Annotated in this window: 55 protein-coding genes and 1 pseudogene (1 of these 56 running past the window's edge); 33 read left to right on the top strand and 23 right to left on the bottom strand. The window is 38.3% G+C overall.

Annotated elements, in window-relative coordinates; genetic code table 11:
- Positions 1-159: the 3' portion of a YeiH family protein gene (locus DS885_RS14095; RefSeq protein ID WP_113820060.1), read on the top strand. 792 nt of this gene lie to the left of the window's left edge; only the last 159 of its 951 coding nucleotides appear in the window; its start codon lies beyond the left edge, outside the window; the stop codon is at positions 157-159.
- A 64-nt stretch (positions 160-223) separates the two neighbouring features.
- Positions 224-1057 carry an ion transporter gene (locus DS885_RS14090; protein WP_113820059.1) on the top strand — a complete coding sequence of 278 codons (834 nt, stop codon included), beginning with the start codon at positions 224-226 and terminating at the stop codon, positions 1055-1057.
- A 7-nt stretch (positions 1058-1064) separates the two neighbouring features.
- Here the strand turns inward: DS885_RS14090 and DS885_RS17550 are convergent, their stop codons facing one another.
- Entirely contained in the window at positions 1065-1223 is a 159-nt protein-coding gene (locus tag DS885_RS17550) for a hypothetical protein (RefSeq protein WP_181817772.1), read from the bottom strand.
- Between the two features lie 123 nt (positions 1224-1346).
- On the opposite strand from DS885_RS17550, the gene DS885_RS14085 reads away from it, so the two are divergent.
- A complete protein-coding gene (locus tag DS885_RS14085) occupies positions 1347-1643 on the top strand; it encodes a Fis family transcriptional regulator (protein ID WP_113820058.1) in 297 nt (98 codons plus the stop codon).
- A 69-nt stretch (positions 1644-1712) separates the two neighbouring features.
- Here DS885_RS14085 and DS885_RS14080 read toward each other — a convergent pair whose 3' ends face one another.
- The 4 genes from DS885_RS14080 to DS885_RS14065 all read right to left on the bottom strand — a co-directional run bounded on the left by DS885_RS14080 (position 1713) and on the right by DS885_RS14065 (position 7026).
- Entirely contained in the window at positions 1713-2660 is a 948-nt protein-coding gene (locus DS885_RS14080; protein WP_113820057.1) for an ABC transporter permease, read from the bottom strand.
- Between the two features lies 1 nt (position 2661).
- Positions 2662-3639: an ABC transporter permease gene (locus DS885_RS14075; protein ID WP_113820056.1), complete on the bottom strand. Its 978-nt coding sequence runs from the start codon at positions 3637-3639 to the stop codon at positions 2662-2664.
- 69 nt (positions 3640-3708) lie between these two features.
- A complete protein-coding gene (locus tag DS885_RS14070; protein WP_113820055.1) occupies positions 3709-5259 on the bottom strand; it encodes an ABC transporter substrate-binding protein in 1551 nt (516 codons plus the stop codon).
- A gap of 60 nt (positions 5260-5319) precedes the next feature.
- Positions 5320-7026, bottom strand: a complete 1707-nt coding sequence (locus tag DS885_RS14065) for a dipeptide ABC transporter ATP-binding protein (protein ID WP_113820054.1) — start codon at positions 7024-7026, stop codon at positions 5320-5322.
- Between the two features lie 542 nt (positions 7027-7568).
- Between DS885_RS14065 and DS885_RS14060 the strand changes: the two genes are divergently transcribed.
- The 3 genes from DS885_RS14060 to DS885_RS14050 are packed head-to-tail and all read left to right on the top strand — an operon-like array spanning position 7569 to position 9167.
- A complete protein-coding gene (locus DS885_RS14060; protein WP_113820053.1) occupies positions 7569-7964 on the top strand; it encodes a DNA polymerase III subunit psi in 396 nt (131 codons plus the stop codon).
- The gene (gene rimI / locus DS885_RS14055) at positions 7918-8412 is read left to right on the top strand and encodes a ribosomal protein S18-alanine N-acetyltransferase (protein ID WP_113820052.1); all 495 of its coding nucleotides are present in this window, start codon (positions 7918-7920) and stop codon (positions 8410-8412) included. Before DS885_RS14060 ends, rimI begins: the two co-directional genes overlap by 47 nt.
- Positions 8413-8423: 11 nt before the next feature.
- Positions 8424-9167 (top strand): RNA methyltransferase, encoded by a 744-nt coding sequence (locus DS885_RS14050; RefSeq protein WP_113820051.1) that lies wholly within the window; start codon positions 8424-8426, stop codon positions 9165-9167.
- 690 nt (positions 9168-9857) lie between these two features.
- Here the strand turns inward: DS885_RS14050 and DS885_RS14045 are convergent.
- Together DS885_RS14045 and metK are read right to left on the bottom strand one after the other, a co-directional pair.
- On the bottom strand, positions 9858-10352 hold the full coding sequence (locus DS885_RS14045) for a SprT family zinc-dependent metalloprotease (protein WP_113820050.1): 495 nt from the start codon (positions 10350-10352) through the stop codon (positions 9858-9860).
- A 24-nt stretch (positions 10353-10376) separates the two neighbouring features.
- Complete coding sequence (metK, locus tag DS885_RS14040; RefSeq protein ID WP_113820049.1) at positions 10377-11525, bottom strand: methionine adenosyltransferase; 1149 nt, start codon at positions 11523-11525, stop codon at positions 10377-10379.
- A 278-nt stretch (positions 11526-11803) separates the two neighbouring features.
- On the opposite strand from metK, the gene mepM reads away from it, so the two are divergent.
- Both mepM and DS885_RS14030 read left to right on the top strand, forming a co-directional pair.
- Entirely contained in the window at positions 11804-13105 is a 1302-nt protein-coding gene (gene mepM, locus DS885_RS14035) for a murein DD-endopeptidase MepM (protein ID WP_258546917.1), read from the top strand.
- Between the two features lie 72 nt (positions 13106-13177).
- Positions 13178-13519 (top strand): DUF3802 family protein, encoded by a 342-nt coding sequence (locus DS885_RS14030; RefSeq protein WP_113820047.1) that lies wholly within the window; start codon positions 13178-13180, stop codon positions 13517-13519.
- A 96-nt stretch (positions 13520-13615) separates the two neighbouring features.
- On the opposite strand, the gene rsd is transcribed toward DS885_RS14030, so the two are convergent.
- On the bottom strand, positions 13616-14089 hold the full coding sequence (gene rsd / locus DS885_RS14025; RefSeq protein ID WP_113820046.1) for a sigma D regulator: 474 nt from the start codon (positions 14087-14089) through the stop codon (positions 13616-13618).
- Positions 14090-14371: 282 nt separating this feature from the next.
- On the opposite strand from rsd, the gene nudC reads away from it, so the two are divergent.
- From nudC to purD, 5 genes are all read left to right on the top strand, one after another.
- Positions 14372-15178, top strand: a complete 807-nt coding sequence (nudC, locus tag DS885_RS14020; protein ID WP_113820045.1) for an NAD(+) diphosphatase — start codon at positions 14372-14374, stop codon at positions 15176-15178.
- A gap of 129 nt (positions 15179-15307) precedes the next feature.
- Positions 15308-16372 carry a uroporphyrinogen decarboxylase gene (gene hemE / locus DS885_RS14015; RefSeq protein ID WP_113820044.1) on the top strand — a complete coding sequence of 355 codons (1065 nt, stop codon included), beginning with the start codon at positions 15308-15310 and terminating at the stop codon, positions 16370-16372.
- A gap of 147 nt (positions 16373-16519) precedes the next feature.
- The gene (locus tag DS885_RS14010; protein WP_113820043.1) at positions 16520-17017 is read left to right on the top strand and encodes a GNAT family N-acetyltransferase; all 498 of its coding nucleotides are present in this window, start codon (positions 16520-16522) and stop codon (positions 17015-17017) included.
- Between the two features lie 172 nt (positions 17018-17189).
- Positions 17190-18782, top strand: a complete 1593-nt coding sequence (gene purH, locus DS885_RS14005; protein WP_113820042.1) for a bifunctional phosphoribosylaminoimidazolecarboxamide formyltransferase/IMP cyclohydrolase — start codon at positions 17190-17192, stop codon at positions 18780-18782.
- A 310-nt stretch (positions 18783-19092) separates the two neighbouring features.
- Entirely contained in the window at positions 19093-20379 is a 1287-nt protein-coding gene (gene purD, locus DS885_RS14000; protein ID WP_113820041.1) for a phosphoribosylamine--glycine ligase, read from the top strand.
- A gap of 115 nt (positions 20380-20494) precedes the next feature.
- Here the strand turns inward: purD and DS885_RS13995 are convergent.
- From DS885_RS13995 to prmA, 6 genes and pseudogenes are all read right to left on the bottom strand, one after another.
- Positions 20495-21238, bottom strand: a pseudogene (locus DS885_RS13995) (alpha/beta hydrolase family protein); the annotation flags it as partial.
- 226 nt (positions 21239-21464) lie between these two features.
- Positions 21465-21740 carry an HU family DNA-binding protein gene (locus DS885_RS13990; protein ID WP_113820039.1) on the bottom strand — a complete coding sequence of 92 codons (276 nt, stop codon included), beginning with the start codon at positions 21738-21740 and terminating at the stop codon, positions 21465-21467.
- A 169-nt stretch (positions 21741-21909) separates the two neighbouring features.
- On the bottom strand, positions 21910-22488 hold the full coding sequence (locus DS885_RS13985; protein WP_113820038.1) for a YjaG family protein: 579 nt from the start codon (positions 22486-22488) through the stop codon (positions 21910-21912).
- A gap of 193 nt (positions 22489-22681) precedes the next feature.
- Complete coding sequence (gene fis / locus DS885_RS13980; protein WP_113820037.1) at positions 22682-22981, bottom strand: DNA-binding transcriptional regulator Fis; 300 nt, start codon at positions 22979-22981, stop codon at positions 22682-22684.
- 18 nt (positions 22982-22999) lie between these two features.
- The gene (gene dusB / locus DS885_RS13975) at positions 23000-23962 is read right to left on the bottom strand and encodes a tRNA dihydrouridine synthase DusB (protein ID WP_113820036.1); all 963 of its coding nucleotides are present in this window, start codon (positions 23960-23962) and stop codon (positions 23000-23002) included.
- 126 nt (positions 23963-24088) lie between these two features.
- Positions 24089-24973, bottom strand: coding sequence for a 50S ribosomal protein L11 methyltransferase (prmA, locus tag DS885_RS13970; protein ID WP_113820035.1), 885 nt, complete (start codon positions 24971-24973; stop codon positions 24089-24091).
- A 396-nt stretch (positions 24974-25369) separates the two neighbouring features.
- Between prmA and DS885_RS13965 the strand changes: the two genes are divergently transcribed.
- Positions 25370-26002: a response regulator transcription factor gene (locus DS885_RS13965; protein WP_181817771.1), complete on the top strand. Its 633-nt coding sequence runs from the start codon at positions 25370-25372 to the stop codon at positions 26000-26002.
- Between the two features lie 68 nt (positions 26003-26070).
- Here DS885_RS13965 and DS885_RS13960 read toward each other — a convergent pair whose 3' ends face one another.
- The 3 genes from DS885_RS13960 to acs form a co-directional block, all read right to left on the bottom strand.
- Positions 26071-27738: a hybrid sensor histidine kinase/response regulator gene (locus DS885_RS13960; RefSeq protein WP_113820033.1), complete on the bottom strand. Its 1668-nt coding sequence runs from the start codon at positions 27736-27738 to the stop codon at positions 26071-26073.
- 314 nt (positions 27739-28052) lie between these two features.
- A complete protein-coding gene (aroQ, locus tag DS885_RS13955) occupies positions 28053-28496 on the bottom strand; it encodes a type II 3-dehydroquinate dehydratase (protein ID WP_113820032.1) in 444 nt (147 codons plus the stop codon).
- Positions 28497-28600: 104 nt separating this feature from the next.
- Positions 28601-30550, bottom strand: coding sequence for an acetate--CoA ligase (acs, locus tag DS885_RS13950; RefSeq protein WP_113820031.1), 1950 nt, complete (start codon positions 30548-30550; stop codon positions 28601-28603).
- 326 nt (positions 30551-30876) lie between these two features.
- Between acs and DS885_RS13945 the strand changes: the two genes are divergently transcribed.
- From DS885_RS13945 to DS885_RS13930, 4 genes are all read left to right on the top strand, one after another.
- Positions 30877-32235, top strand: a complete 1359-nt coding sequence (locus tag DS885_RS13945) for a hypothetical protein (protein ID WP_113820030.1) — start codon at positions 30877-30879, stop codon at positions 32233-32235.
- A complete protein-coding gene (locus DS885_RS13940; protein WP_181817770.1) occupies positions 32235-32918 on the top strand; it encodes a type IV pilus modification PilV family protein in 684 nt (227 codons plus the stop codon). Before DS885_RS13945 ends, DS885_RS13940 begins: the two co-directional genes overlap by 1 nt.
- Positions 32919-33038: 120 nt before the next feature.
- Positions 33039-33539, top strand: a complete 501-nt coding sequence (locus DS885_RS13935; RefSeq protein WP_113820028.1) for a DinB family protein — start codon at positions 33039-33041, stop codon at positions 33537-33539.
- A gap of 3 nt (positions 33540-33542) precedes the next feature.
- On the top strand, positions 33543-34283 hold the full coding sequence (locus DS885_RS13930) for an NRDE family protein (RefSeq protein WP_113820027.1): 741 nt from the start codon (positions 33543-33545) through the stop codon (positions 34281-34283).
- A 41-nt stretch (positions 34284-34324) separates the two neighbouring features.
- Here the strand turns inward: DS885_RS13930 and DS885_RS13925 are convergent, their stop codons facing one another.
- Together DS885_RS13925 and DS885_RS13920 are read right to left on the bottom strand one after the other, a co-directional pair.
- Positions 34325-34549 carry a SlyX family protein gene (locus DS885_RS13925; protein WP_113820026.1) on the bottom strand — a complete coding sequence of 75 codons (225 nt, stop codon included), beginning with the start codon at positions 34547-34549 and terminating at the stop codon, positions 34325-34327.
- A gap of 8 nt (positions 34550-34557) precedes the next feature.
- On the bottom strand, positions 34558-35544 hold the full coding sequence (locus DS885_RS13920; protein WP_113820025.1) for a WD40 repeat domain-containing protein: 987 nt from the start codon (positions 35542-35544) through the stop codon (positions 34558-34560).
- A 125-nt stretch (positions 35545-35669) separates the two neighbouring features.
- Here DS885_RS13920 and fkpA point away from each other — a divergent pair, with 125 nt between their 5' ends.
- Positions 35670-36446, top strand: coding sequence for an FKBP-type peptidyl-prolyl cis-trans isomerase (fkpA, locus tag DS885_RS13915; protein WP_113820024.1), 777 nt, complete (start codon positions 35670-35672; stop codon positions 36444-36446).
- A 64-nt stretch (positions 36447-36510) separates the two neighbouring features.
- Here the strand turns inward: fkpA and DS885_RS13910 are convergent, their stop codons facing one another.
- Positions 36511-37107: a histidine phosphatase family protein gene (locus tag DS885_RS13910; RefSeq protein ID WP_181817769.1), complete on the bottom strand. Its 597-nt coding sequence runs from the start codon at positions 37105-37107 to the stop codon at positions 36511-36513.
- 109 nt (positions 37108-37216) lie between these two features.
- Here DS885_RS13910 and DS885_RS13905 point away from each other — a divergent pair, with 109 nt between their 5' ends.
- From DS885_RS13905 to DS885_RS13855, 13 genes are all read left to right on the top strand, one after another.
- Positions 37217-38428 carry an NAD(P)/FAD-dependent oxidoreductase gene (locus DS885_RS13905; protein ID WP_220149709.1) on the top strand — a complete coding sequence of 404 codons (1212 nt, stop codon included), beginning with the start codon at positions 37217-37219 and terminating at the stop codon, positions 38426-38428.
- A 98-nt stretch (positions 38429-38526) separates the two neighbouring features.
- Positions 38527-38982 carry a TnsA endonuclease N-terminal domain-containing protein gene (locus DS885_RS17680; RefSeq protein ID WP_220149708.1) on the top strand — a complete coding sequence of 152 codons (456 nt, stop codon included), beginning with the start codon at positions 38527-38529 and terminating at the stop codon, positions 38980-38982.
- A complete protein-coding gene (locus DS885_RS17675) occupies positions 38955-39353 on the top strand; it encodes a TnsA endonuclease C-terminal domain-containing protein (protein WP_220149710.1) in 399 nt (132 codons plus the stop codon). Before DS885_RS17680 ends, DS885_RS17675 begins: the two co-directional genes overlap by 28 nt.
- Entirely contained in the window at positions 39340-40194 is an 855-nt protein-coding gene (locus DS885_RS17670) for a hypothetical protein (protein WP_220149707.1), read from the top strand. Before DS885_RS17675 ends, DS885_RS17670 begins: the two co-directional genes overlap by 14 nt.
- A 142-nt stretch (positions 40195-40336) precedes the next feature.
- Positions 40337-41758 carry a Mu transposase C-terminal domain-containing protein gene (locus tag DS885_RS17665; RefSeq protein ID WP_220149706.1) on the top strand — a complete coding sequence of 474 codons (1422 nt, stop codon included), beginning with the start codon at positions 40337-40339 and terminating at the stop codon, positions 41756-41758.
- A complete protein-coding gene (locus DS885_RS17915; protein WP_369007758.1) occupies positions 41707-41841 on the top strand; it encodes a hypothetical protein in 135 nt (44 codons plus the stop codon). Before DS885_RS17665 ends, DS885_RS17915 begins: the two co-directional genes overlap by 52 nt.
- A 232-nt stretch (positions 41842-42073) precedes the next feature.
- Entirely contained in the window at positions 42074-44812 is a 2739-nt protein-coding gene (locus DS885_RS13885) for a DNA methyltransferase (RefSeq protein WP_113820020.1), read from the top strand.
- A complete protein-coding gene (locus DS885_RS13880) occupies positions 44805-46733 on the top strand; it encodes a DEAD/DEAH box helicase (RefSeq protein ID WP_113820019.1) in 1929 nt (642 codons plus the stop codon). The genes DS885_RS13885 and DS885_RS13880 overlap by 8 nt, the downstream gene beginning before the upstream one ends.
- On the top strand, positions 46733-48007 hold the full coding sequence (locus tag DS885_RS13875) for a GIY-YIG nuclease family protein (protein ID WP_113820018.1): 1275 nt from the start codon (positions 46733-46735) through the stop codon (positions 48005-48007). Before DS885_RS13880 ends, DS885_RS13875 begins: the two co-directional genes overlap by 1 nt.
- 42 nt (positions 48008-48049) lie before the next feature.
- The gene (locus DS885_RS13870; RefSeq protein WP_113820017.1) at positions 48050-49321 is read left to right on the top strand and encodes a cyclic GMP-AMP synthase DncV-like nucleotidyltransferase; all 1272 of its coding nucleotides are present in this window, start codon (positions 48050-48052) and stop codon (positions 49319-49321) included.
- Between the two features lie 4 nt (positions 49322-49325).
- Positions 49326-49985: a hypothetical protein gene (locus DS885_RS13865; RefSeq protein WP_113820016.1), complete on the top strand. Its 660-nt coding sequence runs from the start codon at positions 49326-49328 to the stop codon at positions 49983-49985.
- Between the two features lie 455 nt (positions 49986-50440).
- Positions 50441-50848 carry a hypothetical protein gene (locus DS885_RS17545; protein WP_113820015.1) on the top strand — a complete coding sequence of 136 codons (408 nt, stop codon included), beginning with the start codon at positions 50441-50443 and terminating at the stop codon, positions 50846-50848.
- Positions 50788-51375, top strand: coding sequence for a hypothetical protein (locus DS885_RS13855; protein WP_147232363.1), 588 nt, complete (start codon positions 50788-50790; stop codon positions 51373-51375). Before DS885_RS17545 ends, DS885_RS13855 begins: the two co-directional genes overlap by 61 nt.
- Before the next feature lie 756 nt (positions 51376-52131).
- On the opposite strand, the gene DS885_RS13845 is transcribed toward DS885_RS13855, so the two are convergent.
- Together DS885_RS13845 and DS885_RS13840 are read right to left on the bottom strand one after the other, a co-directional pair.
- A complete protein-coding gene (locus DS885_RS13845) occupies positions 52132-52803 on the bottom strand; it encodes a Fe2+-dependent dioxygenase (protein ID WP_113820013.1) in 672 nt (223 codons plus the stop codon).
- Between the two features lie 66 nt (positions 52804-52869).
- The gene (locus DS885_RS13840; RefSeq protein ID WP_113820012.1) at positions 52870-55098 is read right to left on the bottom strand and encodes a TonB-dependent siderophore receptor; all 2229 of its coding nucleotides are present in this window, start codon (positions 55096-55098) and stop codon (positions 52870-52872) included.
- A gap of 370 nt (positions 55099-55468) precedes the next feature.
- Here DS885_RS13840 and arsH point away from each other — a divergent pair, with 370 nt between their 5' ends.
- Positions 55469-56200, top strand: a complete 732-nt coding sequence (gene arsH / locus DS885_RS13835) for an arsenical resistance protein ArsH (protein WP_113820011.1) — start codon at positions 55469-55471, stop codon at positions 56198-56200.
- 61 nt (positions 56201-56261) lie between these two features.
- Here the strand turns inward: arsH and DS885_RS13830 are convergent, their stop codons facing one another.
- Positions 56262-57245: a hypothetical protein gene (locus DS885_RS13830; protein ID WP_113820010.1), complete on the bottom strand. Its 984-nt coding sequence runs from the start codon at positions 57243-57245 to the stop codon at positions 56262-56264.
- Positions 57246-57671: the final 426 nt, after the last annotated feature.

The raw sequence follows: 57671 nt of genomic DNA, 5'->3' as shown, positions 1-57671 counted from the left end.
AGTAAACGTTTATTGGTGGTTTGTTTATTCTTAATTGGTTGTGGTATCACGGTGAGCACTATTAAAAATGCAGGTTATAAACCTATGTTATTAGGTGTTTTATTATGGGTGGCGGTGGCATCTGTTGTGTTAGCGTATATTCAATTTATCATGGCATAATATGCCTAGACTCTTTATCTGATTCCTTTTATGCTAGCCCTAATTATTTTTTAGGGCTTAACTCATGACAAATACCGATCAAAACCATCCTAGTAAATCCGAATTAAGTGGTTTAGAACGCCGCTTTTATGAAATCCGTAACAACAAAGTTTTTGAGTTGTTTGTGATTGCTATCATCATCTTTTCTGCATTGATGATTGGCGCAAATAGCTATCAAGTCTCTGCAACTACCTTGCAAGTTTTATCGGTATTAGATGTAGCGATTACCGTTATCTTTTTAGCTGAAATCATTATTCGTTTTATTGGTGAGCCGAATAAAAAACGCTTCTTTTTTAATGCCTGGAACGTCTTTGATACCTTTATCGTACTGGTCAGTTTAATCCCTATTGAAGACAGTGAATTAGCAGTCTTAGGGCGCTTGGTACGTATCTTCCGTGTATTACGTATGGTGTCTATCATTCCTGAGTTACGTATCCTGATTAACTCATTAATTAAAGCATTACCGCAGTTAGGTTATGTGATGTTGCTGATGTTTATTATCTTCTATATTTATGCGGCTATCGGTACTACTTTCTTTGCCACTATTAACCCAACCTTATGGGGTGATATTGCGGTGAGCTTGTTAACTTTATTCCGGGTGATGACCTTTGAGGACTGGACGGATGTGATGTATGAAACCATGGCTGTCTACCCGTTATCATGGAGCTTTTATTTAACCTTTATCTTCTTTACTGCTTTTGCTTTTTTAAACATGGTAATTGGTATTGTGGTGAATGTGTTAGAGCAAGAAAGACAGTTAGAAGCAGACTTAGAAAGTGATAAAGCGAATCAACCAACTATAGCTGATTTACAGCAGGAACTGGCAGAGATTAAAGCGTTATTGAAACAGAAAACCTAGCTTGTGATTATTCTTGTGGTGGCTTAGCAGTAGGTTGTTGCGTCGCCACAAAATAAAATAGCAGGGCAAAAGCTAATAATGAAAAAGCAGCGGCAATGATGCCATGAGTTAATACTGCTATGATCAAGGATAACATGACCAAACTAATCATAATGGGTGCTTTCACTTGTATCTCCTATCAGTGAGAATGAAAAAGCCTATTATTCACAACAGCCGTTAAAAGCGATAATAAATAAATCTTCTAACTAATAGCGATTTGCCTTTAACTGCCAACAAGTAAGAGTTTCAAATGAAGAAAAGTGATAAAAAAATAGAGAACCAATTACGTAAAACTTTAACTGAAGTCTGTGAGTTTGCATTGGAAGATATCAATGGATATCAATGGGTAACGCATACGGTTAAGTTCGATAGCTTCCCAAAGTCTTTAGTGGTGACCTGTGCTTTCGCTACCCAAAAACATATTGATGAACTGATTGAGTCTGGTCAAGGTACTTTATTGAAAAAGTTGATTGTTAAAAAACTAGGCGACGTAAATATTAAAATTGAAGATCAAAATAAACAGATTAAATGGATGGTAGAAGCATAAAAAAATAGCCCAATAGAGTGTAAATCTATTGGGCTATTTAAGTGTTTTTTGTACTAATATCTAACGCGATTAGCCTTTGTAAACTTTCGGATTAAACACATCACGTAGCCAGTCCCCTAGTAAGTTGATGACTAGCACTAAGCTGATTAATACAATGCCTGGGAAGATAGTGATCCACCACGCACCAGAGAAGATGTATTTAAAACCAATGCTGATCAGGGCTCCTAATGAAGGTTGATCAACCGGTAAACCTAATCCTAAGAAAGATAACGCCGCTTCAGACATAATCGCATTGGCCACTTGTACTGTTGAAATCACTAAGATAGGTGATAGACAGTTTGGCAGAATGTGACGGAACATAATGCGCATCGACTTAAAGCCCATTACCTGTGCTGCTTCTACATATTCTTTCTTTTTCTCAGCTAATACAGAGGCGCGAATAGTACGTGCATATTGCGGCCATTCTGCGACACCGATAATCACTACCAACATAACCACGGCGTATTCCGCAAAGAATTCAGCACCAAAACTAGCTTTAAAAATTGCGGTGATAATGATTGCCACCATCATGGTAGAAAAAGATAGCTGTATATCCGCAACTCGCATCAATAAGCTATCGACACGCCCACCAAAATAACCCGCTGACAAACCAATCACGATACCAAACACTAACTGTACAGCCACCGCTAGGAAGCCAATTGTTAATGATAATCGCGAACCATAGAGAATGGTGGATAGAATATCTCGACCTTGGTCATCAGTCCCTAATAAAAAACGTGCTTCACCCTCTTCTAACCATGAAGGTGGTAACTCAGAGTCCATTAAATCGATAGAAGTTAAATCATAAGGGTTAGTGGGAGAAATAATTGGCGCAAATAACGCGGCAATAAAAAAAGCTAAAAATACTGCAAAGCTAAACATCGCTACTTTATCGCGTTTAAAGTGGTAGATAAAATCGGAATCTTTAAAACGTTGTAAACGAGATGGAGCTTGGATCTCTTCAATGATGTTAGACATATTATGCGCCTTTCCCTGTAATGTTAACGGTTGGGTTCACTACACCGTATAACAGATCAACAATAGTATTGGTCACCACAAAAATAAGCCCAACAAAGATAACGTAAGCGGTAATTAGTGGCGTATCAACACGGTTAATTGCTTCTAAAAATAGGAAACCTGTGCCCGGCCATTGAAAAACTGTTTCCGTTAATATGGTGTAAGCGACCATAGTACCAATTTGTACACCACCTACAGTTAACACCGGTAACATGGTATTTTTAAGCGCATGTTGGTAATAGATTTTGTTCATCGCTAGACCCTTAGCCGTCGCAAATTTCACATATTCAGAACTCAATGCTTCAAGCATTTCAGAGCGAACTAAACGAATAAACAAAGGCAACATAATAGAGGCAAGTGAGATACAAGGTAATACGAGATGCAATAACCCATCTTTGGTTAAATAACCGGTTTCCCAGCCTAATACATTAAGCGTTTCACCTCGACCATAGGAGGGTAACCATTGCAGCTCAATGGCAAACACATACATTAAAATAATCGCGGTTAAAAACACTGGAATAGAGATACCAATGCTACTAAATGCCATGATCGCCTTAGTCCATAGGCTTTTGGGGTTGATGGCGGAATAAACGCCGAGTGGAATTGAGACTAATACAATAATAATAGAAGCGCCGAACACTAACTCTAGTGTGGCTTCTAATTTATCTAATATGACTTCAACAGCAGGGCGCTTAAAGAAATAAGAGTCGCCTAAATCGCCTTGTACTGCATTGCTAATAAAACGAGAGTACTTAGTGATGTAAGGGTCGTTTAATCCCAAGTCATCACGTAACACTTGTCGTTCTGCTTCAGATACGGATTGGCCTACCATTTCTCGAAGTGGATCGCCTAAGTTATCTTGGATTGCAAATGCGACTAGGCTGATCACAAACATTACGATTAATGCCTGAAAAATTCGCTGGACCAAAAAGGTAAACATGGAGTTGTTTCCTATAAAGTTAATAACGACCCAAGGGCTGGGTCGTTTTATTATGATGATAAAAGTTGTTTATTTAACAACAAGATCCCCAAGGTATGGGAAGTTCATTGCATTCACAACAGGTGAAAGGTTTAAGTTAGATTTTGCACCCCAAGCTAAGTTCTGCCAATGTAGCGGCACGAATGCAGCTTCGTTATACAAGATATCTTCAACTTCTTTTAACATCTCAGCACGTTTAGCTGGGTCTGTTTCAGCGTTAGATTGGTTCACTAGCTGATCAACTTTTGGATTTGAGTAATGGCCACAGTTGTAAGCGCCTTTACCCGTTTCTGCATCACGCGTCATAGTTAAGAACTCAGAGAAGTTAGCTGAATCTTCGGTATCTGAATGCCAACCGATCATCATCATATCTGCTGAACACTTATCAAATTCAGGCCAGTATTGTGCTTTAGGCATGGTTTTTAGGTCAACAGTGATACCAATTTTAGCGAGCATAGAAGCAGCAGCTTGCGCGATTTGAGCATCGTTTACGTAACGGTTGTTTGGCGCCATCATTGAAAGTTTAAAGCCATCTTCATAGCCAGCTTCTTTCATTAATGCTTTGGCTTTTTTCAAGTCGTAACGTGGTACTAAGTCTGCGTCGTAACCGGCATAACCTTCAGGACCTTGTTGGCCAGCTGTTGTGGCAAAACCTTTCATGATTTTTTTAACAATTGCTTCATTGTTGATCGCATACACAATTGCTTGACGAACACGTACATCTTTTAATGCTTCGTTAGAGTTTTGGTTCATTTGAAGGGTAATGATACGCGTACCAGCAACTGTCGTTAAATCAATGTTTTTAGTGTCAATAACACGTTTTTGATCATTAGGTGCAACTGGGTAGATCATATCAACATCACCAGAAAGTAATGCAGCAACACGCGTTGCATTCTCTTTGATTGGCACTAATGTTAATTTATCTACGTTACCTGGAGATTGTTTATCCCAGTAGTCATCAAAACGGTCAAAGACAATTTTCACGCCTTGTTCACGTGACTCAATCGTAAATGGACCTGTACCTGATACGTGCGTAGAAGCAAACGAGTTACCGTGTTTAACGATTTCAGATTTGTCTTTACCATCCATGTCACCCGAGTAGAACTTGCTGTCCATTGGGAATAGGTAAGTCGCTGTTTGTAAAACTAATGGGTAAGGTTCATAAGAGACTAGTTCAACTGTGTAATCATCAACTTTAACCAGTTTCTCGTAAGGAGAGAATACAGCTTTAAAATCTTGTGATTCTTTTAAACGATTGAAGGTCCACACCACGTCATCGGCAGTCATGGTATTGCCTGAATGAAACTTCACACCTTGACGTAGTGTGAAACGGAAAGTTGTATTATCAACTCGTTCCCATTTTTCTGCTAAACGAGGCTCAAAATCATAGCTTTTAGTGAAGCGCACAAGTGGATCAAACAGCATGTGCGACATCTGTAACACACCACCAGACAGTTGCTCATGTGGATCCAATGTAACTGGGTCTGAGTCGTAAGCGACAGTGATATCTGCGGCTGATGCTGCAAAGCTTAAACCGGTAGCAAGTAAAGCAACGGCTAATTTTGTTTTTAGAAACTTCATTTAAAACTCCTTGTATGAAAAATACTTATGTAACGTTTATGTTCTAATCGTGAAACGGCATTAGAGACTGTTCCGTAACCCTTTAAATTCAGGCATTAAAGAAATTAAATGCTTGCTGTAAGCATGTTGAGGGTGAGTAAATAATTGTTCACTCTCGTTCACTTCTAATAATTGCCCTTGTTGCATTACCCCAATACGGTCGCAAACTTGGCGTATTACTGGTAAATCATGGCTAATAAATAACATGGTTAAATTTAGCTCATCCTGTAAATCTTTTAACAGATTTAGAATTTGTGCTTGAACTGATACGTCCAATGCTGATGTTGGTTCATCGCAAATTAATAAGCGAGGTCGAGTTGCTAGTGCGCGAGCAATAGAGATACGTTGGCGTTGACCGCCAGAAAACTCATGCGGGTATTTAACACCAGCCATTTTGCCCAAACCAACATGGTCTAGAAGATCGAATACAATTTGTTGAATTTGTGATTCAGAGGAAGCTAGTTTATGAAAGCGAATTGGCTCGGCAATAATGTCATAAATCTTCATACGTGGGTTCATAGAGGTATATGGATTTTGGAATACCATCTGCATTTGTCGGCGAAAAGGGCGTCGCTCACGTTCTGATTTTATCGCTGTTAAGTCAATGCCTTCAAAGGTAATTTTACCTTCATTAGGCGGATATAAACCGGTAATAACACGAGCAATCGTTGACTTACCTGATCCTGATTCACCTACTAAACCAAAAGTTTCACCTTCATTTATGCTAAAGCTAACGTTTTTGTTGGCTTGCACATATTCACGTTTACTTTCAAAAAATGAATCTTTAGTGACAAAGCGTAAACTAACGTTTTCAACATTTAATAGTGGGCCTTGATAGTCGCGCTGTTGCTCACTTTGTCCTAACCAATGATTTTTGATGTCTAAGGTTTGTAGCTCATGTGCTTCTTCGATGTAACTTACTAGCGGGAATCTATCTAGCTTTCTATCTGAGCGTGGTACTGCTGAAATAAGACTGCGAGTGTATTCGTGGTCTGGATTGCTAAGTACTTTACTCGTTTCACCAAACTCAACAAGGTCACCGCGATACATAACTGCTACTTTGTCAGTGACGTTTGAAACCACACCCATATCGTGTGTCACTAGCATACAACCGACATTCTTCTCGACACATAAATTACGAATCAAGGTTAATATCTGATCCTGAATCGATACATCTAAGGCAGTGGTTGGCTCATCGGCAATGATTAAATCAGGTTCACCTGCAAGGGCAATAGCAATAACCACACGTTGACGCATGCCGCCAGAGAATTGATGAGGGTATTGTTTAATACGTACTTCTGGCTCGGGAATGCCGACTTGCTGCATGAGATTAACCGCTCGTGCTAATGCGTCACTTTGTGAAACATCAAGGTTGGCATGAATGGTTTCTAAAAGTTGTTGCTCAACAGTAAATAGTGGATTTAATGAGGTCATTGGATCTTGGAAGATAAAGCCGATTTTATTACCTCGTACTTTACGCATCTCATCCAATGTTAAACCTGAAATTTTTTGACCATCTAAAAACACATCACCGGCTGCGATCACTCCAGGAGGACTAAGCAAATCGATAATCGCATTCCCTACGGTAGATTTACCTGCGCCAGACTCACCTACCACACCGACTATCTCTCCGCGGTTAATTGAGAATGACAGTGACTTTACGGCTGCATGTACGCCAAATCGAGATGGGTACTCAATACGTAGGTTGCTAACTTCTAATAATGACATTTAATAATCCCTTATAGTTTTTAAGGATTTAGGCTTTAAAAACGATTGAGTAAATTGATTTTTTTGTGACATAACTCGCATCTCTTGCTTCCTTCGGGCGACTTACTGTCATAAATACTTAATGGATCACATTAATTTATGTGACCTATGTCCACAATTGTTAAATACAATTTGTGTCGTATACTTCAAAATAACAGCATTTTTATTGAATATTAAGTAACCAAAAGTAACTTATTTAAGCAATCTTAATCATTATCAGCCTTGATATAGATTAAAAGCTGGTGCAACTTTGCTTAAGTTAATGAACGCAAAGGCGACTATAATTAGCACAAAGCTGATTAAATGGTCAACTTGTTGATGTACAATGTTGACTATTACAGCTAGTTTTTTGATGCCATAGTCATAAATCTAATAGAAGTGTCAGTAGGAATAACGATGCCTTTATTTTTTGATCATATAACAGGGTTAGTTTTTGCCTAATACTTCGATCCATTATTAATCAATGTTATATTAGCGCTTCTATTTTTGATGTCAGGCTGATTATGAAACACCAACAAGCAGTTTTTTTACAGGAGATGGGAATTACTCATTGGCAAGTAAGAAAACCTGCGTTATTTAAAGCTGAAGAAGTCCATAAACAGTTAAATCTATCGCAATGCGAATTATTGGTGGTGTGTACCAAAGAAGATAAGCAGCATCCATTGATGCAAGCTATTCTCAATGCCTTTGAAATTGGTAAAGATAAAGTGACTTACTGCTCTTTAGCGCAATTTGAAAATCAGCATGGAGAGTTACCTACTTTGATATGGTCGACCATTGGTCAACTTGAGGTCGCTCCTGCTCATCAGCTATTACATTCACCTGCCTTGGCAATTCTTGCTGAGCAGCATCATGCAAAACAAACACTTTGGAAGCAGTTCTGTGCCTACCAACAATAATCAAGAAAAACTGTCTATTATCAGTATGGCGATTAATGATTTACCTAATGTATTAACGATTGAATCAGCTGCGCACAGCCACCCTTGGTCTGAAAAATTGTTTATGAGCAACTTTGGAAAGCGTTATATTAACCATATTTTACTCTTAAATGGTCAAATAGTAGGTTACTTTATCGCTAGTTATGTGGCAGGTGAAGTGACGTTATTGAATATTGCCATTGCTCCTGAACAGCAAGGCAAAGGGTTAGGTCAATATTTGTTAACTTATTTGCAAGGCTTTGCGACAGATCTTGCACAGCAAGAAATTTGGCTAGAAGTGAGAGCCTCTAATCAAGCTGCTATTAAGCTCTATCAAAGATTAGGGTTTGTAGACGTTGATATTCGTCCTGCTTATTATCCTACAGATAATGGTCGAGAAGATGCGATTATTATGTGTTGTTATTTATAATTGGAAAAATCATGATTTCTAAAAATCAGTTAAAACTTATTCACTCTTTAGAGCTTAAAAAACAGCGTAAAAAATTAGGCTTATTTCTTGTTCAAGGTGAAAAAAATGTGGGTGAACTATTTCAATCGGATTTTGAAATCGTTAATTTATTTGCAACAACCGAGTACATTAACAAACAAGCTAAGCAGCTCTCTGAACATCATTTAATTGCAAAAACGATTGAAAGTAGTGAAGAAGAGTTACAAAAGGCGGGTACCTTAAAAACCAATAACAGTGTAATTGCTGTTGTTAAATGCAAAGTGTTTAGCGCACCTGAACAGCAACAAGCAGGGTTAGTACTGGTATTAGACCAAGTAGGAGATCCAGGTAATTTAGGCACAATCATTCGTGTTGCTGATTGGTATGGCATTAAACATGTTGTATGCAGCCCAGACTGCGCTGACCTTTACAATCCAAAGGTGATTGCTGCCACCATGGGCTCTTTTGCTCGTGTGCAAGTGAGTCACGCGGATCTTACTGAATATTTAAGTTCGCAAGACAAACCTATTTTTGGTGCTTTTTTAGAAGGCGAAAATATTCACAAATGTAAATTACCGAGTAGTGCATTAATTGTTATGGGAAGCGAATCGCATGGTATTTCAGATGCGGTGGGTAAATTAATTACCGATAAAATTACTATTCCTAATTTTGGGCTGGCAGAATCTCTGAATGTAGCGATGGCAACAGGTATTATTTTGGATAACTTCAAAAGATAGTGAGCTAGTTAACAATTTTTACTTTTCTAAAATCCGATCTTTGTATCGGATTTTTTATGCTTAATGTTAATTTATTAACTCAATTCAAACACCTCTAATAAAGCTTTCTGAATAAAAACCAAACAAAACAATAAGATACTGATTATCTATTTTGCTAATTAAATCTCTTTAATACCTACACTAAGAATGGTTAATAACTCGCTCTCACCCTAGGCTATAGGCCTTTTTATTTTATTTTAAAAATTATTGATTTTACTTGTTGACAGATAATAATGATATCTATTATCATTTAGTTGTTGGCAGAGATAGCGGCTATTAATTTGATTGAATTTATGAACTAGTTTTCCCGTCCAGAAAATGAAACATAAAATGGAGTAAGTCATTAATAGGTGGTAAACCCGTTGTTTCTGTGGAGAGTATAAGAATCGTCCTATTCTTTATGCTTTCTATAACGTTGACTTATGCTGATAACGCACAATATTGGTATAGGTTGTAAATAAGTCGTGTATCGCACAATACAAGGCTTAGTAAGATAGATAAGCTTTTCCATGAAAGTTTATCTACACCATGGGATAAGCCACCCATCGGTGAATTGGTAAAATTAATATTGCAGCCTATAAAGGCGGGGGGTTGGAGTAGTCTGCAATATTAATCCCACATTGAACACTATCTTATATTTTATACACTGCTTTAACTATTCGCTTCTACGAACATTAATGCTGATTTACATTGTCGACATAAATAGGTGGTGCCTTTTTTAATTTTATTATGCCGACGAATAGTCAGTTGATGCTCAGAACAATCACAACGATAGGTAAATAACTTACCCTGCACATCGGAGACATCTAATTGATGAGTTGTCGAAGCTGGTACTTTAAATACCTGTGTCATAATCGCTTGCCACTCTTTACCATGAGGCCTTACTTTGCCAAACATTTGATAAGTGAGTAGGTGCGCTATTTCATGGGCAACCACTTGTTCAATGAATATCTGTTTATTTTGTGAATAGAGTATTGGATTAAACTTTATGATGTTCTTTTGTAGATGAGCCGTACCTGCACTTCGTCCCCGTTGATTAAAGTAATAGGTAGGTCGAGGGAAGTGGCGATCAAAAAAGCACTCGGCTAGGATGAAACAGTCTTCACCTTTTGCTGCGAGTGCTTTTTTATCTTCAAACGTAAGCATTAGTCTAGAGTATTTAAACTGAGATTAAAATGCCGCTGCTTTTAATGCTTCTACTTTATCTAGAGATTCCCAAGGGAATTGCTCGCGACCAAAGTGACCATAAGCAGCCGTCTCTTGGTAGATAGGTTTAATTAGGTCTAACATCTCGATTAAACCGTAAGGGCGTAGGTCAAAGTGTTCGCTTACTAGGCTAACGATTAAACCTTTTGCTACTTTTTCAGTACCGAATGTTTCAACGCTGATTGATGTTGGTTCAGCAACACCGATTGCATAAGATACTTGGATTTCACAACGGTCAGCTAGACCGGCAGCAACAATGTTTTTTGCTACATAACGTGCTGCGTATGCTGCACTACGGTCAACTTTTGATGGATCTTTACCAGAGAATGCACCACCACCGTGACGTGCTGTACCACCGTATGTATCAACAATGATTTTACGGCCAGTTAAACCACAATCACCTACTGGACCACCGATAACAAAACGGCCAGTTGGGTTGATATGGAATTTAGTACGTTCAGATAATAGTTCTGCAGGTAACACTGGCTTGATGATCTCTTCCATTACTGCTTCAACTAAGTCAGATTGTTTAATATCTTCACGGTGTTGTGTTGATAAAACAACAGCATCGATACCTACAATCTTACCTTGGTCATAAGCAAAAGTGACTTGGCTTTTTGCATCTGGACGTAACCAGTCTAATTGACCGCTTTTACGTACTTCAGCTTGTTTTTTAACAAGGCGGTGTGCGTAAGTTACTGGAGCAGGCATGTAAACTTCAGTTTCGTTAGTTGCATAACCAAACATTAAACCTTGGTCACCGGCACCTTGTTCACGTGGATCAGAACGGTCAACACCTTGGTTGATGTCTGGAGATTGTTTACCTACTACGTTTAGTACTGCACAAGAGTCAGCATCAAAACCCATTTCTGAGCTAGTGTAACCAATGTCACGTACTGTTTTACGTGTGATCTCTTCGATGTCTACCCATGCATCAGTAGTGATTTCACCACCAACCATAACCATGCCTGTTTTTACATAGGTTTCACAAGCAACACGTGCTTTAGTATCTTGTTCTAAAATGGCATCAAGTACCGCATCAGAAATTTGATCGGCGATTTTATCTGGATGACCTTCAGAAACTGATTCTGAAGTAAATAAGTCACGTGACATGTGAACTCCTATTCGGCTATTTAAATTAAAATAATTTGGATGTTTTTACATCTAGACGTCTATAATACATTTTTTTGTGACGGATAACACCCTATTATTTTTAATTTACTGAGAACTGTTTTCTTACTTTAATAGTCGTAGGACAATAAAATTGCTGTTTATTTGTCTTAAACATAGCTTTTCTATGGGTTATACTCGCAACCATTTAAATTTTGCGGTTATGTTTTTTCCCTGTCTAATCGAGATCGTTTATGCCTTTATTGCTTCAATGTAAAATCATGTTTAAAAAAGCGCTTTTCTTCATTAATAACTTGCCTCGTCTGCATTTTTGGATAGTTATTTCGCTATTTCTTTTCTTACTTATCATCAGTTTAATTCCCGCTCATGGGGATAAAAATAAAAAAATTAAGCGTGAGTTAGTCTTGCCAACCAGTGAAACTACTAAAGCGGACCTTGCCCTTGCAGAGCCTCTTGATACGGTGACTCCTGCTGCTGATAAGTTATTTCCTGAGTTCTCTGGTAACCGAGAAGTTCAAAAAACCATTTCAGCAGGTGACACACTGAGTGAGATTTTTTCCGATGAGGGGATATCTGCGGCTGTGTTGCAAGAGTTGCTAGAAGCCGATACGGAATATCTTCGTTTAGCGAATTTATTACCAGGCCAAGAAGTACAACTATTAATTAGCCCTGATAATCAGTTATTAGCGTTAAAGGTTATTATTGATCGCGCAAATACTTTGAGTTTTGTATTAAAGGATGGTGCTTATGCATCAAAGTTAGATATAAAAAAGGGCGAATGGCGTAATAGCTTCTACCAGGGCAGTGTGACTGGCAGCTTTTACGTTAGTGCAAAAAAAAGTGGATTATCGGCTAGCCAAATTCAGCAAATTTCCGGTGCGTTACAGGATCAATTTGATTTCAACCGTCAATTACGTGCGGGTGATACCTTTCATGTGTTAGTCGCTAAACAATATATTGAAGGCGCTTATAGTTTTGATAGTGAGGTGTTGGCGGTCATCATTAAAACAAAGTCGCGTAACTACACCGCCTTCTTAAATGAAGACGGTCGTTATTACGATAAAGATGGAAAAGGTTTAACTAAAGCTTACCGTCGTTACCCAGTTAATGGGCACCCAAGAATTAGTTCTCGCTTCAACCCGCGTCGATTACACCCAATTACTAAGCGTATTAGCCCACATAACGGAACTGACTTTGCAGTCCCTGTTGGGACTAATGTTTATGCAACGGGTGATGGTGTTGTAGTTCGAGCTGGTTACCACCCTGCAGCTGGTAACTACATCGTGATTAAACATGGCCGTAAATACACCACACGTTTCTTACACCTAAGTAAAATATTAGTGCGTAAAGGGCAGCGTGTAGAGATGGGTAAGCTGATTGCTAAATCTGGTAATACTGGCCGTTCAACGGGGGCACATCTACATTATGAGTTCCATGTTTACAATAAGCCTGTTGATGCAATGAAGGTGAATTTACCGCTATCACAAAAGGTACCTGAAAAAGAGCGTAAAGCCTTTAATAAACGTCGTGATTTATCGTTACGTGAAATGGGTGAGCTGTAATTAAATTTATATCATGCTTAATAGGTGAATGCCTTATTAAGCATGATAAGTATCAACTAGAGAACAGAAGTTATGTTATTAAAAAGTGATGCCTATGATGCATGCATCGGTTATTTTGCTGATAATTTAAGTATATTTGAAGATAGCGCTAAACCTGCCAGTGGTGAGGTAATTGCAGATATTGTCTTAGACCAAGCTTCACAATTGCTGATGACTTTTTGCCAGCAACAATCGCAATTAAGCAATGAAACCCGTTTAATGGTGGTGGCAGAAGGAGATAAGCTAGTTGAAGATATCGAGCAAATACTAGGGAAGTGTTGGGAGCATAGAGCAACTCAGGAGCAAATAGAGTTTATTAAAGAATATTTTCTGTTAGTTAAAAACAGTTTGGATTCTCAAGTACCTTATTTATAAAAAATATAAGACAGTTAAGTTGATAATCAATCAAGCTAAAACGAGGCTTTTAGCTTAATTGATACTTAATAGAATAGATAATCTTGAACAGTACTATCATGCAAAGGTGTGGTGTAAGTGTACAACCTCTAATAGCTTATCTTCACGTTCAAACCGACTTTCCATCACTTGCCCTAATTCTGAAAGGTCATGATCAAAGTTCAATAAAGTCTGATCCGATGCATTTTCTGCATAGGTATCATTAAAGTTGAGCGCAGTATCTGTTGTACTGTTTATTTTAGCGTAAAGCTCTTGCGCTATTTTTAGATTCTCTTCACCATCCAACTTGGATTTTTCAATGATTTGCTCATAAATTTCAAAATGACCAGTGGAAGCATAGTCTAATAATACTTGGCAAAACTCAGTAATAACCGCTTGTTCTGGTAAGCAGCGTTTCTCTTGTTGGTAAGGAGGTAAGCCTGCTAGTTTACAATATAAAATAACCAGTATCTGTCGTTCATCCAACCAGTTATCTAAGATAGACAGTGTGCCACCCCATTCTTCTTTTGCTTGTTTTAGTTTGTTAAGCATAAAACCTCCTGTAAGCGAATCGTCATCAATGACTTAGGTTAATAAACAACTGAATATTAATCGCCATTCAGTTTACACAACCCACTGACTAATTACTGTGAACTTCTGCCCAATGTAAAAGGGCAAAAAATATTTATTTATAGGTGCTTCTATGATTGCCTATAATGAGAGTGATGGCTACATTTATTTGATGTTTTTTGCTAACAAATTGGTATTGCGCAGACTTGTTTAATGACTATGCTATGTTGCATTATGTTGATGGATTTGAACAAGAGTAGATTTATGGCAGAAGTGAATACAAAAGAAGATGAGAGCGCATGGTGGTTTATCTTATCGCAAGGTAAGTTAGTTGCCCTAGATAAAGGTGATTTCATCCCTTTTGGGTGCGTCAGTGAATTACCTTTTCCCGATGGTATAACTGAAAATAAACGATTATTAGGTCAGTATAAAGAACAGCCTTGTTATCTTGTCGATTTACCAGAACCCCTTGATGTTGGGATCGGAGAATATGTCGGTCTACGTTCTTTATTAGGCCGTGTTGAGGATCTGTTTTTTGATATGGCAGGGCGCGCCTTCCAAATTAGCCTGTTTTATAAAACCCATCAATTTTGTGGGCAATGTGGGCAAAAAATGAATCCCATTGATTGGGAAATTGCAATGAAGTGTTATCACTGTCAACATCGTGCTTACCCTAGAGTATCGCCTTGTATCATTGTTGCTATTCGTCATAAGAAAAAAATATTATTAGCATTACATAGTCGTCACCATAAAGATAATTACCCTGTTTATACCACTTTGGCTGGGTTTACTGAAGCAGGGGAAAGCCTAGAAGCTTGTGTAGAGCGAGAGGTCTTTGAAGAAGTTGGGTTAAAGGTGAAAAACATTCAATATGTAAGCAGTCAACCTTGGCCATTTCCTCATTCATTAATGATGGGCTTTATCGCTGATTATGCTTCTGGTGAGATAGTGGTTGACCCACATGAGTTAGTAGAAGCCAATTGGTATGATATTGATAACTTACCAATCGTTCCAAAGCATGGCACAATTGCGCGAAAATTAATTGAGAAAACAATAAAGCGATGTCGTTAAGCTAGAGCTTAGGTATCGAAGTGATAGGTAATACCAAATTCATTTTTGAAATTTAAAAAGGTATATTCTATCAACAATTAATAATTGCTGTGTAAAAGCTATCAATAGCTAAAATAGAAAAGGTTACTAATGACAGATTTAAAAAACGATCGCTATCTTCGTGCTTTATTAAAGAAACAAGTAGATAAAACGCCTGTCTGGATGATGCGTCAAGCTGGACGCTATCTACCTGAATATAAAGCGACTCGTGCGCAAGCTGGTGACTTTATGTCGCTATGTCGTAGTGCTGATCTCGCCTGTGAAGTAACGTTACAACCGCTCCGTCGTTTTGACCTTGATGCCGCTATTTTGTTTTCCGATATTTTAACTATCCCAGATGCTATGGGCTTAGGTTTATATTTCTCGGAAGGAGAAGGTCCTAAATTTGAGCGTCCTATTCGCTGTAAAAAAGATGTTGATAACTTAATCATGCCGGATCCTGAAGGTGAGCTTCAATATGTAATGAATGCAGTTCGTACCATTCGTCGCGACTTAAAAGGTGAAGTGCCATTAATTGGTTTCTCAGGTAGCCCTTGGACATTAGCGACTTATATGATTGAAGGCAGCGGTTCAAAATTCTTCACTAAAATTAAAAAGATGGCTTTTGCTGAGCCACAAATATTACATACTTTATTGGATAAGTTAGCAGATTCAGTGGTCAGCTACCTTAATGCACAAATTAAAGCGGGCGCACAGTCGGTGATGGTGTTTGATACTTGGGGTGGTATTTTATCGCCACGTGATTACCAAGATTTCTCATTACAATATATGCATAAAATTGTTGATGGTTTAATCCGTAACCATGAAGGACAGAAAGTGCCTGTTACTCTATTTACTAAGAATGGTGGTCAATGGATCGAGAAGATCGCTGATACAGGCTGTGATGGTATAGGTTTAGATTGGACTATCGATATTAAAGAAGCAAGAGCACGTGTCGGCTCACGTGTTGCGCTTCAAGGTAATATGGATCCATCCATGTTATATGCATCACCTGAGCGTATTCGTGAAGAGGTGGCAACCATCTTGGAAGGTTACGGTAAAGGGACTGGACATGTGTTTAATTTAGGCCACGGTATTCATTTAGATGTACCGCCAGAAAATGCCAAAGTGTTTGTTGATGCGGTACATGAGTTAAGCGCACCTTACCATCAGTAAGCATAAACGCTGTGTAGATTGACCTTATAAAACATGCTTCGGCATGTTTTTTATTTTGTATTGATCTCTCATTTTTAACCCACTAGCGTTAGCTGTTTATTTTTTGAACGATATGATGAAGTCTCATTTGTTATCGATGAGGTTAATATGTCTTTGTTTATTGAACATCAGCAACTCAGCGTTCGTCCTTTTACCGCCGAAGACAAACAAGACTTTGTACAATTGGTACAGCATCCATTGTGTATGAAATACAGTATCACTGGCGTGTTATCTGAACAGCAAGCCAGTGATTGTTTTGATACATTACTTAATAATAAAAAGCATAAAATGTATGCAATACAATGTGTTAAAAGTGGGCTTGTGATTGGTTGCACTGGTTTACAGGACTGCTTTGTTGATCAACAAATTGAACCCTCTTTTATTCTGCGTTTATTACCTGACTTTCATGAACATCAAGATCTACTGCCTACTTTAACTTTGTTGGTTGAACAATTAATCTCCTTGTATCAATTACCTGGCTTACAAACCGTCATATCGCAAAAAAACCATCTAAATATGCAATTAATGAGTGCATTAAACTTTCAAAAAACTAAAGAAGTAACCTGTCGAGGTATCGCTAGCTACCTCTATACGATTGGATCCTAATCTACTTTTATGGTTACTCGGGACAATTCCGATATTTTTTTGCTTTTTTATTTAACAAAGTGAATAAAATGCTTCCGATTCGGGTAGAATGCGCGCAAGTTCAACTTTTTGGAAAAACCAATCAATTGAATGTTTCACCGATGAAAACATTAACCGAGGAATGTGAAAGATAATGGAAAATAGCCGAACGATTAAACGAGCACTGATCAGTGTTTCTGATAAAACTGGTATTGTAGAATTTGCACGTGAATTAGCCGACAAAGGGGTTGATATTTTATCAACGGGCGGTACCTGTAAATTACTTGCAGAAAATAACATTAAAGTGACAGAAGTTTCTGATTACACTGGTTTTCCAGAAATGATGGACGGACGTGTTAAAACTTTACATCCTAAAATTCACGGTGGCATTCTTGCTCGTCGCGGTATCGATGAAGATATTATGGCAAGCAATGACATTCAAGCGATTGATATGGTAGTAGTTAACTTATACCCATTCGCAGCAACAGTAGCAAACCCAGACTGTAAGTTAGAAGACGCAATCGAAAACATCGATATCGGCGGACCAACTATGGTACGTGCTGCTGCAAAAAATCATAAAGATGTTGCTATTGTTGTAAACGCTTCTGACTACGGTCGCATTCTATCTGAAATGAATGAAAATGATGGAAGCTTAGTTTACAAAACACGTTTTGATTTAGCGATTGCTGCTTATGAGCACACTGCGCAATACGACGGTATGATTGCTAACTACTTCGGTACTATGGTTCCAACTTACGGCGAGAATAATGAAGGCGATGAGGAATCTAAATTCCCACGTACGTTCAACGCTCAATTCCAGAAAAAACAAGATATGCGCTACGGTGAAAACTCTCATCAAGCAGCAGCTTTCTATGTTGAAAATAACATTCAAGAAGCCTCTGTTTCAACGGCGACACAGTTACAAGGTAAAGCATTATCTTACAACAACATTGCAGATACTGATGCTGCGTTAGAATGTGTTAAAGAATTCTCTGAGCCAGCTTGTGTGATCGTTAAACATGCAAACCCATGTGGTGTTGCTGTTGCAGGCACTATTCTTGATGCTTATGAAGGTGCTTACAAAACAGACCCTACATCAGCATTTGGTGGCATTATCGCGTTTAACCGCGAGCTAGATGCAGTAACAGCTGAAGCAATTACTTCTCGTCAATTTGTTGAGGTGATTATCGCACCTTCTGTTAGCAAAGAAGCTGCAGAAATCGTTGCGACGAAAAAGAATCTACGTTTATTAGAGTGTGGTGAATGGGCTACGCAAACGACTGAGTTTGACATCAAACGTGTTAACGGTGGTTTATTAGTACAAGATCGCGACCAAGGCATGGTAGGTATAGACGACCTGAAAGTGGTATCTAAACGTCAACCAACAGAATCAGAAATGAGTGATTTACTGTTTAGCTGGAAAGTAGCTAAATTTGTTAAATCAAACGCTATTGTATACGTTAAAAACAGTACAACAGTAGGTGTAGGCGCAGGTCAAATGAGCCGTGTTTACAGTGCTAAAATTGCAGGTATTAAAGCAGCAGATGAAAATTTAGTTGTAGAAGGTTCTGTAATGGCCTCTGATGCATTCTTCCCATTCCGTGACGGTATTGATGCCGCTGCTGAAGCGGGTATTAGCTGTGTAATTCAACCTGGTGGTTCTATGCGTGATGACGAAGTGATCGCGGCTGCTGATGAGCACAACATGGCAATGGTATTCACAGGAATGCGTCACTTCCGCCATTAATCTTTATATCTTAGTTTGTAGGTTCGTCTCTGCGTCAAAGGTGCTCACTTGCAGTTGCAAGCTCCGCGCCTTTTCCTTGACTTCGAACTAACAGATGTTGATATAACAAATTAATGAGTTAACTGTTCTTATGTTTTAAAATCTTTTAAAACATAATTAACTTTTAGTCTTTTGAATAATTGCAGTAAGTCAGAACTAAGCAATTTAGTGTTAGTTCAGGAAAAAGCACGGAGTTTAGCGCGCTAAATGAGTACTTTTGACGCTGAAATAGCATTAAATAGCGACGGACTGTCTTACGTGAGGAAAACGAATGAATGTACTGATTATTGGTAATGGCGGTCGTGAGCATGCATTAGCATGGAAAGCGGCACAAAACCCTGAAGTTAAAAATGTGTTTGTTGCTCCTGGTAATGCAGGTAGCGCACTGGAAGATAAAGTTTCTAACGTTGATATTGGCGTAGAAGATATCGATGCATTGGTGGCTTTTGCTCAAGAAAATAATGTAGAGCTAACTATTGTTGGCCCTGAAGCACCTTTAGTCATTGGTGTGGTCGATGCTTTCCGTGAAGCAAAATTAGCGTGTTTCGGCCCTACTAAAGGCGCAGCACAGTTAGAAGGCTCTAAAGCCTTCACTAAAGACTTTTTAGCGCGTCATGATATTCCAACGGCTTGGTACGAAAACTTTACTGAAATTGAGCCTGCTTTGGCTTATGTTCGTGAAAAGGGCGCACCTATTGTTATTAAAGCCGATGGTCTTGCTGCTGGTAAAGGCGTAATTGTAGCGATGACGTTACAAGAAGCTGAAGATGCGATTCAAGATATGTTAGCGGGTAATGCCTTTGGTGAAGCTGGACACCGTGTGGTGATCGAAGAGTTTCTTGATGGTGAAGAAGCGTCGTTTATTGTTATGGTAGACGGTGAAAACATTGTACCAATGGCAACCAGCCAAGATCACAAACGTGTTGGTGACGGTGATACAGGTCCAAACACAGGTGGGATGGGCGCTTACTCTCCTGCTCCTGTGGTAACCCAAGAGATGCATGATCGTATTATGGATTTAGTTATCTGTCCGACGGTAAAAGGCATGGCATTAGAAGGTAATACTTACACTGGTTTCCTTTATGCGGGTCTGATGATCATGGCAGATGGAACACCTAAAGTGATTGAATACAACTGTCGTTTTGGAGACCCAGAAACACAACCTATTATGCTACGTATGAAGTCGGATATCGTAACGCTATGTTTAGCCGGTGTGAACGGTGAACTAGATGGTATGGTTGCTGAGTTTGATACACGTGCAGCTATTGGTGTGGTATTGGCAGCAGGCGGTTATCCGGCTGATTACACTAAAGGTCATGTTATCTCTGGTATTCCAGCAGCAACGGAAGGCTTGAAAGTGTTCCATGCAGGTACTGCAGAAAAAGACGGGCAAGTGGTAACAAGTGGTGGTCGTGTACTATGTGCTACAGCACTAGGTAATACGGTGACAGAAGCGCAACAGAAGGCTTATGAGCTAACTAAACAGATTAATTGGGATGGTATGTTCCATCGTAATGATATCGCTTACCGTGCCATTGCACGTGAGAATGAGAAGTAATCATTTAATAACGCTGATATTAAAAGCCCCGTTATCTAACCAGATAACGGGGCTTTTTTATGAATCGTATAAACTGATTAAGAAACGATTAAGAAGCAATACGAATCGGTGAAAGTACGTATCTATTTGCCCAGGCAGCAATCACATCTGCAGCATATTCGGCATCTTCTTTTCTGGTTAACAAGTGATCGGCTTTATCTAAGCTCACAAAGCTTTTAGGGTGCAATGCTGCTTGGTAGATTTTTTCCGCTTCTTTGATGCTCACTGTATTATCAATAGGCGAGTGCATCACTAATAAAGCACGTTTTAGTTTGCTGATATGGCTATTACCGTAACTGTTAATATCATCTAAAAACTGTTTTTGTATAGTGAAGTCACGTCCAGCTAAATTTACTTTTGCAGCCCCTTTGGTATTGATTTCATCAATATGGTCAGAAAAGTTATGTGCAACGTGCGCAGCGTCCGATGGTGCACCGATAGTTACTACCGCTACGGTTTCTGGTAGTTTATTGGCAACGCCTAATACAGCCGCTCCACCTAAGCTATGACCGATAAGTAATTTAGGCGCATTGTACTCTTTACGTAAGAAATCCGCTGCCGCAACGAGATCACGTACATTAGAAGAAAAGTTAGTGTTTGAGAAATCCCCAGCACTGCTACCTAACCCGGTAAAGTCAAAACGGAAAACAGCAATCCCTTTTGCTGTTAATGCCTTGCTAATTCGAGATGCTGCAGCAACGTCTTTGCTACAGGTAAAACAGTGAGCAAATAGCGCGTAAAATTTAATGTCAGATGTTGGTGTTTCTAAAACACCGCTAAGCATGTTACTTCCATTAGTAAATTCTACCTTTTGGCGCATGCCGGACTCCTTAGTGAGTAATAAATTGTGTGGGTAAATAGAAACGCCTATTAGATCACATTTTCAGGAAAATTAACATGAATATTGACATTATTTAACATTTTTGAAACAAATAAATGGGAGAGGAAAAAGCGACGGGGGTATATACAAAAAAACCCTCTAAGAAGAGGGTTTAGTATAATTCAACATAAACAATGAGTCATTGTATGTTTGACACAAATAATGATTATTTGTTTACAGATTCTTTAAGCGCCTTACCAGCAACAAAAGCAGGAACGTTAGCTGCTTTAATTTCAATGTCTGCACCAGTTTGTGGGTTACGACCTGTACGTGCTGCACGGTGATTTACTTTGAATGTACCAAAGCCGATTAGTTGAACTGGTTCGCCATCTTTTAGACTGTCAGTTACACTAGCTAAAATTTGTTCTAAAGCTGCTTTAGCTTGTACTTTAGTTAGGTCTGCTTTTTCTGCGATGTCTGCTACAAGTTGAGTTTTGTTCATTATTTGACTTCCGTTAGTATAAAAATATGCGTAAGAATTTAAACACTTATTTAATGTATTGCATTCATTCCTTGCAAGTAAAGCATAATCACTTTAAAAACCAAGAAACTAGCAATTTATTTACCTTAATGTGTTAAAAATCACAAAATTATAATGATTTAGCGCGATTCTACAGCGTTGAGATACCAATGCTAGTACTTTCCAACGCTTTGATATGGACTCTTATTGATTTAATAAGTTCAGGGCTGCGCTCATTTTCTAACATGTCCAGTAAGGTTTCTTGCAGTGTTAGTTGCTCAATAAATAACGGCTCTTGTAGCAACTCTGCTTCATCAATCTCTTGATCTGTTTGTAATTCAATAAAGCTAGCAATAGTCGCAAAACTGGTTTGACTTGCATTTAATGCTTCTTCTTTAGATTTAGTGGTAAAAGAGTTGAAGATACATTGCGCAATAACACAGTAATCAACCGCCGGGTAAACACCATAAAAATCGTAATCACTGCTTTCAGGGATGATCGCATTAAAATTTTCTTCTTGAATAGTGAAGTTGATTTTTGCACCTTTTACAGTCATTTTTTCCCAAAATAACTGCAAAATATTTTCTGCTATCGTGGCATTTTCACTTTCAATGGCTTGGCTAAACATGATGAAGTGAGTGATATTTTGCTCTGCTAAAGCCATACAAAATACACTTTGTTGCCAAGCTTGTAGGTTAGTCAGGCGGTCATTAATGGAAAGCGATAACATAGTTGTCCTATTGAAACTTTAAATAACTTAAGATTATAGGCAAATGAGCATTCTGTCTTTACATATTTGATGGTTTTAATGAATATCTAAATTGCGTTAGAGTTTTTATCTATAGAAGAGATGAGCGGATGGAAAGGCAGGTATAAAAAAAGCGACTATGAAAGTCGCTTTTTAGGATTAAAATAAGTGAGGCTTAGCCCATGCCGTATTTTTTAAGCTTTTTGCGTAAAGTACCGCGGTTAATACCTAGCATAGTTGCTGCACGTGTTTGGTTACCACGAGTGTATTGCATGATGATATCTAACATTGGCGCTTCAACTTCTGCCAATACTAATTCATATAATTCAGTAGTATCTTGACCGTTCAATTTTGCCACGTAACCTGAAACAGCTTGACGTACTGAGTCACGCAATGGACGTTGAGTTATTTGCCCTGTAGCAGGAATATTAGTTGTTGTAGTCAGTGCTTCTTGAGAAATATTTTGTTCAAACATGGGTGTTAACTCTTTTAATTACAATTGATTTAAATAAGTTTCTAATGCAGTTAGCTGCTCGGTGGCGTTGTCTATTGCATTAAATTTTCGCTTAAAATAACCTAACCTGTCTTGCTCTTTTAAATACCACCCGACGTGCTTCCTAGCGATTCGAGGCCCCATTACATCACCATAAAAAGCATGTAAAGCTTGTACATGATTTATAAGTATTTCTGTAACGTCCATTTGCGCTAAACGTTGAGCATGCTGCCCAGTGTTTAAATAGTGGTTAATTTCATTGAATATCCAAGGTGCACCTTGTGCGCCTCGTCCAATCATAATGGCATCAGCTCCGGTATGGTCCAGCACGTATTTGGCCTTTTCTACAGAAGTAATGTCACCATTTGCAATCACAGGGATTGTTATACTTTCTTTAATCGTTTTTATAGTGTCGTATTCAGCTTCACCTTTAAAAAGGCATTGGCGTGTACGACCATGCACTGATAGTGCTTGGATACCTGCTTGTTCAGCGATCTGTGCAATCTCTAATCCATTTCTATTTTCTGGATCCCAACCGGTGCGAATCTTCAAAGTTACAGGTACATCCACGGCATCAACAACACTTTCTAAAATAGCTTTCACTAATTCAGGGTGTGGCAACAAAGCGGAACCTGCTTTTTTCTTATTCACTTTTTTAGCTGGGCAACCCATATTAATATCAACGATCTGAGCACCTTGCTGAACAGTTAACTGTGCAGCGTTAGCCATCGCTAGCGGTTCAGAGCCAGCGATTTGTACAGAGCGGATACCTGATTCATCATGGTAGTCCATTCGTAACTTAGATTTAGTGCTATTCCAAACACGAGGGTTGGATGACAACATTTCCGATACGGCTAATCCAGCACCTTGCTTTCGGCAAAGCTCTCTGAAAGGGCGATCAGTGACGCCAGCCATCGGGGCTAAAATAAGATTATTGTCTAATTGATACTTTCCAATGCGCATATTCTAAGCGTTCTCTAAGTTAAGGCGGCGTAGTCTACGCATTTTTTCTTCCAGAATAAAGGTTAATTATTAACCATTTTGAAATTATTTTGCTTGCAAATTGAGCAACACTTTGTTCTCAGTAATTTAAGCGTGTTTTATACCCGATAAACGAGCCCATTCTTCTTTGATTTTTGCATCATCCATGGTGAACCATTGGCCATAAACTGACAGTAATTCTTCAGCTTGTTGCTCTAGAATGCCCGATAACGCTAATTTACCCTGTGGCTTCACTAAGCATTCGATGCTGCTTGAAAGCTCACGCAGTGGACCTGCAAGAATATTTGCTACTACAACATCAGCAGTGATGCCCTGTGGTGCGTCTTCTGGTAAGTACAGCTCTAGTTGGTCTGATACTTGGTTACGTTGTGCATTATCACGACTTGCGGTAATCGCTTGTGGGTCGATATCAATACCAATCACTCTCTTAGCACCTAGTTTTAATGCGGCAATCGCTAAAATACCTGATCCACAACCAAAATCGATCACTACTTTGCCCTGTAGGTCTTGTGCATCTAACCAAGCTAAACATAAAGCAGTGGTTGGGTGCGTCCCAGTACCAAAAGCAAGGCCTGGGTCTAGCATTACGTTTACGGCGTTTTCGTCTGGTACTGGTTTCCAACTTGGACAAATCCATAAACGTTGGCCAAATTGCATCGGGTGGAAGTTGTCCATCCACTCGCGTACCCAATCTTTATCTTCTAATTGCTCAATTTTAAATGCAAAATCATCATCTAATAAGTCACTGGCTTTTAATAAAGCAACAACAGGTAACATATCTGTTTCAGCATCATATAAGCCTGTTACATCGGTATCACCCCATAAGCGAGTTTCACCAGGCATTGGTTCAAAAATAGGTGTGTCTTGAGAGTCTGTAAAAGTTGCTGACAGCGCTCCATTATCCATTAGTAGTTCACCAATTGCTTCTGCATTTTTGTTGCTTGCATTTAATTTAAGCTGAATCCAAGGCATGTTTTTCTCTTTATTTATGACGGTAGATAGTTAGGGGGCAAGAATACAGGGAATTAGAGGATTAATATAGCACTGACAGCGGATTAGAATACTTTACAATAATCCCGCAACAGAGAATGCTATTTATCAAAAAGATCTTTTAATTCAGTTGGCTAAAGGCAAAAAAATTTCATATTTACCTATTCTAAGGTATCTTTGTCTAGGGTTGTTTTAGGTATAATAATGTCTTTAGATATTGAAATTTATAGTGTTTTATAGCTCGAATTTATAGAAAATGGTATTTTGTTGACCTCTTTTTAATCTTTAATGTGTTTAAAGCCAGTATACTAATTGATTCCTGAGCGAGGGCGAGTGATTTCATTGGAAATGAGAGATTCACATAGGAAAGGTATTTCAATGAATAAAATAGTGATTATTGATGATCACCAATTGTTTTTATACGGTCTAAAATTGACCTTAGAAAATGAGAATAATACGGTGATGACCTTCGACAGCCCAATTCAAGCGCTGCCGGAAATAAAAAGAATCCAACCAGATCTGATTCTAATGGATCTGTACATGCCCGATATGAGTGGGCTAACATTGATAGAAGCGTTAGCCGCACAAGAGGTGATATCACCAGTCGTTGTGTTATCCGCATGTGAAGAGTATCAAGATGTTTATCATGCCTTACAAAAAGGCGCAGCAGGTTTTATTCCTAAATCTTATTCTCCAGAGGCGATGCTGAGTGCATTACAGAGTATTTTCGCTGGTGATATTTTTGTGCCCGATGAAGTGGCAAGTGAAATCGCTGAAATGGAGCAGTTAGCCGAGCGCAATAAAGAGATTTATCATCTTTCTGATAGACAAATTCAGATTTTAAAATTGCTTCACGAAGGCAAAAAGAACAGAGAAATAGCGGATATCCTATGTATCTCTCAGGATACGGTTAAGTTTCATCAAAAGGGGCTATACACTGCTTTAGACGTTTCTGGTTCTTCTAGTCGTATTCAAGCCGTTGATAAAGCATTAAAACTTGGTTTAATTTAATGCTCAAGCCTATCAATATGGCTGCTCAATAACGACATAAGCAGCGCATCACATGAAATTTACTCAGATTATTTTAATAACTGTCTTAATAAGAACCTCAAAGAGGCTGGTTTCACTGGCTTATTAAGTACCTTATAATTAATTAAATCCCCTGTACTTTGCACCTCTTTTAATTTTCCTGGGTCGGCTTCACCGGTTAATAAAATAGACGGAGTATTATGGGTCTTTTTAACTTCTCTGATTATATCTAACCCAGTTTTATGGTCTGGAAGTCGATAGTCAGTAATAATTAGATCATATGTATTAGCATAAAATTTTTGCAGTCCCGCTTCTGCAGTCTCTTCACAATCAACGATATAGTTCCAGCTTTCTAATAACATGCTTAAAGCATTTAAAATGCCTAGATCATCATCAATCAATAAGATTCTATAGCGTATCGACTGGTTACTTGGCGTGCCGATATTAATTGCTTTTGGTATATGCTCTGCCGTTTCTAACAGCAGACCAAAACGACTACCATTTCGATAAGTAATGGCATTAATTTTAGTGCCACACAATAGGGCTTTACGTTGCGCTACAGCCAAGCCTAACCCCACCCCTTTAGTTTTATTGTGTAAGAGGTTTTCTGCCAATTTTACTTCATCAAATAAACACTCAACAATGGATGGTTCAATTTCTGAGCCTTGATTCCACACTTGCAACAGTGCTTTATTTTTATAATGTCGGACACTGATTAACACTTTAGCATTTGAGCCCTGTTTACCATGTATTAGTGCATTGCTGAGTAATACTTCTACTATTTCAACCAATAATCTTTTATCACTTTTTACATTGAGCTCTGTTAGTCGACTGGTTAGTTTAATGCCCTGTGTTGAGGCTTGCAGTTGGTATTTTTTTATCGACGGCAAAAGTGCAGAAGCTAAACTAAACTCGTTTATCTTTGGGGTGATGGTTTCACTATCAAGCCTTGCGATATCTAATAAACTAGCCATCCATCTATCTAATTCTTCAGATGCTAATTTAATGTTTTTTGCTAGTTTCTCTTGTGCGGTGCCTGCGAGTTTGCTCTCTAGTAGGTGCCCATATAGTGATAAACTACTCAAAGGTTGTCTAATATCGTGGACAATACGCTTTAAATAACGTGCACTTTTCTGGCTAAGTAAGCTTGCCTTTTCTTGCTTTACTTCCGTAATCACCTGCTCACTAGTGTTACTACGGTGTGGCGTAAAAATAGTGAGGTAGCATAAGCTAATTAAGAAGGTACTGTTAAATAGGAAAACCGAGGTGCTAGTTTCACCAAGAATAGACGAGAAAACATAACAAAGTACGATAAAAATATTATTGAATAATAGCTGTGGTTTACTGTATGCAAATAAATATGAGTAGAAAATAGGCAGTAATAATACTAAGTATAGAAAGTTGTTTTGATACGTTTGCTCTTGGAAGTGACTGTTAATGGAGACAAAAAGAGTAATTGAGAAGCAAGTGATGGGCAGCAAAAAATGTGTCCAAGCATCTTTTTTATTCACTAAGCTGAACAGGGTTAATACAGTAAACAGTAAAATAGTAACAGGGATATAAAAGGGGGTGATAAAGGTAGGGGTAGTACCAAAAGCACTGTAGCTTTGCCCTGAACCAACTAGGAAAAAGAAAATAAACGAAAGTAGTATAACAATATTAAAGTGACGCAATGATTGCCATCTTGTTTGATCTTGATTAGGGTTTTCTTGGTGCATCACGCTCTCTATTTGCTGAAATAAACTTGTTCGTATACTGAGGTTAGCTCAGATTGCCAATTATTGGATCGTTAATCTGTAGTAAAGGGAGTTAACGCAACAAATATAGTATAAACGTAAGGCAAAAAAAAAGCCTAACAAAGTTAGGCTCGCCTGTAATATGTCTTTTTATTACGAAGTGTATCAAAAATCCATTTAAACGGCATCAAAGTGGGTGTACTACTATGCCTCAATTCCTTAAGACAACTATACAATGCCTCAACCTCATTCAGAAAGTAACTACCCGAGCGGGTAGTTTTTTGATTTAAGGTGCTTTATTGCTTTTGAGTGAGGGAAAATTGAGCTGCACTTTGCAAAGCAAATGAATAACCTTGTGCGCCCATTCCACAAATCACTGCAGATGCGATATCTGAAAAATAAGAGTGATGTCTAAACTTTTCACGTTTATGGATATTAGATAAATGTACTTCTACAAAAGGAATTGCTACCCCTAATAAAGCATCTCTTATGGCTACGCTAGTATGAGTAAAGGCGGCAGGATTAATGATAATAAAGTCTATTTTACCAGCACTGTCATGGATTTTTTCGATGAGCTCGTATTCACGATTACTCTGTAAATGCGATAGCGTAATATTTAATGGTTTTGCCTCTTCATGTAGTGCATTAATAATATCATTCAGCGTTTGGCTACCGTAAACCTCTGGCTCACGTGTTCCTAATAAATTTAGATTTGGTCCATTTAATACTAATACGTTCACTGCTTGCTCCTTTGTTTACCCCAATAAAAAACACCTCGATAACGGGTAGGCTATCGAGGAGTTTAGCGGTAAAGATTATGCTTGGCTATCAGTAAGCGTAATGCTTATTGGATCTCTTGATTTTCTTTAATCAATTGATCGACCACACTTGGATCCGCTAGTGTTGATGTATCACCTAGTTGATCACTCTCTCCAGTGGCGATTTTACGTAAGATTCGACGCATAATTTTACCAGAACGCGTTTTAGGTAGTCCTTCTGCCCAATGTAAAATATCTGGTGTGGCAATAGCGCCAATCTCTTTACGCACCCATTGTTTCACTTCTGCATATAACTCTGGCGAAGAGTATTCACCTGAGTTTAGGGTTACGTAAGCATAAATACCTTGGCCTTTGATTTCATGAGGAACACCCACTACGGCAGCTTCAGCAATTTTCGGGTGCGATACTAATGCACTTTCTATTTCAGCTGTTCCCATGCGATGTCCTGAAACATTTAATACATCATCTACACGGCCTGTGATCCAATAATAACCATCTTCATCTCGACGTGCACCATCACCGGTAAAATACATATTATCGAAGGTTGAAAAGTACGTTTGTTCAAAACGTTCATGGTTACCGTACAAGGTACGCATTTGCCCTGGCCAGCTGTCTAACATCACTAGGTTACCTTCTACTGCACCCTCTAGAATATTACCTTCGTTATCTACAAGAGCTGGTTTAACGCCAAAGAAAGGGCGCGTTGCTGAGCCGGGTTTAAGGTCGGTTGCACCTGGTAATGGGGTAATTAAGATACCCCCTGTTTCAGTTTGCCACCAAGTATCGACAATAGGGCAACGCTTATCACCAATTTTGTCGTAATACCATTGCCATGCTTCAGGGTTAATAGGCTCACCAACTGAACCGAGAATACGTAATGAACTACGTGTTGTACCAATAATCGCATCATCACCTTTTGCCATTAACGCACGAATCGCGGTAGGTGCGGTATAAAGTAGTGTGACATTATGTTTGTCGACGACTTCACTCATACGCGCTGTGGTTGGGTAGTTAGGCACACCTTCGAATAACAGTGTTGTTGCGCCATTGGCAAGTGGTCCATACACTAAATAACTGTGTCCTGTTATCCAACCTACATCTGCGGTACACCAATAGATATCACCCTCTTGATAATCAAACACATACTTAAAGGTCATTGCTGCATATACTAGATAACCACCCGTGGTATGCAGTACACCTTTTGGTGTACCGGTAGAGCCTGAGGTATACAGAATAAATAACGGGTCTTCAGCGTTCATCACTTCTGGTTCGCAGTCACCAGCTTGATCTGCGGTGATCTCTGTCCAGTCAATGTCTCGACCTGCTTGCCAATTAATATCTGCACCGGTATTTTTTAACACAATGACATGTTCGACACAGTCTGTACCATCTCGGGTTAACGCTTCATCAACGTTGCCTTTTAATGGCACGGTTCTACCACCACGACGTCCTTCATCAGCAGTGATCACTAATTTGGCATTACTGTCGATAATACGTCCGGCAATCGCATCAGGAGAAAAACCACCAAAGACGATTGAATGGACTGCACCAATACGCGTACAGGCTAACATAGCCACTGCCGCTTCCGGTGTCATTGGCATATATAAACAAATAACATCGCCTTTTTTAACACCTAATGACTTTAATGCATTAGCAAATTGACAGACTTGTGTGTAAAGCGTTTGAAAAGTGATGTTAGCGTCTTGATCGGGTGTATCGCCTTCCCAAATTAATGCAACTTGATCTGCTCGCGTTGCTAAATGACGGTCGATACAGTTAACTGAAACATTTAATTCACCGTCTTCAAACCATTTAATATCAACTTGACCAGGGGCGTATGAAGTGTTTTTTACTTTTGTATATGGGGTGATCCAGTCTAAAATTTTCCCTTTTTCATGCCAAAATTTTTCTGGGTTTTCAATCGATTCAGCATAATCAGCTAGGTACTGATCATTTGTTAATAAGCTTTTCTTGGCTACTTCAGATGAAACTGGGTAAATATTATTTTCGCTCATTGCTCGCTCCGTTATGTCGTAATATTCATTACTTAAAAGGTTAGTGCTTGTTTAAACATTTATCACCTGATTCTAAATGACAGATAAAACCGTTATTGTGAGATAGGACAATGTTGTTAAATAAATGTTAATTGTCATTGAGTTAGCTGTCGTTTTGAGATCAGCATCAATAAAAAAGTAAACCTAATATCAATTATTTTTTACTTTACTGTTCGTATATTGCGTTTTTATGGCTACGCTTATTAGTTACCATGCAGAAGATAATGCGTAAAGAACGAGGGAAGCGTGAATCTCTTTAGTGTGGTTGAAAACACTGGAGAGATGTTATGGATAACAAACACCGCGGCTTTGCGGTACTCGCTATTGTAATAATATTGAGCATCGCAAGTATCGCTTACACCACTAATATGGCTTATCTGCAATTAATGGATAATAAAGTGCTGAGTAATTACTATGCTAATAGTGAGGCCTTTATCAACGCTGAGTCTGGGATTAACTTAGTACTGAATAAATTAAGCTCTGCAGTTCATGCCCATGAGATGTTAAAACAACTACCTTTCACTTTCGCAACTGCTGAGCAGGCTAATACTGCTTACCAAGTTAGCGTTACTAGTTTGACGGCGAATCAATTAGCTATCTCATCTACGGGTTACTCTAGCGATAAATCCGCCTTAAGGCTGATCTCTCTAGAAGTCTATTATGAGCTGGATTTTGATATTCCAACAGCACCCCTGCAGAGTAATGGTCGTTTAAATATTAATGCGGGAGATACGATTAATGACGGTTGTGAAGGTGTGTCGTTAATCGACTGTCTTTCTTCGGATAATATTGCCGACAATATTGTCATCAGCCAACATGATCTCAGTCTAAGCGAACAAACGCTGGCGTTATGTCCTGATCATAAAAGCCTCGAGCAGGAAGCCATTTACGGCGAGTTGACAGATGCGCAAGGTGCATCGCGAATACAAAGTATTAATAAAGGGCAGTGGGGAAGCACAGCAACCTTTAATAATCCTATTTTTGATCAAGTCACGCCGATTACTGACTTAACTGATAGTCGCTCTTTATTCGAAAAAACTTTTGTCGTGACCTGGGCAGATGCAAAGGCACATTTTATTAAATCTGAACAAGTTGCTTATATTGATATGCGTTACGGCAGTGCAATGGATTGCTCACATCAATTAGCTCAGGTAGAAGAGAGTATCTCCGTTATTTATATTGAGGGCGATTGTCATATTAACCCGTTAGACGTGGCTTCTAGCACATTATCGGGAGATCGGCACTTTACCATTGGTAGCACAGAGCAACCTAAAATGGTGTTTATGGAAGGGGGGACATTTGTTACCCCTCAAGATACACAAAGTGCAGTGATTGGCATGTTATACCTTTTGCCTAAGAGTGAAGCGGTATTGGACAACAGTGGTTCCTTTCAATATCAAGAGGGTATTCAACAAGTCAGTGAGCAGCAATCTATTAACCTATCTGGTATCAAGGTCAATGGCAGCTTACTGAGTGAATATGATTGTTCCTATACCAGTAACTTAGTAGACAGTGATGACGTTACATCACCTCATTTATCTGTTCGTTACGATAAACAAGTCTTAAAGCGTTTATATCAACAATTAGCGGTGATCCCGTCAGCAAGTCATTATCAATTAGTAGCTGGAACATGGAGAGACTTCTAATGAACAAGGAAAATCAAGGCTTTACCTTTGTAGAAATTTTAGTGTCACTGATTGTAATTAGCTTAACGGCGTTAAATATGAGTGGCTTACAAATAAAAATTGCACAACAACAAAATAAAAATATAGCCCACGCACAGGCAATTTCATTGGCAAGCACTAAGCTAGAAGGTTTGTTGAAGATAAATGACGTCGATGACCTGTTAGCACTACATCAACAGGTTGAAACTGATATCACATTAGCTAGTAGCGTTTTCTCTATTGAATGGGAAATTAAGTCTGTTGCAGATGATTTTAATGCGAATAATCAATTTAAAGAAATTAATTTGCATGTATCTTGGTCTAATAGTTTAGGAGAAGTTGAAGGCGTTGTTTATTCACAGCAAATCAATATGGCGTCCATACTCTCAGAGCAGTTTGAGCAACAAGTGAAAAAGGGGTTCTCTAATATCGTAGCACCGAGTACTACGTTAAATGAAATACTGTATTTTGACCCTAATAAAACGTATCAAGTGGGTGATTTTGTTATTTATAACAGTCATTTGTATCAAACAAATGGATTGTATTCGCAACTGAGTACTCCACTCATTAGCGGTTCGGATAATAGTGAGCTTGAAGTGGTAGGCTGGGATAGTCACGAGCAAGTGGATCAACTCAATCTGTTTGATAAGCAACAGGAGGAGTAAACGCTTTAATGTTATGACTTTGTGATAACCCAATAAACATGCTTATGCTACAATTGAACTATCATGCACTCGCTTTACTCTAATTCTATATAATTTAAATTTTGAAGGAATGTTTGGCCAATGATAGAAAGCCAACTGGTTATATTACAACAAGCTAATACCTATTTAGCAGCGGTGACAGAAGCACAATATACAGAAATCATTTCGCCAATGTTTATGAGTTCTGCAGGTGCACATATGCGCCATATTTTAGATCATTACCAATCTGTTATTAATGGTTTTTCAGAAGGTTTAATTGATTACGATAAACGCAGTCGTGGTGGGGTTGTTGAAAGTTGTCCTAAAGCAGCACAAGCAGCCATTAAAGAGATTGGCGTATTTTTACAAAGCCTAACACCCGAACAGCTTGCAACGAGTGTTAAGTTATCCACTGAAATCTCTGTTGTTGATAAACAAGTTGCCATGGTTGATACCACATTAGCGAGAGAAGTTATTTTTGTTGGTAGTCATACGGTTCACCACTTAGCAACTATTAAACATATCGCACAAGTACAAGAAGTGGATATTGAACGAGATTTAGGAATTGCACCAGCCACAGCGACCTTCCTACGAGCAGGGTAAGTTATGTGTACATTAACTTATCAATTGACTGAGCAGGGTTACCAGCTATTTTTTAATAGAGATGAGCAACGTGCTCGACCTCAAGCCATTATACCTATGCTAGATAAGCAACTTAACGCTGTTTATCCGATAGACCCTACTGGTGGTGGTACTTGGATCGCAACACATCAAAGTGGTGTGAGTTTAGCTTTACTCAACTATTATCAAGCTCAAATTAACCCCAGCCTTAAAAACTTTACCAGTCGTGGGGTGATTATTCCGCGTTTATTAGCGCGTGTTGATCAGATCCATCAACAGTTATTAAGCATGGACTTAAGCTGTTTCCAAGCCTTTCAACTATGTGTTTTTGACAGCCAACTGTCGTTATTAACGGCAAGTAAACACGGTGCCCGACAATATGTATGGGATGGTAAACAACTAACTCACTCTTTATTAAGCGCAATTGAGTCGTTGCCTGTTACCTCTTCCGGTGTGGATTTTGAAACCGTATCTGCCTATCGTAAACAGCACTTTGTTAATGCCATTAATGTACAAACAGCCAATACTGATGATTATATTCAATATCATCAGCATCAAGGTGAATCGGGCAAGTGTTCAGTAAAAATGTTCCGTGATGATGCCAAAACGGTGAGTTTTACCCATATTGCAGTCAATCAAAATAGCCAATTAGGTGAGAAAGTGCAGCTGGGGTATGTGGATTACTTTGCAGAGCAAACAGAAGAGAAAATTTCACTGACTTTTTAATTTTAAAGTCAGTGAGTTATAACGGCGGTTGAGCTTATTATTTAGTAATGCGGTGGACGCATCTCTTCTTTTTCTGACGCTAACTGATTCGGCTGACTCTCTTTTAACTTCACTGCTAATAAAGCCACTTGTTCTGTTAACTGTTGAGTGCGACGTTGCTGCTCAAATATCTCTTGATTAAGCGTGTCGATATTATCCTCTTGAAAAGCAACCTTCATTTCCAATTGTTCTATACGTTCTTCTAATTCTGTCTGTTTGTTAGTCATGATGTCTCTTATAAAGGTGCTAATGGCCAAATTTCTAATAAACCTGCGGAGCTTTCAGTGACAATCGCTGAATCGTTCCATAATGAGGCTGAGTATACTACAGCTGTTTTAGGACGTGTCTCTTTTCTTGCAGTCACTGTCCACTCTTGTTGTTTAAGTCCGGTCTCTGTATCCCATAAATTAACTGACTGAGTCGCATTGCCGGTTAATAAGTATTGCCCACCTTTGATAAAACGTACCGAAGAGAATATCGACTGACGGGCTTTATATATCAATGTGCTTTGTAACTTACCTGTTTGTAAGTTCCAGATTTGAGACGCTTTTTGAGTATCGGCAATAAATGCAAAGCGACCATTTTTCTCTAATCTTACTAAACTAACGCGCTGATCAAATTCAAAGCGTTGTACCACTTGTGCTGTCTCAGTATCCCATAAAAAGGCCTGGTGATCGTTGCCACCGGATAATACATAACGTCCATTACTAGACATATCGATACTGTTCACTTTTTCTCGGTGCAATGGTGCCTCTAAGCGGCGGCCCGTCTGTAAATTAATGTGAACTAACTTACCGTTAACCTGTCCATAAGCTATCATATTGCCGTTTTCAGATAGTTGAATATCTCGAATAGGAGAGTCGGACACTTGGTAAAATCCCAGTGATTTTCCAGTTTTTGTATCCCATAGGGCAAACTCATGGCGACTCGCTGTTAAGGCAACACTATTATTTGCTGATAAACGAACAATAAAAACGTCATTGTCTTGATTTTGATGGTGATACCAGTTGAACAATAGTTTATTGTTTCGGTTGTCCCATAAACTGATACCATGGTGGATGGATGATATAAGCGAATAATCTCCATTGTCGGAGATGTCCGCACTGAAAGCTCCCTCTGCAGCATGCTCAAATTGCTGCGAAGGTTGTGGATATTGCTCACAAGCAGTTAACAATAGGGTGCTTACGAGTAAAAGGGATTTAAAAGTATTAGCTAATTGCATGATTAAATTGTCTTTGTTGGTAAACAGCTATAAGGTTAGTATAAGTTAACTGTTTTAGATACTGCTTTGCAATTTTTGAAGTGAAATCAAAAGCTATCTGTTTTAATTTAATATTTGGAGTAACAATGAAAAACATTTTTAAAGTTTCTTTACTAGCAGCTACAGTTGCATTGACCGTTGGTTGTAACCAAGAACAAAAATCAGCAGCCCCGGCTCAAGAAGCAACTGCTGTGAATTTTAAAGATGCTAACGAAAAAGCAGCCTACGCAATTGGTGCTTCATTTTCTCGTTACGTTTCGACTACATTAGAAAAACAAGCTGAATTCGGCATGACATTAGATAAAGAAGTTATCCTACAAGGTATCACTGATACATTACGTGGAAACTCTAAATTAACTGATGAAGAGATGATCGAAACATTAAAAGTATACGATACAGAAGTTAAAGCTGCCGCTGAGAAAAAACAACTAGAATTAAAAGAAAAAGCGACAGCAGAGTCAAAAGCATTTTTAGAAGAGAATGCAAAAGCTGAAGGCGTAACAGTCACTGATTCAGGCCTACAATACTCAGTGATTACTGAAGCTGAAGGTCCAAAACCTGCTGCTGAAGACACTGTAACTGTACATTATGTTGGTACATTAATTGACGGTACAGAATTCGATAGCTCTGTTGCACGTGGCGAACCAGCTAAATTCCCACTAAACCGTGTTATTCCTGGTTGGACTGAAGGTGTTCAACTAATGAGTGTTGGCGAGAAATACAAGTTTGTTATTCCTGCTGACCTAGCATACGGAGAGCAAGGTGCTGGTTCTATCCCTGCTAACGCAACCCTGGTTTTCGAAGTTGAATTATTAGATATCGAGAAAAAAGCTGACGCAGCAGAAGAAAAAACAACTAAATAATGCTGTTAAAGCACTATTAGTTACTGAGGCCACTTTTTAGTGGCCTTTTTTGTGCCTTAAATTTTTAATCATTACGCTGAATACTTTGCAACATCCATCGCTCTGCCTGACAAGTAAGGTGACAGACACACGCATTGTGAATATTAAAATGACGAGGTGCATCCACTGGAATATGCAAAATATGCTTTAATAGCATCACAATGGATAACCCATGGGTCACCACAGCGATAGACTCACCAGGATGACGCAACGCAATCTCATTTAACTTATTAACAATACGTTCCTGTACCTCTTGCAAGGTTTCACCTTCACCAATACGATACCCTAACTCGCCAGAGAATAAGCGTTGTAGCTTCTGTTTGTCTTGTGCGGTTAACTGTAATTTAGGTTGCCCATCTAAATAGTCATAACTGATTTCTCGTAATTGCTCGCTGGTCTTTATAGTAAGTTGTTGAGCTGAAGCTAATGGCAGTGCAGAGGCTTGAGCTCGGCCTAAATCGCTGCAATAGAGTTGTTGTAACGGTATTACTTTGAAGTATTCGGCTAATTGTAAAGCCTGTTGTTGTCCCTTTTCGGTGAGTGGACTATCTGAGTGGCCTTGAAAGCATCCTTGTTGATTAAATAAGGTTTCGCCGTGGCGAATTAAATACACATCAGTCATAGCATTCCTTAGCATAAAAGAGCACTAATATTAACACCATAAAATGGCAAATAGTGTATCCTTGTGCGATAAATTTTAGACGATAATGAACAAGTGTTAGGTGATTGATGTGATGGGTTTTGACGTAGTGGTAATTGGTGCTGGTGCATCTGGTTTAATGTGTGCCATTGAGGCTGGTAAACGTGGACGAAAAGTACTGGTTATCGAGCATGCTAAACGTATTGGTCAAAAGATCATTATGAGTGGCGGTGGGCGTTGTAACTTTACTAACTTATACGTAGAACCAAGCAACTTCCTATGTAGTAATCCACATTTTGTAAAATCAGCACTGAGCCGTTATACACAATGGGACTTTATCGCGTTGGTGGATAAACATAATATTGCCTGGCATGAGCGTGACCATGGACAATTGTTTTGTGATGATAGCGCCAAACAGATAGTAAAAATGCTCCTTGATGAAGCACAGGCAGCAGGTGTGACTATCAAAACGCAATGTGAAGTAATCGCACATCAACAACTAGGCGATGACCATTTTAGAGTGCAAACTTCGCAAGGTGATGTTGAATGCCAATCATTAGTGGTTGCAACAGGTGGGCTGTCACTGCCTAAATTGGGCGCGACACCTTTTGCTTATCAACTGGCTGAAAAATATAACTTACCTGTGAAACCAACCCGTGCTGGCTTAGTGCCTTTCACTTTACAACCGACACAAAAAGAGAAACTAACTGAATTATCAGGTATTAGTTTACCTGCAACGGCCACGGCAATTAAAAAAAATGCGACGAAAAAAGATCGTCCAATGAGTTTTAGTGAAGCGTTATTGTTTACTCACCGCGGCTTAAGTGGCCCTGTGATTTTACAAATATCTAACTATTGGCAAGCGGGCGATACTATCTCAATCGATCTCTTACCCAGTGAAGATCTTAGTTTATTATTGACTCAAACTCAGCAAGATAGACCTGAATTAGCGTTAAAAACCGTGTTATCGCAGCATTTACCAAAGCGTGTCGTAGAGTGCTTATTAGCTATTGCAGAGATTGGAAGCCGCCCATTAAAGCAGTTTACTGAAAAAGAGTTGGCACAAGTAGTGGCACTGTTCCATCAATGGCAACCCTTAATTAATGGCACAGAAGGTTACCGCACAGCCGAAGTGACCTTAGGCGGTGTTGATACCGACGTTATTTCATCTAAAACCATGGAATGTAAATCTGTAAAAGGGTTGTACTTTGTCGGCGAAGCCATGGATGTCACCGGTTGGCTAGGCGGGTTTAATTTCGCATGGTGTTGGAGCTGTGGTTGGGCCGCAGGGCAAGCAGTTTAATTGTGTAGTGACAATAAAGTTGGCCCGTAAGCAATAAAGTTGGCCCACAGTGGTGTTTGTTACTACTCTTATCTTAGGTTGTAAGGTAGAGAATAATTATGTCACGTGGGCGAAAGTTAGAGTCTTTACAAGATTATCAGCGAGCACTCAAAAATAAATATGGGATTGGTCAAGGTAGTGATTATAAACCTTGGCTGAGAGTTCAAGATGTAAAATCTAACGGCACTAGATCGATTATCCAAGGCAGGAAGTCTCAGCGAGGACATCACATGATGTCCTCTATAGAAAGTGAGTTTTTCTATTTAGCAGAATTTATGGATAATGTTGTTGATATCAGAGAGCAGTTTCCTATTTTCCCTCTTAATTATACTCAAAAGGTTGCCAGCGCATTAGGCATTAAGCACCCAGCTCACCCAAAAACTAAAGAGCCAATTATTATTACAACAGATCAGTTGTTAACTATCACAAGCCCTTTAGGTAATTCATTTCATGCAGTCTCAGTAAAGCCAGAAAGTGAATCTGAGAAATTACGTGTGTTGGAAAAATTGATATAGAAAGGGTTTGTTGGGAGCTACTCGGTGTAAAGTTTAGTTATTTCACAGGTAACGAATTAACAAGAGCACAAAGTAAAAATATAGATTGGGCAACCAGTCCTTTCCGTAAGAGTGAACCTGTTTTCTCCCATTACCAAATAGACTATGTACTTTCTTCTATGAAATTAGGTATGAATTCGGTTGAAGAGCTTTGTAATAGATTAATCTCACAGAATATTGTTTCTAATAGTGATGCGTTATTAATAATTCGTTATTTAATCGCAGATAAGTACATCGATGTAGATCTATCATTCAATATACCTGAATCAGGGATATTAGATGTGAAACGTATTGCTGAGGCTCAAGGAGATATTGCAAGTGGAAATTTCTAAAAACAGCATATGGGAATTTAAAGACTTTGATGTATTAGATGATGGTTTGTATAGAGTTCTAGATATTATTCATGGCGTAGAGTCTGTTATTCTATTTCCACTCCACAATCCAGCAAGGACAGTTCGACCAGTAGCTGTTTCCCTTACACTTTTTATCGAGCAAATAGAAAATAAGAGTGCAATTAAAGCTAGTTTTGAAATGCCGAACTATCTACTCCTTGTTGAGGAAGATATTCCTGAGCAATATATTAAACGACGAGACAAAAACTATAATTTAGTTAAAGACCTTGTTGTTGACAGATCTTTTCTTTTCGATTTCGCTACAAAGAAGCGAGTTTTACAACTTTCTGAATATGCCAGGAAAGTTGGAGTTGATCGTAAGTCATTAGCTAGGCTATTAACACTATATTGGCGCTATGGTCAGGATGAAATGGCACTTATGCCGGCATTTTTACAAAGTGGAGCTATAGGAAAAGAACGGACCCCTACCAATAAGCCGTTGGGAGCTCCAAAGAAGATTCGAACTTTAGCAATAAAAAGAGCTACTAAATTTATTGTTTCAGATATTGACAAAAACATATTTAAAACAGCTATCAAAAAGTACTACCTGAGAGAATCTGTTTTATCACTGGCAAATACATATAAAAAAATGCTAGCAGACAGTTACTCAGAAGAGATTCGGTTTGCAGGTGCGTGTAACAGACCTCCATTGGTGCCAACAATGAAACAATTTAGATATTGGAGTAAAAAGATCTTTACTCAAGAGGAGGTTATTAAACGAAGGACGACAGAGAATTATCATCTTAGGAATCAAAGAGCCTTATTAGGTAGCGTCAGGTAGCGTCGCACAAGATAGCTTTTTACCAGGGACCCATTACGAAATTGATGCGACTGTAGCTGATGTCCACATTGTATCTGCTTTAGGCTCTCAGCACGTCTTGGGGAGGCCAACAATTTATATTGTAGTGGATAGAGCAAGTCGAATGATCGTCGGTATGCATGTATCTTTGTATTATGCTTCTTGGCGTGCAGCCAGACAGGCTTTAGTTAATTGCTTTCTGCCAAAGGCAAATTACTGTAAAGAATTTGGTATAGATATTGATGATTCAGAATGGCCATGTGCTCATATCCCTAAAGAGCTTGTATGCGATAATGGTGAAATGATTGGAATACAACCTAAAAAAGCTCTTATACCAATGACTAAGTTATCTTTTACCCCTCCTTATAGACCTGATTGCAAAGGGGTTGTAGAAAAACGGTTTGATATTTTAAATGATAAAGTACTCCATGAATTGTTAGGCACTACAAAAGGTGGGAATGTCGTTCGTGGAAGCAGAGATCCGAGAAAAGATGCAATCTATACTTTAAGGGAGGTCTCTATAGAAATAATAAAAGCTGTGCGAGAACATAATCGTACGCTTTTTGATGACTTAGCATTTTCTAGTCCTTTGATGGTTGAAAATGATTTGTCGCCAACCCCATTAAATTATTGGAAAATTCATATAGCTAAGCATAGACATGAACTGCAATCAGCTACTTCAAATGATGTAATAGCTCGGCTGCTTCCACCTGCTGAGGTAAGTGTAACTCGAAGTGGAATACAATTTAATGGACTTTATTATTCCTGTGCAGAGGTCGAAGAGCGAGAATTATGTTCGATAGCAAGAACAGCTGGGCAGTGGCGTTTAGAAGCAAGAATAGATGAGAACACATCGAACTATATATACGTTAGACTAGATAAAGATAAAGGCTTTGTTCGTTGCAACCTATTACCCCGAAGCCGTATGTTTAGTGATAAGGCGATGTGTGAGTCAGACTTAATAAAAGATTGGCTCGAATCTACTATTAATAATAACAAAGTAGAATCTTTGGAATTAATAAAAGAGGATAAAAATACCATAGAAAAGCATTGCTGTGAGCTATTACGACAAGGGAATTCAATGATAGAGGTAAGTCGATTAACGGGCAAAAGCCGCTGTTATATAAAACATCTCGCTTTAAGAAAAAAAATACCAGTTAATCTGAAACCAAGAGTATTGACTGAGGAGTTGAAGGCAAAAATTGCAAAAATGGCCCATAAAGGCTTTCATCGTTATGCTATTGCTAAAAAATATAATGTATCGGCTGGGAGTGTAGAGATGGTGATATCAACCACATTAGGCCTAGTTCAGAGACGACAGCGTTGTAAAGAGGAGTCCATGTGTCGTCGTTATAAAACAAAAATAATGCGTTTTAGAATGACTTTTTCTGAAGCTTTACGCAAGCACATAAAAATAGAGTGTAGTGATGCATTTTTTGGCTGTATCTGCATGATCCTAAATGGCTTGAAAAGAATTTACCAAAGCCAACTGCAGTGGTTTATAAAAATAGTGTCGATTGGCATGAACGTGATATTGAGCTTGTAAATGTCACGACCAAGTTACTAGATCGTCAGTTATATCCAATATCACGAACTGAGCTTGATAAAGCTTTAGGGGGACATGGTTGATTAAATATAAGGATAAATTACCACTCACCATGACGGTAATTACAGATCATTTAAACTGCTGCTAATAATGCATTGTTTTTATTGCATTAGTGATACGAAACAAACATCCATCTTATGATATTTTGATACTATGTTACTTAATTAACCTTAAATTAAGCTAGTCCTTTGTAGGGTTTCCAAAGAATGTGCACTTGCGCTTGTTAGTAAAAAAATAAGAATGATGGATGAATAAATGAATATTTCCCAAATGGAAGAAGCTGTTAAAAATTTAGTATCCGACTTAGTTTCTAGCAAAGTTGACCAGAACGAGTTTATATACCAGCTAATGGTGGCATATGGTCACCGTAAAACAACCATAGGTCGTATTAAATCAGGTGAACGTAACTTAGCTAAAGTTGAAGGCGAAGTTAGAGCTAAGCGCCATATATACTTTAAGCAAAGCCAAAATGATTGTGTGTTATTGGATATTGATAACATGAAAAAAGAGCCGTCAGTTGCTCGTGATAAAATTCGTTTTGTTATCGCTACTGACTTTAATCAGTTAGTTGCCCTAGATACCCGTACCCACGATACCTTAGATATTGAATTTACCGAGCTAGGTAAGCATTTTGACTTCTTCTTGCCTTGGGCTGGAATGGAAAAAGCGGTTTACAAAGGTGAAAACCCTGCTGATGTTAAAGCGGCAGAAAAAATGGCTAAGTTGTTCGACTTGATCAAAGCTGATAATTTTAGTGAAGAAAACAAAGACGACACTAACGCACTTCATAACTTAAACGTATTTTTAACCCGTTTACTCTTCTGCTTTTTTGCGGAAGATACGGGTATATTCAAACAGAACCAATTCAGTGCTGAACTTGAATCACATACTAAAGTTGATGGCTCTGATGTTGATGGTTACTTAAATCGTTTATTTGAAGTGTTGAATACAAGCAAAGATAACCGTGGTGATTTACCTGACTATCTAGCAAACTTTGAATATGTAAATGGTGGCTTATTTGCAAACACCATAGCCTCGCCAAGGTTTTCAACTAAATCACGCAAAATGCTGATTGAGTGTGGCAGTGAACTAGATTGGTCGGATATTAATCCTGATATTTTTGGTTCGATGATCCAAGCGGTGGTTCACCCTGACCAGCGTGGCGGTATGGGCATGCACTATACTTCAGTGACCAACATCATGAAGGTAATTGAGCCGCTATTTTTAGATGAGCTTTATGCTGAATTTGAAAATATTGAAGACAATATTGATGCTAAGTTAAAACCAAGCCGTTTACGCAAGTTACATGATCGCATTGCTGAAATTATAATATTTGATCCTGCTTGTGGCTCAGGCAACTTTTTAATTATTGCTTTTAAAGAACTCCGTAAGCTTGAAATGGAAATCATCAAGCGATTACAAGAACTAGATCAAAATGATAACCAAGACGACCTATTTGGTGATGTTGGTTTAGATTCATCTTTTTCACGTATCAAACTTTCTCAATTCTATGGCATTGAGCTAGATGATTTTGCTCATGAAGTTGCCATACTTTCTCTTTGGTTAGCTGAGCATCAAATGAATGTTGAGTTTAAAGCTGAGTTTGGGGAGTGTGAACCAACATTACCTCTACAAAGCAGTGGTCAAATTGTGGCAGGCAATGCTTTAAGGTTAAATTGGTTTTCAGTTTGCCCAAATAATGGAGAAGAAATTCATATAATTGGTAATCCACCTTACATAGGTGCGAGAAAACAATCTCCAGAGCAAAAAGAGGATATGAAACACACGTTTTTCAATGAAAACAGTTTCAATATTGGTAGCCTAGATTATATTGCTGGTTGGTTTTTAAAAGGAGCTAATTATATTTCGGGCACTCAAAAATTTGCTTTTGTATCCACTAGTTCAATTTGTCAGGGAGAGCAGGTAAGTTTTATGTGGGATGGTATATTAAGAAAAAATGTAAATATAATTCTTGCTATCCCTGCCTTTAAATGGACAAATAATGCGAAAAATCAAGCTGGTGTATATTGTGTAATTGTTGGTTTAGGCTCTAAAGATAAAAGTTCGAATAAAAAAATATTAGTAGATAATTATTGGAATTCTGTTGCTTATATAAACCCGTATTTAACCAGTACAAATATAACTGCTGTAAAACCTAGAAGTACTCCTTTGTCGTCACTACCCAAAATGGGGATCGGCAATAAACCTGTAGATGGGGGGGGATTTTTATTTACTGAAAATGAGAAGAATAGCTTTCTTGAAATTGAACCAAAAGCGAAGCCGTTTTTTAAAAAATGGTTTGGAGCACAAGAATTTAATTCAGGTGTATACAGGTGGTGCCTTAGTCTGCAAAAAATCAGTGATGAAGAAATATCAAACCTTCCCCAAGTAGCTAGAGTTATTGAAAAAGTTAAGGCGTTTAGACTTAAAAGCACCAGTAAACCAACTATAAAGCTTGCTGGCACACCAAGAAATTTTCATGTCGAAAATTTCCCTAGTACCAACTTTTTGATCATTCCAAAAGTCTCTTCATCAGTAAAAGATTACTTACCAGTTGGACTATTAAAGAAAGAAGATTTAGCTAGTGATTTATTGAACGTAATTTCTTCTGAAGACTTATTTTTTATGGGTTTACTCTCTTCAAAGATTCATTTGATTTGGACTACGGCTGTATCAGGGAAATTCGGAAATGGGATTAGGTACTCTTCTAAAATATGTTACAACACTTTCCCTGTTCCAGAGGTTACAGAGGAACAAAAAAATCAAGTTCGCTCAGCGGCACTTAATGTTTTACTTGAAAGAGAGGCTTATAGCGATATGAGTATCTCTAGATTATATTCGGACTCTATGCCTATCTCATTAAAGAAAGCGCATGAGATATTAGACAAAACAGTTGAACAACTTTATACAGCAGAGCTACTAGATACTGAAGAAGAAAAACTAAATCTACTATTTAACTTATATAACAAGATGACAGGAGGTCAAAATGCGTAATTTAATGGAATTCAAATATGCCCAAAGTGGTGCTAGCTCAAATACTAATGATATGGGTATGCGAGCCATGCAGTCTCGTGCATTTGAAGGCAGAAACAGCCAATACTTACTATTAAAAGCGCCTCCTGCATCAGGTAAGTCTCGTGCATTAATGTTTTTAGCGTTAGACAAACTGCATAATCAAGGCGTTAGAAAGGCTATTGTTGCAGTACCTGAACGATCTATTGGTGGATCGTTTGATACGACTGAATTAAGCAAATATGGTTTTTTTTGTGATTGGGAAGTTGATAACAACAATAACCTCTGTACGCCCGGTGGTGAAACCAGCAAAACCAAAGCGTTTAAGCGTTTTATGGCAGGTGATGATAAAGTGCTTATTTGTACTCATGCTACGCTGCGTTTTGCTTTCCAAGAAATCGAAGACACAGATTTTAATGATTGCCTAATTGCTATTGATGAATTTCACCACGTTTCTGCTGATGGTGAAAACGTATTGGGTGATGTTCTACGCTCTATTATGGAAAATAGCAATGCACATATTGTTGCTATGACAGGTTCATACTTCCGTGGTGATAGTGTTCCTGTATTAACACCTGAGCTTGAAGCACAATTCGATAAAGTATCATTTAACTATTACGAACAACTTAATGGTTATAACTACCTTAAATCACTCGGTATTGGTTATCACTTTTATCAAGGTAGATACACCGACGTTATTCATGAAGTACTCAATTCAGAAGAAAACTACGGCAAGAAAACCATTATTCATATTCCTAACGTTAATTCAGGTGAATCAACCAAAGAAAAGTACGATGAAGTAGATGCCATTTTAGAAGTATTAGGTGAAGCCGGTAAACGTGACCCAGATACTGGGGTTATTCCTGTTACTCGCCCTGACGGTACAGTAATTAAAGTAGCCGACTTAGTTGAAGAAAATGATCGCGACATTATTCAAAATTATCTACGTAATATAAAAAATGTAGATGATATGGATGTGATCATCGCATTAGGTATGGCTAAAGAAGGTTTTGACTGGGAGTACTGTGAACATGCATTGACCGTGGGCTATAGAAGCTCGTTAACTGAAATAATTCAAATTATTGGTCGCTGTACTCGTGATAGTTCAAACAAAATACATGCGCAATTCACTAATTTAATAGCCCAGCCTGATGCTGAAAATGACCAAGTAACGATTGCCGTGAATAACATGCTTAAAGCGATCACTTGTTCATTACTTATGGAGCAAGTATTGGCACCAAACTTTAAGTTTAAAGCCAAAAAAGATGATGATTTTGAACCAGCACCACCGGGTACAATGAAGATTGGTGGCTTTAAAGAGCCAAGCACAAAGCGTACTAAAGACATTATTGAATCTGACTTAGCTGATTTAAAAGCGGCTATTTTGCAAGATGATAAAGTAATTGCTGCTTCAGCAGGTAAAGTTGACCCAGAAGTCGTTAATAAAATACTTATCCCTAAAATAATTCAACGTAAATATCCTGATTTAACTGAAGATGAAGTTGAAGAAGTTCGTCAGCAAGTAGTTGTTGATTCAGCGGTAAGTACAGCGGAAGTAAGTGAACAAGGTGGGAAAAAGTTTGTTCGCTTAGCTGATAAATTTATCAACATTGATGAATTGAGTATTGATCTAATCGATCAAATTAATCCGTTCCAAAAAGCCTTTGAGATACTATCAAAATCAGTAACAACGGACGTACTAAAGCTTATTCAAGAGTCGATTCAAACCACCCGTATTCAAATGGATTTTGATGAAGCTAAATTGTTATGGCCTAAAGTTAAACAGTTTGTTCATGAAAATGGCCGAGAACCTGACTTAAACGCGTCAGACTTTACCGAAAAGCGTTTGGCTGAGTGCTTAATTTACATCAAACAAGAAAAGCGCAAAAGGATGCAAGCGTAATGAAAAATGAAGAATGGCAAAAATTCAAGTCGATGGAGATGAACGACTGGTTAAGCTTCATTAATGACGATGACGAATTAGGGCTTACAGCGGTTAAAGTTAAATCTAAAGCGCCAACGGCTGATGAACACTTAGTCGCTAAGTTTCAGGAGATAAATGACTTCTATAAAGCGAATGGTCGTTTGCCCGAAAACAATATGGCAAACATTAGTGAGCTAATGTTATTTAAACGGTTAGATTCTATTAGAGGTAATGATACCCAGTGCCATGCGCTAGTTGACTTTGATGAATTTAACTTGTTACCACTAACGCATGAAGTGGCAGAGCCTGCGGCAGAATATAAAGCAAAACCGAAAGCTGAACCAAAGCCAGTGGTAAAAGAAATTAATTCAGTTGAAGACATATTCGCTGATGATGATTTTGGCTTACTAGGTGAGTCTGACGATAGCATTTTTAATATAAAACATGTGAAAACAGATAAGCGTGCTGAAAGCGATTTCGTGGCAAGGCGTAAGGCGTGTAAGGATTTTGATAAATATAAAGACCTTTTCCCTGTGGTTCAGCAAGAGCTAAATAGTGGCCAACGTAAGATTATTGAGTTTGATGATAAAGGTGAAAAGCTTCAAGCTGGTGAATATTATGTGTTAAGTGGAGTGCTGATGTACCTCGAACATATAGATATCACCAGTGAAGCAAAAACTGTGGATGGAAAGCGTTTCAGAAAGGATGGGAGAACTCGGTGTATTTTTGAAAATGGGACAGAGTCGAACATGCTTTATCGCTCTATTGCTAAGTCACTATATGCTGATGGCAAAATGGTTTCACCAAAAGGCGAACACTTCTCTGATATTAAAAATGTTGGTGAAGATGATGAGTCCGCAGGTTTTATTTATATATTATCAAGCCAAAGTGAAGATCCTCGAATTAATTCAATTTCTAACTTATACAAGATTGGCTACGCAACTACACCTGTTGCCAAGCGTATCGCGAATGCTGCAAACGAACCAACTTACTTAATGGCCCCCGTAAATGTTGTTGCTGAATATGAATGCTACAACATGAACACACAAAAGTTTGAGAACCTTATTCATACCGTATTTAAAGATGTTTGTATCGAGGTTGAGATAGCTGATTTACAAGGCAACATGTGCAAGCCGAGAGAATGGTTCAGTGTGCCAATTGAACAGATAAATACGGCTATTGAGCTTATTGTAAACGGGCAGATTGTTAATTATCGATATAACTCAACCACGCAAAAAATTGAGTTGAGATAAAAACAGCAAATACAATGTGTAAGTGATTTTATGGGGATTTAAATGAAAACGGATTTTAGTGAAGGGTTCTATTCAAATGACAGTGATAAAGAGACGTTAGCAACAAGAAATACATTGCTAACAGAGCAAGTAGATGCTGTGAGACAAGAGAAAAATAAGCTGTTACAGTTTTTGAAATGCCAACTAACAGGTTACCTAGGCGTAAAGGTCGCTTATTGGATTCAGGGATCATTCAAAAACCATACGGTAATACGCCCTGTTCGTAGTAGTGATGAGTTCGATGTTGATGTAGGGCTTTATATTTTTGCCGATGCTGAAGGTCAAGGTGTTAATGCCTCTGATGCAAAAAGGTTGCTGAATAAAGCTTTGCAGGCTTATTGCGAATCTCATAGCACTGCTAAACTCGAAGACTCTAAACTCAATTGTGAACGAATATGTTTCCCTGATAATTTTCATATTGATCTTCCTCTTTATTACATAGATGAGAAAATAGGAAAGTGCCGCTTAGCTACCGAAAATAATGGTTGGATAGATAGCGACCCTAAAGCATTACAATCATGGTTTGATAATCAGATAAAGCATTTTTCTGATACTGAAAAGGCCCGATTACGTAGGGTAATTAAAGCTATAAAAACTTGGGTTAGCCTTAAGAATATAAAACTTCCGTCTATTGCAATATCAACTTTTATAGCTAGAAACTATGTTGGTTACGCTTCAGAAGAAGATGCTATATGGGAACTATCAAATAGCCTAACAAATTACATAGTAACTGGTGGGAGAATCCTAAGTCCTATTAATGGTGATGATTTAATAAGTGCTAAAGGCGAAGAACTAGATGAACTGAAAAGTGCTTGCTCACGGCTTCAAAGCGTTTTGAAAGCAGTTGCGCTCTCTGAGTCAATTGTCGTTTCTCACCAACTGTGGTCAATTGAATTTGAACATGTATTACCCCCTCTCAATTCGCTTAAAGTACAAGCTGGTAGTGAGAACTTACCAGCAATAACAACACCACCTCAAATCAGTGTTAAAACATCAAGCGGAGTGCCTGAGCAAGTTCTTAGTAATGTATCAGTTTATCGAGGAGATAAACTTAGCTTCAGAGTAGATAACAAAAATGATTTGGGACACAATCAAAGGTTTGATATCTCTGATTCAGTAACCGAAAACTGCGAGTATCGTGGTAAGCACTACATGGAGTGCACGATTTTAAATGGGGGCTTAATTGTAGGGGTGTCTACTGTAGTAGTTAATGTTCTTCGGCAACAAAGACCACTTCGCAATCCGCCTAAAAAACGATATGGACCAGTGAGATAAAAATATGTGGAAAGTTCTACCAAAGTTTGGATTAGCAAAAATATTAGTATTGTTATTATGCTCGATTGTAACCACTGGGCTAATTTGGGCTACAAAAGGTTGGACGGGTGTAACAATCTTTTTTTCTGAAGATGGCTTTAGCGTTATATCGAGCCTATTAATTCCTGTCTTAATTTGTTTTGTGGGCATTACTTGGTTGTTAGGTGTTTACGTTTGGCGATGGCTTTGGAAAATGCCAGTCATTGGAGTGCTATTGAATGAAAAGGTATGCCCTGATTTAAATGGCTCTTGGACAGGTAAAACCATTTCTACTTATAAAGATGAGCAAGGTAATCCATACGAAAAAGAAGTGGAAATGGTTATTAAAGCAACTTTCTTTGGTTTTGATATTCGCCTTGTATCAGTTGATAAATACCAGAGAAGTACTGTTATGCAGAGTGAGATCTTAAAAGATCCTCGTGATGGAGTCTTTTATCTTAGTTATATATTTGAATCAGTTGTCGATCAGCCCAAAGAAACTGATGATGCAAAATTTGATGGGGCGGCTCGATTACTTGTCAGGTTTGAAGATAATGACATTAAGCTTGTTGGAAAGTATTGGACAAACCGAGGTTGGCAAAGAAATATGCAAACTGCGGGTACTATATTTTTACAAAAGCAATAGATACTCGGGAAAACGACTCTTTCGTTTGACACTACTTGTGATAGTGCAATAGAACCTTGGTGCATACACGGCTGAATAAATATTTTATCAGTTAAGTTAATTTGTCAAAGGCCTTGATATTGAAGATAAGTATACTGTATATGAGGGGGGACAGAAGAATAACTTTCTTTATTTGAGCCCATGATTCAGGCGATACCGCTAAATGATAAAGATCGCTCAGAAGTTAAGTCGATTGCTAAATGAATTGAGCAAATACAAAAAATGCTAGTAATTGACTAGCATAAGAAGCAATTTACTAAAGTACCAGTATGCAGTTTAATTGAATAAGTATTAGATGAGTTATGATCCGGCCTGTTCAGTGTTCATAAGTATTTATACATTTTTTATGGAAAGTATTCTGACTGTATTTGACATTAATACAGTTTCAGAAGTTTATCGAGAGGTATAATAAAAAAATGGTTGTTCCTTATTTTCATGAAGGTGAATCTATTTATAGTTTTATATTCAGAGTTCAGTTAGTACATGGGATTAGTAACTTTACCAACTTAATCAGTTCTACTGGAAAATGGAGCATAGTTCTTGATGTTCAGGATGATAATAGCAAGGTTATTTTTTCTAGGTATAGAGAAGAAGATTTGATCGCCCTTATGAGGAATGTTGGAATCGCTCTAGACAGGGGGCCAATATTTAGTATACCCGTTCAATATACTGAAGAGTTACACGCTTTTATTCGCCCAAAAGCAAGGTACAAAGGTGCACGATTACCTACTGGTATTTCGGTAGAAATAAGGTACTGCAAGGATTGTATTTTAGAACAAATCTTCAAGCATGGTGTGGTTTTTTTAAGGGAGAGTGGCAAGTAAAAAATGTTTGTAAACAGCATAATATTCCCTTGTTTAAAGCCCCTTCCAAAGCAAGAAAAATAACAATAAAGAACATTATGCTAATTTTATCAGGTAGAGACCCTAATGAGTTTGAAAAAGTAGAATTAGATGATGAAAAAAGCGAACGTATCTCTTCATACTTAAATGTAGAGCCAATACTTAACTTAGCCCCATGCTTGAAAGATGCTTTTCTGGAATGGCTTGACAGTATTATTGAATACTTTCCTAATTCTTTATTGCAGAAAATTAGTATTTATTCCAATAAAGAAATAAATAAAATTGATAATACCCCGTTACTTAGGTATCTATTAAAAAACTCAAAATACCAAAGAATAGTATTAGAATATTTTGCTAATAATAGCTTCAAACTTCTCGATGATTTTTTAAGTAATCGAGCAAAAAAAGTGATTATGTATAATGGTGTATTTCATAAGAAAAACTTAGCAGGTGAAGCCTATATGTTGGCAAGCAGTGATTGCCAACGTTGCTCGATGAGATGCAATTAAACTCTTTCTTACGGGCCAACTTTATTGTCACTTCACATTAATACTGTGCAGTAACAATAAAGTTGGCCCGTAGTAATGTTCGTTTTTATTCTTATCTTATATTTTAAAGTAGAGAGTAATTGTGTCACGTGGACGAAAGCTAGCGTCTTTAGAAGATTATCAACAGGTACTTAAAAACAAATATGGGATTGGAGAAGGTAAGTTTTATAAACCTAGGCTTGAAATTAAGATGTAAAATCTAAAGGTACGAGAAGTATTATACAAGTCAATTAAAAGGACTAGAAGCCCATCAACCTAAGTCACTTTGGGGCACTAAGTGCCCTAGAAATTTTCCACTAGACACAAAAACACCACTAATTGGGTGTCCTCCAAGTTATGCGTTTAATGACTGTTATGGTAAATAGTCATTTTTCTTAGACAAATAACGACTTTATCATTAAACTAATACTAAACATTTAAAACTAATAGCTAAGCAGTCAATACCCGTCTTAAAACCACGAGCTAAAATTCATCACAGAGAGATGATTATTTTGGTGATAAATATACTGTTCTCATTTAGGATCATTTTCAGGCTCGAATAGCTAAATAACTCTGTTTTCTCTCTTACTGGATTATTTTTTGTAGATGTTAACAGGAGCGGTTTGTAAGGCACTTTGGAGCGAAAGCGAGATACAAAAATTGAACATCGCCAAGTTTACTTGTTAAATGCAATGAAAATATTTCAATGGGTGAGCTTCCCTCGATTTTGTAGCTAAATTAGGTTTCAGCCCACAAGCGTAATAGGTTAGCGTGTGATTTGCTGATTTTGTCAAAGGCGTTGCTTTTACCTTGTGCTTTCATGATTTCTCGTCTGGCATTATCTAGATCTTGTAGTACCTCACGTTGGTCTGCATGACGAATATAACTCTCTAACCAAGTAATACCTACATGCCTTACCCCTTCAGTTACTGGATTGACTCGATGTAATGAGGTTGAAGGATAAATAATGGCGTGACCTGCCGGTAGTTTATAACTGAGCTGCTGCGCACCAAATGAAAAGACTAATTCTCCGCCTTGATAATCATCTGGGTTGGATAGGAATAGGGTGCAGGATAAATCGGATCTGAGTATTGCTTCGCTACCCATTAACGCATCATCAACATGATCCCCATAGCCACCTGAATGTTGGCTTTGGCTAATCAAAAAAGGCGCTATTTTTTTAGCATAGGTGCTGGTGGAAAATTCTGGATGTGTGACTAATTGGCTGGTTAGGGCGTTAGTGACTTCTGACTCTAGCTCAGGCGTTGCTTGCCATTGCTGATTAGTTTTCATTGATTTAGCTGCCCAACCTGCTGTTTCGGAACCTGCATAAAACTCGCCTAATGTAAGTGTATTATGGATGTTAACTAAGGTTTCTTTGTCTAATACGTTGTCTAGGATCGTGATCATGAGATTTTATCTTACCTTTTATTAATGAGAGTGGGCAGTAGTATTACTACCCACTCATTTTAACCGTTATAAACGGTATTTAAAGTCCAAGGTGATTGAACGAGGGTCGTTGGCTTCTGCAGATACCCAGTTTGGTGTTGTGACAACACGACTTTTGTCAAATAGGTTGCGTACCACTAGTGATACATCCCATTTGTCCATTTCGTAGTAAGCACCAAAGTCAAACTCTGCATAACCAGGAATGGTGTAGTCATCATCGTTACGAGAACCTTCTACACGCATCCCTAAAGCAAAACGCATTGGCTCATTTTGCATCGCATAGCTATTCCATACTGAGAATGCGTGGTATGGCGTGTAGTTAGCTTGTTTACCAGCATCATCACCAGTGGTATCGTGTGCATCTGTGTAAGCATAGCTGACACGGCTAGAGATTTGGTCATTAAAGTGGAAGATGGCATCAACTTCTACACCTGTCGATCTAAATGCTTCACCTAACTCTTGTGTTAAGACACGCTCTCCATCGATGGTTTCAGTACTCGTTGGATTTTTAGTGTTGATGTAGAATAACGTCACACTCGCATCTAGTTTCTTATCAAAGAAATCGCCTTTCACACCAATTTCATAGTTGTCACTTTCTTCTGACTCATACTCAACACCATCTTGGCCATATTGGATTAAGTTTGATGTATCCACTGGCTCATAAGCTTGGCTGTATGAAGCAAATAGGTTGATTTCAGGGTTAAGTCGGTAGACAACACCTAGATCATAAATGAAGTTAGTTAGGTCTTGGTCATAAGCATCATCACTTGAACTTGTTTCTTCACCTACGTATTTAGTGAAACCAACCCCTAGTGCTAAGGTAAAGTCGTTAAGCGAAATACGATCTTTTAGATATAAATTAAGCTCTTTATCAGTCGCGGTAGAAAAATCGCCGTCTTTTAGAGAGTCAGGCATTGCTGAGTATAATTGGCTATCTGGATCATAAAGGTCAATCGTGTATAGACCAACTGCTTCTGCGTTATCTTGGAAGTTACGCATAAATTTAGTTTCTTTATAACGGAAGTTCGCACCGACAATAAGATGATGTTCAAGCTCTCCAGTATCAAATTTGCCTTCGGCATTCATATCTAGTAATGCATATTGATCTTCACCTTTCGCGTATACCCATTTTCTTTCGAAGGTGGTATCACCAATGCTGTTACCTAGCGCACTACTATTACTAATGTATAAATCTTGAGATTCTGATTCAGTACGAACCGCGGCTGCACGTGCATTTAACGTCCAGTTTTGTAATTGATGTTCAACGCTAAGTTCTAATGTCGTTGATTCTGTGGTGCCTTTATCAAGCGGGCTGCCGTAGTAACTACCACGGTTGATCACACTACCGTAGCTGCTAGTGGTATCACCTAATGTACCGTTAGCGAAGTTAGTGGTGAATACACCATCTGTCCAGGCACTGCCGCCAACTCTCTCTTGGTTTTTATATTCTACACGCGGTGTGATTTTTGTATCTTCACCGACCAAGAAAGTTAATGATGCATCAACTAGTTGATCATCATAAGAACGACCTTCTTGGTAACCATCAGCATCCGGCGTTAATTCTGCATTGATGCGGTACAATACTTTATCACTTGCTAATTCACCGGTAGAGTCGATGTTTACTGATGTTTGGTTTCTTTCAAAGTAGCCCGTGTCATCAGAAACAAAAGAGCGGTTTTTAATGCCTAAGGTTGTTTCAGATTCTTTTTTAGGCTTTTTAGTGGTGACATTTACCATACCGCCACCGACACCTGTTCCATATAAGATAGCATCAGAACCGGTAAGGAAAGTTGCTGATTCAAGGTTATAAGTGCTTGGTAAACGTGACCCTGTACCTGTTTCCCCACCTTGTAATGAGCGTAAACCATTCACCATAAAATTATCGATATTAGTTTCAATACCACGCACAATCACTCGACGCGCTGCCGAACTTTCTGTGTGGAAACTTGCAACATATTCAGCAACATCACGTGTATCTTCAGCAGCCATATCACTGATTTCTTTCTCCGATACTTGTACAACAGAACGACCAGTTTCTTTTAAAGTTAGGTTCATTTTTGTTGCTGTAGAGTCAACGGTATTATTAATACCTTGTTGCTCAGACTCTGCTGTTACAGTAATGGTATCAAGGCTTGATACTCCATCTTCTGCATCTACTTCTGCGGCAAATGAGGTTGGAGATAGCGCTGTGATTAGGGCTGAGCCTACTGCTAAATGAGAGAGTGATTTTGAGGTGGTGAAAGACTTGCTAGACATGCTCCAATGTTTCCTTTTTAAATAATTACTTTGTTAATCCATTTGGTATATCCAATATACTGGTGCGCACTTTAAACTAAATGATAACTATTACTAATAAAAGGATGGGTGATTTACATTTTTTACATTTGTTTTTGTGGTTATAAAACAAACGCATTATAGGTTAGTGAAAAAGGTGATGATGAATAGAAGCCTATTTATTGCCGAGAAAAGTAGCTAACGGTATGTTGTTTAGGTAGCAGAAAATAAAACACACTCATGCATATATATAAATGCATATGCAATTTATGTTATGTTTTGGCGAGAGCTACGCGAAGTCTGATCGTTTAGTTAATTATTTTTTAGTCTGTAGCCTGCTTAGGAGAATAAAATGTCCAATCGCGACTCGAATTTACCCAATATCCAAGAAAACACATTTGATATACCAAGTGTCGATAAATTAGTTGTTAATTCTGCAACAACAAGAGCTGTTCATAAACCAAGAATATTATTACTGTATGGCTCATTGCGAGATCGCTCTTATAGCCGTTTAGCAGTGGAAGAAAGTGCGCGTTTATTAGAAGCGATGGGCGCTGAAACGCGTATTTTTAACCCAGCTGGTTTACCGCAGCCGGATACGGAAGATGAAACCCACCCTAAAGTCAAAGAGTTACGTGAATTAATGATTTGGTCTGAAGGGCAAGTTTGGTGTTCGCCTGAGCGTCATGGATCAATGACGAGTATTCTAAAGAGTCAAATTGATTGGATGCCATTAAGTATCGGAGCGGTGCGACCAACACAGGGTAAAACCTTAGCAATCATGCAAGTGTGTGGTGGTTCTCAATCGTTTAATGCGGTTAATCAAATGCGTATTTTAGGTCGTTGGATGCGTATGTTTACTATTCCAAATCAGTCTTCTGTGGCAAAAGCATTTTTAGAGTTTGAAGAAGATGGACGTATGAAACCTTCATCCTATTACAACCGTATTGTGGATGTAATGGAAGAGCTGGTGAAATTCACTCTATTATTACGTGATAATAAAGACTATATGGTAGATCGTTATTCTGAGCGTGTTGAGAGTGCAGAGCAACTGAGTCAACGGGTTAATCAAAAAAGTATATAAATACAGAATTGAACACCGTGTCTAGCACGATGTTCAATTCCAGTAGGTTAAGTTGAGGGTGTTATCCGGCAGGTTGTAGATACTGTTCGATAATCTGTTTATGCTTCTGTGCTAATGCCCCTGCTTGTACAGGTGGGATGCGCTTTAAATCTACTTTTTGGTTAGTTTTAGAAAACTCATTCGCAAAGTGAGCGGCGAGATCATGTTTACGAGTTTGTTGAGATAAGTCAGCTATATCAGCAATATCGATACTTGGGTCAAAACGATGAAAGCCACGATAATTAAAGTGTTTATCTACCTGTAAATCGCTCAATCGAATAAACTCTTGCATTAACGCTCTGCTTAATGTGTTTAAGGTAAGGTCTTCAACCATTAAATACAGTGTTGCATTGGTCATTTCAGTTAATGTACTTCGCTGACTTTGATGGACATTGATATCAACTAGCCACAAACCATTAGGTCGTTGTTGAACCTCAGATAAACTTAAGGTGCTGTGATCATAAGTGATTTTAGTTAACGTATCGTTTATTTCTTGTTCTGCGCTGAGTACTTTTTTCTGTTCATTAACTACATCCTTTTTATTATAAAACTCAGCCATTAAAGGCAAATCAATATGTGTGTTAAATGGTGTAGTTGTGCTGTCGTTGAGTGTGAGTTTAAATAGCTCTCTTACTTCATGTTCACGCGATTTTTTAATGGCCAAAAATACACTTTGAATGACTTCAGAAGTTGGGAGTTCGGGTTCAACACGCCACTTCCTACCAAATAATAGCTTCTCTTGGTTTGCTTTCAGAGATGACTTTTTGTGGTAATTATCATGTCCGATAACACCGACTTGAATATATAAGCCACTTGCTTCTTGCGCTGCAAACACCACATATCTTGGGTCATATTCAATATCACAGATTAATGCTTCTATACTGGCTAGTGTATGATGATAAGTGAGGTAGTGTTGAGGCACACAATAATTACCATTACTCAGTAATACTTTTGGTGCTTTAGGCATGATCTTTTCACCTAAACGCAATGCGACTTGTTTCACCATCTGAGAGACCTTATAAAGAATATTTTACATTGAAAAGATATACGCCATTCAATTCACGAAAGTTCACTGAATTGTTAAAAAGTAAAAATAAAGACCTGATAAATAGATTAATAATTTCATCACATAGGCCTATTACTGTTATTCAATAATGGTGAGTAAAATAAAGGTATAAGATGAAGGATTGATGACTAAATAAGCTGAAGATAATACCAATCATAGTAAGTAACTGATCTATTTTACTTGTTAAAACAACTTATTTTTCGTTGTAAGTTTCGCATAGGGAACAACCATTTACATCAACTTACGCCTCAAACTAAGCCATTTTTCCGGCGCAAAATTTAGATCAGTTATTTAATACAATTGGTATTAATTTGTATAAACTCAAATTTCAGGCATAAAAAAACCAGCAGTTAGCCGGTTTGATTA

It is taken from the genome of Psychromonas sp. B3M02 (assembly GCF_003318165.1).
Classification (GTDB): Bacteria; Pseudomonadota; Gammaproteobacteria; order Enterobacterales; family Psychromonadaceae; genus Psychromonas.
The sequence above is the reverse complement of the archived record's forward strand: the minus strand, read 5'-3'. Positions and strand labels throughout refer to the sequence as shown.

Coding starts and splice junctions, on each gene's coding strand:
- DS885_RS14090 (WP_113820059.1), top strand. CDS start 224: ATGACAAATACCGATCAAAACCATCCTAGTAAATCCGAATTAAGTGGT.
- DS885_RS14085 (WP_113820058.1), top strand. CDS start 1,347: ATGAAGAAAAGTGATAAAAAAATAGAGAACCAATTACGTAAAACTTTA.
- DS885_RS14080 (WP_113820057.1), bottom strand. CDS start 2,660: ATGTCTAACATCATTGAAGAGATCCAAGCTCCATCTCGTTTACAACGT.
- DS885_RS14075 (WP_113820056.1), bottom strand. CDS start 3,639: ATGTTTACCTTTTTGGTCCAGCGAATTTTTCAGGCATTAATCGTAATG.
- DS885_RS14070 (WP_113820055.1), bottom strand. CDS start 5,259: ATGAAGTTTCTAAAAACAAAATTAGCCGTTGCTTTACTTGCTACCGGT.
- DS885_RS14065 (WP_113820054.1), bottom strand. CDS start 7,026: ATGTCATTATTAGAAGTTAGCAACCTACGTATTGAGTACCCATCTCGA.
- DS885_RS14060 (WP_113820053.1), top strand. CDS start 7,569: ATGAAACACCAACAAGCAGTTTTTTTACAGGAGATGGGAATTACTCAT.
- rimI (WP_113820052.1), top strand. CDS start 7,918: ATGCAAAACAAACACTTTGGAAGCAGTTCTGTGCCTACCAACAATAAT.
- DS885_RS14050 (WP_113820051.1), top strand. CDS start 8,424: ATGATTTCTAAAAATCAGTTAAAACTTATTCACTCTTTAGAGCTTAAA.
- DS885_RS14045 (WP_113820050.1), bottom strand. CDS start 10,352: ATGCTTACGTTTGAAGATAAAAAAGCACTCGCAGCAAAAGGTGAAGAC.
- metK (WP_113820049.1), bottom strand. CDS start 11,525: ATGTCACGTGACTTATTTACTTCAGAATCAGTTTCTGAAGGTCATCCA.
- mepM (WP_258546917.1), top strand. CDS start 11,804: ATGTTTAAAAAAGCGCTTTTCTTCATTAATAACTTGCCTCGTCTGCAT.
- DS885_RS14030 (WP_113820047.1), top strand. CDS start 13,178: ATGTTATTAAAAAGTGATGCCTATGATGCATGCATCGGTTATTTTGCT.
- rsd (WP_113820046.1), bottom strand. CDS start 14,089: ATGCTTAACAAACTAAAACAAGCAAAAGAAGAATGGGGTGGCACACTG.
- nudC (WP_113820045.1), top strand. CDS start 14,372: ATGGCAGAAGTGAATACAAAAGAAGATGAGAGCGCATGGTGGTTTATC.
- hemE (WP_113820044.1), top strand. CDS start 15,308: ATGACAGATTTAAAAAACGATCGCTATCTTCGTGCTTTATTAAAGAAA.
- DS885_RS14010 (WP_113820043.1), top strand. CDS start 16,520: ATGTCTTTGTTTATTGAACATCAGCAACTCAGCGTTCGTCCTTTTACC.
- purH (WP_113820042.1), top strand. CDS start 17,190: ATGGAAAATAGCCGAACGATTAAACGAGCACTGATCAGTGTTTCTGAT.
- purD (WP_113820041.1), top strand. CDS start 19,093: ATGAATGTACTGATTATTGGTAATGGCGGTCGTGAGCATGCATTAGCA.
- DS885_RS13990 (WP_113820039.1), bottom strand. CDS start 21,740: ATGAACAAAACTCAACTTGTAGCAGACATCGCAGAAAAAGCAGACCTA.
- DS885_RS13985 (WP_113820038.1), bottom strand. CDS start 22,488: ATGTTATCGCTTTCCATTAATGACCGCCTGACTAACCTACAAGCTTGG.
- fis (WP_113820037.1), bottom strand. CDS start 22,981: ATGTTTGAACAAAATATTTCTCAAGAAGCACTGACTACAACAACTAAT.
- dusB (WP_113820036.1), bottom strand. CDS start 23,962: ATGCGCATTGGAAAGTATCAATTAGACAATAATCTTATTTTAGCCCCG.
- prmA (WP_113820035.1), bottom strand. CDS start 24,973: ATGCCTTGGATTCAGCTTAAATTAAATGCAAGCAACAAAAATGCAGAA.
- DS885_RS13965 (WP_181817771.1), top strand. CDS start 25,370: ATGAATAAAATAGTGATTATTGATGATCACCAATTGTTTTTATACGGT.
- DS885_RS13960 (WP_113820033.1), bottom strand. CDS start 27,738: ATGCACCAAGAAAACCCTAATCAAGATCAAACAAGATGGCAATCATTG.
- acs (WP_113820031.1), bottom strand. CDS start 30,550: ATGAGCGAAAATAATATTTACCCAGTTTCATCTGAAGTAGCCAAGAAA.
- DS885_RS13945 (WP_113820030.1), top strand. CDS start 30,877: ATGGATAACAAACACCGCGGCTTTGCGGTACTCGCTATTGTAATAATA.
- DS885_RS13940 (WP_181817770.1), top strand. CDS start 32,235: ATGAACAAGGAAAATCAAGGCTTTACCTTTGTAGAAATTTTAGTGTCA.
- DS885_RS13935 (WP_113820028.1), top strand. CDS start 33,039: ATGATAGAAAGCCAACTGGTTATATTACAACAAGCTAATACCTATTTA.
- DS885_RS13930 (WP_113820027.1), top strand. CDS start 33,543: ATGTGTACATTAACTTATCAATTGACTGAGCAGGGTTACCAGCTATTT.
- DS885_RS13925 (WP_113820026.1), bottom strand. CDS start 34,549: ATGACTAACAAACAGACAGAATTAGAAGAACGTATAGAACAATTGGAA.
- DS885_RS13920 (WP_113820025.1), bottom strand. CDS start 35,544: ATGCAATTAGCTAATACTTTTAAATCCCTTTTACTCGTAAGCACCCTA.
- fkpA (WP_113820024.1), top strand. CDS start 35,670: ATGAAAAACATTTTTAAAGTTTCTTTACTAGCAGCTACAGTTGCATTG.
- DS885_RS13910 (WP_181817769.1), bottom strand. CDS start 37,107: ATGACTGATGTGTATTTAATTCGCCACGGCGAAACCTTATTTAATCAA.
- DS885_RS17680 (WP_220149708.1), top strand. CDS start 38,527: ATGTCACGTGGGCGAAAGTTAGAGTCTTTACAAGATTATCAGCGAGCA.
- DS885_RS17665 (WP_220149706.1), top strand. CDS start 40,337: ATGATCGTCGGTATGCATGTATCTTTGTATTATGCTTCTTGGCGTGCA.
- DS885_RS13885 (WP_113820020.1), top strand. CDS start 42,074: ATGAATATTTCCCAAATGGAAGAAGCTGTTAAAAATTTAGTATCCGAC.
- DS885_RS13880 (WP_113820019.1), top strand. CDS start 44,805: ATGCGTAATTTAATGGAATTCAAATATGCCCAAAGTGGTGCTAGCTCA.
- DS885_RS13875 (WP_113820018.1), top strand. CDS start 46,733: ATGAAAAATGAAGAATGGCAAAAATTCAAGTCGATGGAGATGAACGAC.
- DS885_RS13870 (WP_113820017.1), top strand. CDS start 48,050: ATGAAAACGGATTTTAGTGAAGGGTTCTATTCAAATGACAGTGATAAA.
- DS885_RS13865 (WP_113820016.1), top strand. CDS start 49,326: ATGTGGAAAGTTCTACCAAAGTTTGGATTAGCAAAAATATTAGTATTG.
- DS885_RS17545 (WP_113820015.1), top strand. CDS start 50,441: ATGGTTGTTCCTTATTTTCATGAAGGTGAATCTATTTATAGTTTTATA.
- DS885_RS13845 (WP_113820013.1), bottom strand. CDS start 52,803: ATGATCACGATCCTAGACAACGTATTAGACAAAGAAACCTTAGTTAAC.
- DS885_RS13840 (WP_113820012.1), bottom strand. CDS start 55,098: ATGTCTAGCAAGTCTTTCACCACCTCAAAATCACTCTCTCATTTAGCA.
- arsH (WP_113820011.1), top strand. CDS start 55,469: ATGTCCAATCGCGACTCGAATTTACCCAATATCCAAGAAAACACATTT.
- DS885_RS13830 (WP_113820010.1), bottom strand. CDS start 57,245: ATGGTGAAACAAGTCGCATTGCGTTTAGGTGAAAAGATCATGCCTAAA.